General features: G+C 71.9%; 38 protein-coding genes and 4 pseudogenes (1 of these 42 only partly in view). 25 read left to right on the top strand and 17 right to left on the bottom strand.

Annotated elements, in window-relative coordinates:
- Nucleotides 1-1,151: pseudogene (locus ACH442_RS09090) on the top strand (hypothetical protein); the annotation flags it as partial.
- 349 nt (nt 1,152-1,500) lie between these two features.
- Here ACH442_RS09090 and ACH442_RS09085 read toward each other — a convergent pair.
- Nucleotides 1,501-3,405 (bottom strand): penicillin-binding transpeptidase domain-containing protein, encoded by a 1,905-nt coding sequence (locus tag ACH442_RS09085; protein ID WP_396337393.1) that lies wholly within the window; start codon nt 3,403-3,405, stop codon nt 1,501-1,503.
- 331 nt (nt 3,406-3,736) lie between these two features.
- Here ACH442_RS09085 and ACH442_RS09080 point away from each other — a divergent pair.
- Both ACH442_RS09080 and ACH442_RS09075 read left to right on the top strand, forming a co-directional pair.
- Nucleotides 3,737-5,864: pseudogene (locus ACH442_RS09080) on the top strand (NAD-glutamate dehydrogenase); the annotation flags it as partial.
- A gap of 65 nt (nt 5,865-5,929) precedes the next feature.
- Nucleotides 5,930-8,563 (top strand): annotated as a pseudogene (locus ACH442_RS09075) (NAD-glutamate dehydrogenase domain-containing protein); the annotation flags it as partial.
- 321 nt (nt 8,564-8,884) lie between these two features.
- Here the strand turns inward: ACH442_RS09075 and ACH442_RS09070 are convergent.
- Complete coding sequence (locus ACH442_RS09070; RefSeq protein ID WP_396337392.1) at nt 8,885-9,493, bottom strand: type IV toxin-antitoxin system AbiEi family antitoxin domain-containing protein; 609 nt, start codon at nt 9,491-9,493, stop codon at nt 8,885-8,887.
- Between the two features lie 450 nt (nt 9,494-9,943).
- A complete protein-coding gene (locus ACH442_RS09065; protein WP_396337391.1) occupies nt 9,944-11,413 on the bottom strand; it encodes a glycoside hydrolase family 3 protein in 1,470 nt (489 codons plus the stop codon).
- Nucleotides 11,414-11,584: 171 nt separating this feature from the next.
- Between ACH442_RS09065 and ACH442_RS09060 the strand changes: the two genes are divergently transcribed.
- The 3 genes from ACH442_RS09060 to ACH442_RS09050 are packed head-to-tail and all read left to right on the top strand — an operon-like array spanning nt 11,585 to nt 14,533.
- On the top strand, nt 11,585-12,763 hold the full coding sequence (locus ACH442_RS09060; RefSeq protein WP_396337390.1) for an ROK family protein: 1,179 nt from the start codon (nt 11,585-11,587) through the stop codon (nt 12,761-12,763).
- A gap of 53 nt (nt 12,764-12,816) precedes the next feature.
- Complete coding sequence (locus tag ACH442_RS09055; RefSeq protein ID WP_396337389.1) at nt 12,817-13,641, top strand: ABC transporter ATP-binding protein; 825 nt, start codon at nt 12,817-12,819, stop codon at nt 13,639-13,641.
- Nucleotide 13,642: 1 nt separating this feature from the next.
- Entirely contained in the window at nt 13,643-14,533 is an 891-nt protein-coding gene (locus ACH442_RS09050) for a ribokinase (protein ID WP_396337388.1), read from the top strand.
- A gap of 71 nt (nt 14,534-14,604) precedes the next feature.
- On the opposite strand, the gene ACH442_RS09045 is transcribed toward ACH442_RS09050, so the two are convergent.
- From ACH442_RS09045 to ACH442_RS09030, 4 genes are read right to left on the bottom strand one after another with little or no spacing between them, the layout of a single operon-like run.
- Nucleotides 14,605-15,510 carry a methyl-accepting chemotaxis protein gene (locus tag ACH442_RS09045; protein ID WP_396337387.1) on the bottom strand — a complete coding sequence of 302 codons (906 nt, stop codon included), beginning with the start codon at nt 15,508-15,510 and terminating at the stop codon, nt 14,605-14,607.
- Entirely contained in the window at nt 15,507-16,049 is a 543-nt protein-coding gene (locus ACH442_RS09040; protein WP_396337386.1) for a PAS domain-containing protein, read from the bottom strand. The genes ACH442_RS09045 and ACH442_RS09040 overlap by 4 nt, the downstream gene beginning before the upstream one ends.
- A gap of 43 nt (nt 16,050-16,092) precedes the next feature.
- Nucleotides 16,093-16,446, bottom strand: coding sequence for a hypothetical protein (locus ACH442_RS09035; protein WP_396337385.1), 354 nt, complete (start codon nt 16,444-16,446; stop codon nt 16,093-16,095).
- Nucleotides 16,443-16,904 (bottom strand): DUF6232 family protein, encoded by a 462-nt coding sequence (locus ACH442_RS09030; protein ID WP_396337384.1) that lies wholly within the window; start codon nt 16,902-16,904, stop codon nt 16,443-16,445. Before ACH442_RS09030 ends, ACH442_RS09035 begins: the two co-directional genes overlap by 4 nt.
- 76 nt (nt 16,905-16,980) lie before the next feature.
- On the opposite strand from ACH442_RS09030, the gene ACH442_RS09025 reads away from it, so the two are divergent.
- The 3 genes from ACH442_RS09025 to ACH442_RS09015 are packed head-to-tail and all read left to right on the top strand — an operon-like array spanning nt 16,981 to nt 21,317.
- Nucleotides 16,981-17,754 (top strand): enoyl-CoA hydratase/isomerase family protein, encoded by a 774-nt coding sequence (locus ACH442_RS09025; protein ID WP_396337383.1) that lies wholly within the window; start codon nt 16,981-16,983, stop codon nt 17,752-17,754.
- Between the two features lie 42 nt (nt 17,755-17,796).
- Nucleotides 17,797-19,698 carry an Hsp70 family protein gene (locus tag ACH442_RS09020; RefSeq protein WP_396337382.1) on the top strand — a complete coding sequence of 634 codons (1,902 nt, stop codon included), beginning with the start codon at nt 17,797-17,799 and terminating at the stop codon, nt 19,696-19,698.
- Between the two features lie 8 nt (nt 19,699-19,706).
- A complete protein-coding gene (locus tag ACH442_RS09015; protein ID WP_396337381.1) occupies nt 19,707-21,317 on the top strand; it encodes an acetolactate synthase in 1,611 nt (536 codons plus the stop codon).
- Here ACH442_RS09015 and ACH442_RS09010 read toward each other — a convergent pair.
- Genes ACH442_RS09010 through ACH442_RS09000 form a run of 3 tightly spaced genes read right to left on the bottom strand, consistent with a single transcriptional unit; the run spans nt 21,290 to nt 22,402 of the window.
- Nucleotides 21,290-21,670 (bottom strand): PLD nuclease N-terminal domain-containing protein, encoded by a 381-nt coding sequence (locus tag ACH442_RS09010; RefSeq protein ID WP_396337380.1) that lies wholly within the window; start codon nt 21,668-21,670, stop codon nt 21,290-21,292. The two genes, ACH442_RS09015 and ACH442_RS09010, sit on opposite strands and share 28 nt — an antisense overlap.
- Nucleotides 21,671-21,708: 38 nt before the next feature.
- Nucleotides 21,709-22,011, bottom strand: coding sequence for a DUF202 domain-containing protein (locus ACH442_RS09005; RefSeq protein WP_396337379.1), 303 nt, complete (start codon nt 22,009-22,011; stop codon nt 21,709-21,711).
- Nucleotides 22,012-22,015: 4 nt separating this feature from the next.
- On the bottom strand, nt 22,016-22,402 hold the full coding sequence (locus ACH442_RS09000) for a YidH family protein (protein WP_396337378.1): 387 nt from the start codon (nt 22,400-22,402) through the stop codon (nt 22,016-22,018).
- A gap of 400 nt (nt 22,403-22,802) precedes the next feature.
- On the opposite strand from ACH442_RS09000, the gene ACH442_RS08995 reads away from it, so the two are divergent.
- The 10 genes from ACH442_RS08995 to ACH442_RS08950 all read left to right on the top strand — a co-directional run bounded on the left by ACH442_RS08995 (nt 22,803) and on the right by ACH442_RS08950 (nt 34,881).
- Nucleotides 22,803-23,582, top strand: coding sequence for an electron transfer flavoprotein subunit beta/FixA family protein (locus tag ACH442_RS08995; RefSeq protein ID WP_396337377.1), 780 nt, complete (start codon nt 22,803-22,805; stop codon nt 23,580-23,582).
- Nucleotides 23,583-23,596: 14 nt separating this feature from the next.
- On the top strand, nt 23,597-24,529 hold the full coding sequence (locus ACH442_RS08990) for an electron transfer flavoprotein subunit alpha/FixB family protein (protein ID WP_396337376.1): 933 nt from the start codon (nt 23,597-23,599) through the stop codon (nt 24,527-24,529).
- Nucleotides 24,530-24,950: 421 nt separating this feature from the next.
- The gene (locus tag ACH442_RS08985; RefSeq protein ID WP_396337375.1) at nt 24,951-26,126 is read left to right on the top strand and encodes a cysteine desulfurase family protein; all 1,176 of its coding nucleotides are present in this window, start codon (nt 24,951-24,953) and stop codon (nt 26,124-26,126) included.
- Nucleotides 26,127-26,135: 9 nt separating this feature from the next.
- Nucleotides 26,136-27,239: a tRNA 2-thiouridine(34) synthase MnmA gene (gene mnmA, locus ACH442_RS08980; RefSeq protein WP_396337374.1), complete on the top strand. Its 1,104-nt coding sequence runs from the start codon at nt 26,136-26,138 to the stop codon at nt 27,237-27,239.
- Nucleotides 27,232-28,227 carry a methionine synthase gene (locus ACH442_RS08975; RefSeq protein ID WP_396337373.1) on the top strand — a complete coding sequence of 332 codons (996 nt, stop codon included), beginning with the start codon at nt 27,232-27,234 and terminating at the stop codon, nt 28,225-28,227. Before mnmA ends, ACH442_RS08975 begins: the two co-directional genes overlap by 8 nt.
- Nucleotides 28,228-28,291: 64 nt before the next feature.
- A complete protein-coding gene (gene ligA / locus ACH442_RS08970; protein ID WP_396337372.1) occupies nt 28,292-30,583 on the top strand; it encodes an NAD-dependent DNA ligase LigA in 2,292 nt (763 codons plus the stop codon).
- Between the two features lie 232 nt (nt 30,584-30,815).
- Nucleotides 30,816-32,840: a putative bifunctional diguanylate cyclase/phosphodiesterase gene (locus tag ACH442_RS08965; protein WP_396337371.1), complete on the top strand. Its 2,025-nt coding sequence runs from the start codon at nt 30,816-30,818 to the stop codon at nt 32,838-32,840.
- Between the two features lie 43 nt (nt 32,841-32,883).
- Entirely contained in the window at nt 32,884-33,183 is a 300-nt protein-coding gene (gene gatC / locus ACH442_RS08960; RefSeq protein ID WP_396337370.1) for an Asp-tRNA(Asn)/Glu-tRNA(Gln) amidotransferase subunit GatC, read from the top strand.
- Between the two features lie 2 nt (nt 33,184-33,185).
- Entirely contained in the window at nt 33,186-34,649 is a 1,464-nt protein-coding gene (gatA, locus tag ACH442_RS08955; RefSeq protein ID WP_396337369.1) for an Asp-tRNA(Asn)/Glu-tRNA(Gln) amidotransferase subunit GatA, read from the top strand.
- A 25-nt stretch (nt 34,650-34,674) separates the two neighbouring features.
- The gene (locus tag ACH442_RS08950; protein WP_396337368.1) at nt 34,675-34,881 is read left to right on the top strand and encodes a hypothetical protein; all 207 of its coding nucleotides are present in this window, start codon (nt 34,675-34,677) and stop codon (nt 34,879-34,881) included.
- A gap of 184 nt (nt 34,882-35,065) precedes the next feature.
- Here the strand turns inward: ACH442_RS08950 and ACH442_RS08945 are convergent, their stop codons facing one another.
- A complete protein-coding gene (locus ACH442_RS08945) occupies nt 35,066-36,523 on the bottom strand; it encodes a M1 family metallopeptidase (RefSeq protein ID WP_396337367.1) in 1,458 nt (485 codons plus the stop codon).
- Between the two features lie 143 nt (nt 36,524-36,666).
- Here ACH442_RS08945 and gatB point away from each other — a divergent pair, with 143 nt between their 5' ends.
- Nucleotides 36,667-38,166, top strand: a complete 1,500-nt coding sequence (gatB, locus tag ACH442_RS08940; RefSeq protein WP_396337366.1) for an Asp-tRNA(Asn)/Glu-tRNA(Gln) amidotransferase subunit GatB — start codon at nt 36,667-36,669, stop codon at nt 38,164-38,166.
- A 127-nt stretch (nt 38,167-38,293) separates the two neighbouring features.
- Nucleotides 38,294-39,403 (top strand): tetratricopeptide repeat protein, encoded by a 1,110-nt coding sequence (locus tag ACH442_RS08935; protein WP_396337365.1) that lies wholly within the window; start codon nt 38,294-38,296, stop codon nt 39,401-39,403.
- A 23-nt stretch (nt 39,404-39,426) separates the two neighbouring features.
- Here ACH442_RS08935 and ACH442_RS08930 read toward each other — a convergent pair whose 3' ends face one another.
- The 3 genes from ACH442_RS08930 to ACH442_RS08920 form a co-directional block, all read right to left on the bottom strand.
- Complete coding sequence (locus tag ACH442_RS08930) at nt 39,427-41,061, bottom strand: metallophosphoesterase (protein WP_396337364.1); 1,635 nt, start codon at nt 41,059-41,061, stop codon at nt 39,427-39,429.
- A 61-nt stretch (nt 41,062-41,122) separates the two neighbouring features.
- Nucleotides 41,123-42,286, bottom strand: a complete 1,164-nt coding sequence (locus ACH442_RS08925) for a PQQ-dependent sugar dehydrogenase (protein WP_396337363.1) — start codon at nt 42,284-42,286, stop codon at nt 41,123-41,125.
- Nucleotides 42,287-42,357: 71 nt separating this feature from the next.
- Nucleotides 42,358-42,744, bottom strand: coding sequence for a PH domain-containing protein (locus ACH442_RS08920; RefSeq protein WP_396337362.1), 387 nt, complete (start codon nt 42,742-42,744; stop codon nt 42,358-42,360).
- Between the two features lie 407 nt (nt 42,745-43,151).
- Between ACH442_RS08920 and ACH442_RS08915 the strand changes: the two are divergent.
- Together ACH442_RS08915 and ACH442_RS08910 are read left to right on the top strand one after the other, a co-directional pair.
- Nucleotides 43,152-44,711, top strand: a pseudogene (locus tag ACH442_RS08915) (diguanylate cyclase domain-containing protein); the annotation flags it as partial.
- A gap of 51 nt (nt 44,712-44,762) precedes the next feature.
- On the top strand, nt 44,763-45,527 hold the full coding sequence (locus tag ACH442_RS08910) for an EAL domain-containing protein (RefSeq protein WP_396337607.1): 765 nt from the start codon (nt 44,763-44,765) through the stop codon (nt 45,525-45,527).
- A 146-nt stretch (nt 45,528-45,673) separates the two neighbouring features.
- On the opposite strand, the gene ACH442_RS08905 is transcribed toward ACH442_RS08910, so the two are convergent.
- Together ACH442_RS08905 and ACH442_RS08900 are read right to left on the bottom strand one after the other, a co-directional pair.
- Nucleotides 45,674-46,690: a LacI family DNA-binding transcriptional regulator gene (locus ACH442_RS08905; protein ID WP_396337361.1), complete on the bottom strand. Its 1,017-nt coding sequence runs from the start codon at nt 46,688-46,690 to the stop codon at nt 45,674-45,676.
- A gap of 269 nt (nt 46,691-46,959) precedes the next feature.
- Nucleotides 46,960-47,115 (bottom strand): hypothetical protein, encoded by a 156-nt coding sequence (locus tag ACH442_RS08900; protein ID WP_396337360.1) that lies wholly within the window; start codon nt 47,113-47,115, stop codon nt 46,960-46,962.
- 290 nt (nt 47,116-47,405) lie between these two features.
- Between ACH442_RS08900 and ACH442_RS08895 the strand changes: the two genes are divergently transcribed.
- A complete protein-coding gene (locus ACH442_RS08895; RefSeq protein WP_396337359.1) occupies nt 47,406-49,493 on the top strand; it encodes a PKD domain-containing protein in 2,088 nt (695 codons plus the stop codon).
- A 94-nt stretch (nt 49,494-49,587) separates the two neighbouring features.
- Here the strand turns inward: ACH442_RS08895 and ACH442_RS08890 are convergent, their stop codons facing one another.
- Nucleotides 49,588-51,300: a BTAD domain-containing putative transcriptional regulator gene (locus ACH442_RS08890; protein WP_396337358.1), complete on the bottom strand. Its 1,713-nt coding sequence runs from the start codon at nt 51,298-51,300 to the stop codon at nt 49,588-49,590.
- Between the two features lie 128 nt (nt 51,301-51,428).
- Between ACH442_RS08890 and ACH442_RS08885 the strand changes: the two genes are divergently transcribed.
- Nucleotides 51,429-52,368, top strand: the 5' portion of a protein-coding gene (locus tag ACH442_RS08885) for a multicopper oxidase family protein (RefSeq protein WP_396337357.1). It continues 734 nt past the right edge of the window; only the first 940 of its 1,674 coding nucleotides appear in the window; it begins with the start codon at nt 51,429-51,431; its stop codon lies off the right edge, out of view.

Genomic DNA, 52,368 nt, shown 5'->3' with positions numbered 1-52,368 from the left:
CCTCGGCTTCCCCGGCCTCGGCTTCCCCGGCCTCGGCTTCCCCGGCCTCGGCTTCCCCGGCCTCGGCTTCCCCGGCCTCGGCTTCCCCGGCCTCCTCGACCACTCCTGCCGCCGATGCGTCGGCGCCCCTTGCAGCTGCCACGGCTCTCGACCGCACCGTCCCAGCCGCTGCGACGGCTGCCGGCCCCACCGTCCCGGCGGCTGCGGCGGTTGCCGATCCGATCGCCCCGGCTGACCCGACTTTCTCGGCCGCTCCCGCCGCCTCGATTGCCGAATCGGTCGATCCCGCCGTCGCGATCACCGGCGGTCTCGACCCGGCCGACTCGATCAGCGAAGACGTCGATGCCGAGGCCGCGATCGACGGGGATGGCGATCCGGGCCTCGCCGTGGTGGACGATGTGGATCCGGCCCCAGCGATCGTCGGCGACGAGGACGCAGGGCTCAGGGCAGTCCCGGACACCGACCCTGCGGATGCCGTTCTTACCGGCACCACCTCTGTGGATGCCGTTTCCGCGGACACCGACTCGGCCGATGCTGACTCCGTGGATGCCCGTTCCGCGGACCTGGAGTCCGTGGAAGCCACTTCGGTTGACGCCGGCCCCGCGGATGGCGTTCTCGACGGGGACTCCGGGGATGACGTTTTCGATGGCGGTGGCTCTGCGGATGCGGTGTCCGAAGACGGTGGCTCTGCGGATGCGGTGTCCGAAGACGGTGGCTCTGCGGATGCGGTGTCCGAAGACGGTGGCTCTGCGGATGCGGTGTCCGAAGACGGTGGCTCCCCGGATGCGGTGTCCGAAGACAGTGGCTCCCCGGATGCGGTGTCCGGCGACCGTGGCTTCGCGGATGCCGCGTCCGACGACGGTGACTCTGCGGCGGTTGTGGGCGAGGACGACCTTCCCGACGAAGTGAACGCGGAGGCTGAGCCCGACGCCGAGTCTCCGACCGAGCCGGAGAAGCAGCCCATCACGGTAGCTCCGGAGGTGCGGTTTCTGTCGAGACCGCTGGGGTCCGCCCCGCTGCTGGATTCCGAGCCGTTGCCGGCGACTCGTCCCGGGATGCTGCGCCCTCGACCACCGGCGGATCCACCGGCCGATGGTGCGCTGACTCCGCACACGCCCCGATTCGGGAAGTTCCCGCCAGGCGTTGCCTGAAGCTGAGCCCGGCCGCGCGCCACGCCGTCCGGCGCCACCAACGCACGCTGCGCCGGGCCGCCTGCGCCGAGCCGGGGGCACTGCTGGCATGGGCGGCCTCCGCCGGGCCGCCTCCGCTGGGCCGCCTCCGCCGGGCCGCCTCCGCCGGGCGGCCCCGCGCGGGCCACTCCCGCCGGGCCGCCTTGCCGGGCCGCCTTGCCGGGCCGCCTTGCCGGGCCGCCTCCGCCGGGCCGCCTTGCCGGGCCGCCTCCGCCGGGCCGCCTTGCCGGGCCGCCTCCGCCGGGCCGCCCCGCGCGGGCGGCGTTGTTCGCGGACGTGGGCGCGGGCTTGGCGGCCCGGGCGGGTGGGGCTACTTGTTGAGGGTGGTCAGGAACGACTTGACGATGGGAACGGCGGCGGTGGCGCCGGCGCCGCCCTTCTGGACCATCACGGCGAAGGCGATGTCGTCCTGGTAGCCGATGAACCAGGAGTGCGTGTCGTCCGAGTTGTCGGCGAACTCGGCCGTGCCGGTCTTGCCGTACACCGGTTTGCCGGGGACGCCCTTCAGTCCGGTGCCGGTGCCGCCGGTGACCACTTCGCGCATCATCGACCGCAGTCCTTCGAGCGCTTTCGCGTCCAGTGTTCCGGGCGCGGCGGCCGCTGCCGGGGCGGGGTCGAGGACGAGTTTCGGCGGCTGGAATCCGCCCTTGGCGACGGCGGCCGTGGCGGCGGCCATCGCGATCGGGCTGACCGCGGTGCTGCCCTGGCCGAACGTGGCGGCGGCCAGCTCGGTCGGGGTCGCGCCGTCCGAGACCTTGCCGGTGAACGCGTCGATGCCGATGTTCCAGTTGCCGCCGATGCCGAGGGCGCTCGACGCGTTCTTCAGTCCGTCGGCGCCGAGTTTTGGGGCGAGTCCGACGAACGCGGTGTTGCAGGATTTCGCGAAGTCGACGTGGAAGGGCACTTTGCCGAGCACCTCGCCGGCCGAGTTCTTGAACTCGCGGCCTTCGACGGTGGCGGTTTTCGGGCACTCGACGGCGGTGTCGGTGGTTACCGCGCCGGATTGCAACAACCCATAAGCAGAGATCATTTTGTACGTCGACCCGGGCGGCACCTGCCCGGTCAGTGCCGTGTCGACCCCGCCGGCGTCGGGCCCGTTGGCGACGGCGAGCACCGAGCCGTCGCTGATCCGGATCGCGACCAGCGAGCTGGGGAGTTTCTGCGCGCCGATCGCGGTGTCGGCCGCGTTCTGCGTGGCGGTGTCGATACTGATCTTGATGTCTTTGCCCTTGACCGGCTCGGACGTGAAGATCGGCTTGTCGGTGGTGGTCTCGTCGGCGGCTTCGGCGGATGCCACGACGGACAAGCCGGCGGTGCCCCGGAGCTCCTTGTCGTACTTCTCCTGCAGGCCGCCGTGCCCGACCTGGTCACCGACGGTCAGCTCGGCCGGGCGTTTGTCGAGGTCGTCCTTGGTGGCCGCGTCGACGGTGCCGAGCAGGGCGCGGGCGAAAACGCGGGTGGGGGCGAGCTGACGGGTTTCCTCCCGGAAGACGGTGCCCGGCAATGGCCGTACCTCATCGCGAATTTTGTCGTAGTCGGCCCGGCGGAGCGTGACCAGGTCCAGGAACGCTCCGGGGTCGGCCTTGTCGACGCGCGCCTTCAGCCCGGCGACGTCGAGGTCGACCTGGACCTTCTTGAACGCGGTGGTCAGCGACTTGCCGAGCGACGTCAGGTCCTTGATCTTCTCCGGGCTGACCCCGATGACGACCACTTTCTGCGGGCCGACCAGGGCTTTGCCGCTCGCGTCGAGGATCGTGCCGCGCTGCGCGGCGATCCGTTTGAGCCGGAACTTCTCGCCCTGCTCGAGGTCGGCCTGTAGCACGGCCGGCTCCCAGATGACCTGCCAGCCGTCGCCGCTGCGTTTGGTCATCCGGACGCTGGACTTGTACTCCCAGGGCACGTTGCCGGGCAGGGTCCACTTCAGGTCGATCGGGGTGGTCGCGATGTCGCCGGACTCGACCGGGTCACCGGCCACCGAGACGTCGAGCGGCTGGTCCTTGAGGTCGCCGTAGAAATCCTTGATACCGGTGAGCACGTCGGCCGCGGGAATTTTCCCGCCCTCTGCCGTGACGAAGCCCACTTTGCTCAGGTCGCCGTTCTTCCAGCCGTTGAGAAAGTCGACAACGGTGTCCTGTGGCTCGTCCCCGGAGCATCCGGCCAGACCGCTCGTGACCAGCACGAGCAGGGTCGTCAATCCGATTGAGGCGCGGCGCATGAGGTTTCCCCCTGTGGGTACGTCTTGCTGGGCTGATCGCACGGTAGCCGCCGAACGCCGGTTCGTGCCGCCCCGCACCGTGCGAAATCTCGCATATCAGCCCACCCGTCGGGCTGGCACACCCTGGGTGTGAAGCAGTCGCGCCCGGTCGTTCTAGGCTGTGCCCGACACGTTCGAACCCACAGTGTCGTGGGTGAGGGGAGCGCCGGACATGCCTGTCGCCGACGAGGCAGCGACCGATTCTGATCAGACCATCCCCGATTCGCCAGGGGTTGGTCCCGGGTTGGCCTTGACCGGCCGGCTCGATGCGTCCAGCGATGACGGGGAGCTCGACGAGCCGCTCCCGAACGCCGAGCGACTCGTTGCTCAGGCGGTGGAGCGAGCGGGCGAGGATCACAGCACCGCCTCTCTGGTGAGCCGCTTCTGGCGGTTCGCGCCGGACGAGGAACTGGTGGGCTACACGCCGGAGGAGATGTTCTCCGCCGCGGTCGAGCACCGCGAGCTGGCCCGCAACCGGCTGCCCGGTGAGCTGAAGCTGGATCTGACCGAGCCGCAGGGCTCGCAGGCGCACACCGTGCTGCAGATCGTCACCGACGACATGCCGTTCCTGGTCGACTCGGTGATAGCCCTGCTGACCGCGCACAACCTGCAGGTCTACCTGATGGTGCACCCGCTGATCGTGGTCCGCCGGGAGCCGCTGGGCGCGCTCAGCGAGCTGGAGGCGGAGGTCGAGCCGGACGACGCCATCGAGGGCGACCTGGTCGAGAGCTGGATCCGGATCGAGATCGACCCGGTCCGCCGCGCCGACGCCCGCGAGCAGCTGCTCAACGAGGTCCGCCGGGTGCTGACCGACGTGCGCGAGGCCGTCGAGGACTGGCCGCGGATGCGCCAGCGTGCCCTGGTCATCTCCGACGAGCTGGCCGCCGCCCGCGGCTCGGAGCGCAAGCTGCCGGTCCCGGAGAAGGACGTCACCGACTCGATCGAGCTGCTCAAGTGGCTCGCCAACGACCACTTCACGTTCCTGGGCTACCGGGAGTACCGGCTGGACGACGACGGGGTCCTCCACACGGTGCACGGGACCGGCCTGGGCATCCTGCGCGGCGACAGCAAGCCGCGCAGGCTCGAGAGCATGGCGCCCGAGGCGTACCGGCGGGCCATGGAGAAGCGCCTGCTGGTGATCACCAAGGCGAACTCGCGAGCCACCGTGCACCGCTCGGCCTACCTGGACTACATCAGCGTCAAGTCGTTCGACGCCGACGGCAACGTGGCCGGGGAGAAGCGGTTCCTGGGCCTGTTCTCCAGCTCGGCGTACCGGACCAGCGTCCGCGAGCTGCCGGTGGTCAAGCGCAAGGTCACCGAGGTGATGGACCGGTCCGGCCTGTCGCCGCGCGGCCATTCCGGCAAGGACCTGCTGCAGATCCTGGAGACGTACCCGCGGGACGAGCTGTTCCAGATCAAGACCGACGACCTGTACGAGGCGGTCATCGGCGTGCTCCGGATGGCCGGGCGCCGCCAGCTGCGGCTGTTCCTGCGCCGCGACGGGTACGGCCGGTTCATCTCGTGTCTGATCTACCTGCCGCGCGACCGGTTCACCACCGGCAACCGGCTGCGCATGCAGGAGATCCTGCTGCGCGAGCTGAACGGTGTCGGCGTCGACTACACCACCCGGGTCACCGAGCGGATGCTCGCCCGGGTGCACTTCATCGTCCGTACCGACCCGGCCGCGCCGCCCGGCAACCTCGACCCGAACGTGCTGGCCGAGCTGCTCGCCGACGCCACCCGGATGTGGGACGACGACTTCAGCCTCGTGCTCGAACGCAAACTCGGCGACGAGCCGGCGAAGGACCTGTTCGGGCGGTACGCGCACGCCTACCCGGAGAGCTACAAGAACGGCCACACGCCGTACGAGGGAATGCAGGACCTGGCCAAGCTGGAACTGCTCGAGGAGCCGGGTCAGCTGGAGATGCACCTCTACCGGCGGCGCAAGCTCGGCGCGGACGGGGCGCCCGAGCCGGACGATCACGACATCCGGTTCAAGGTCTACCGGTTCGGCGAGCCGATGATGCTCTCCGCGGTGCTGCCCGTGCTGCACTCGCTCGGGGTGCAGGTCAGCGACGAACGGCCATACGAGATCCGCCGCGAGGACGGCCTGGTCTACCTGTACGACTTCGGGCTGACACCGCCCAAGGTGCACCGCGACCTGTCCGAGGTGCGTCCGCAGGTGGAGAACGCGTTCGCGGCCACCTGGCGCGGCGAGGCCGAGGTGGACGGGTTCAACGAGCTGGTGCTCCGGGCCGGGCTCACCTGGCGGCAGGTGGTGGTGCTGCGGGCGTACGCGAAGTATCTGCGCCAGGCCGGGAACGTCTTCTCCCAGCGGTACGTCGAGTCGACGTTCATCGCCTACCCGGAGATCGCGCGACTGCTCCTGGAGCTCTTCGAGGTCCGGTTCGCCCCGGCGCTGCCGATCGGCGAGTCGGAGCGGGCACGGCGCTCGGGTGAGGTCGCGGGTCGCGTCACCGAGCTGCTCGACCAGGTGGAGAGCCTGGATCAGGACCGGATCCTCCGCTCCTACCTGACGCTGATCGAGGCGACGCTGCGGACCAGCTTCTTCCAGCGCGGGGCGGACGGGCGGCCCAAGTCGTACGTGGCCTTCAAGCTGAACCCGGAGGCGATCCCGGACCTGCCGCAGCCCCGCCCGAAGTACGAGATCTTCGTCTACTCCCCGCGCTTCGAGGGGGTGCACCTGCGGTTCGGCGCGGTCGCCCGCGGTGGTCTGCGCTGGTCGGACCGCCGGGAGGACTTCCGCACCGAGGTGCTCGGCCTGGTCAAGGCGCAGATGGTGAAGAACTCGGTGATCGTGCCGGTCGGTGCCAAGGGCGGCTTCGTGCTCAAGCAGAAGCCGGGCGACCGGGACGAGGCCGTCGAGTGCTACAAGCGTTTCGTCACCGCGCTGATGGACGTCACCGACAACATCCTCAGCGGCAAGATCGTGCCGCCGCGGGACGTGGTCCGCCACGACGGCGACGACCCGTACCTGGTGGTCGCCGCGGACAAGGGCACCGCGACGTTCAGCGACATCGCCAACGAGATCTCGGTCGGCAAGGAGTTCTGGCTCGGCGACGCGTTCGCCAGCGGCGGCTCGGCCGGCTACGACCACAAGAAGATGGGGATCACCGCCCGGGGCGCCTGGGAATCGGTCAAGAAGCACTTCCGGGACCTGGGCAAGGACACCCAGACCGAGGACTTCACGGTGGTCGGCGTCGGTGACATGTCCGGTGACGTCTTCGGCAACGGGATGCTGCTCTCCGAGCACATCCGGCTGGTCGCCGCGTTCGACCACCGGCACATCTTCCTCGACCCGTCGCCGGACGCGGCGGTGTCGTTCGCCGAGCGCCGGCGCCTCTTCGACCTGCCGCGCTCGTCCTGGGCGGACTACTCGGCCGAGCTGATCTCGCCGGGCGGCGGCGTCTACCCGCGCAGCGCCAAGTCGATCCCGGTCACGCCCGAGGTGCGGTCGGTCCTCGGCCTGCCGGAGACGGTGACCGCGGTCAGCCCGGGCGAGCTGATGCGCGCCATCATGAAGGCGCCCGTGGATCTGTTCTTCAACGGCGGCATCGGTACGTACGTGAAGGCGGGCTCCGAGTCGCACGCGGACGTCGGTGACAAGGGGAACGACGCGATCCGGGTCAACGGCTCCGAACTGCGCGTGAAGGTCGTGGGCGAGGGCGGCAACCTCGGTCTGACCCAGCGCGGGCGCATCGAGTTCGCCCGCGCCGGTGGCCGGGTGTTCACCGACTTCATCGACAACTCGGCCGGCGTCGACTGCTCGGACCACGAGGTCAACATCAAGATCCTGCTCGGCGGGGCGGTCACCGACGGCGAGTTGACCATGCCCGAGCGGGACGAGCTGCTCGCGGCGATGACCGACGAGGTCGGGGCGCTCGTGCTGCGGGACAACTACGAGCAGGCGACCGCGCTGGGCAACGCCCGGGCCCAGGCGCACTCGTTGCTGCCGGTGCACCGGCGGATGCTGATCGCCCTCGAACAGCGCGGCGAGCTGAACCGTGAGCTGGAAGCGCTGCCGACGGACAAGGAGCTGGCGCTCCGCTACGAGAACGGCGAAGGGCTCTCAGCACCCGAGTTCGCGGTGCTGCTGGCCTACGTCAAGATCAGCCTGGAGCGCGAGGTGCTCGCCGACGAGCTGGTCGACGAGGCGTGGACCGCCGAGGTGCTGCACCGCTACTTCCCGACGCCGTTGCGCGAGCGGTACGCCAACCGGATGACCGGCCACCGGCTGCGCCGGGAGATCATCTCGACGTCGCTGGTCAACGAGGTGGTCAACCGGGGCGGCACGTCGTTCGTCTTCCGCGCCATGGAGGAGAGCGGCGCTTCGGCGGCCGACGTCATTCGCGCGTACGTCGTGATCCGCGACGTCTACGGCCTGCGCGACATCTGGGCCGCGGCCGAGGCGCTGGACAACAAGGTGCCCACGCCCGCGCAGACGCTGACGTTCCTGGAGACCCGCCGGCTGCTCGACCGGGCCGTCCGCTGGCTGGTCAGCACCCGCCGGTCGCCGATCGACGTGGCCGGCGAGATCGCCAAACTCCGGCCCGGCGTCGCGACCCTGCTGCCGCAGCTCCCGAACGTGATCGTCGGCGCCGAACGTCGTGCCTTCGAGGAACGCGTCGCGACGCTGGCCGCCAAGGACATGCCGGAGGACCTGGCCGACAAGGTGGCCCGGGTGTTCTACGGCTTCGGCCTGCTGGACATCCTGGAGACGGCGACCTCGATCGACCGGGACGTCACCGAGGTGGCCCAGGTCTACTTCGTGCTCTCCGAACGCTTCGGCGTGGACGCGCTGCTGTCGCACATCTCCCGTCTCCCGCGCGGGGACCGCTGGCAGACGCTCGCCCGGATGGCCCTGCGCTACGACCTGTACGCCGCGCTGGCCGCCCTGACCGCCGAAGTCCTGCAGTCCACGCCGGAGTCCGCGACCCCCGAGGACCGCGTCTCCGAGTGGGAGCAGGTCAACGCGGCGTCCATCGCCCGGGCGTCCAACGCGATGGGCGACGTGGACGAGTCCCCGGCCGACCTGGCGGCGCTGTCGGTGCTGCTCCGCCAGATCCGCACGCTGGTCAAGACCTCCTCGGCCGGCTGAGGTCCGCTCGGACAGGGTTGGTGGTCGGCCGGGGCAGCACCCCGGCCGACCGTCCGGGATCGTCCCGTCCCGGAGTGTTCCCGGCACACGCCTGCCGGGTCTGCCGGTTGCCGCCGGCAGCCATGTCCTCCGTTTGATCAGTCCTGGTGCTGCTCCTCTCTCGAGACTTCGGGAACAGGCCGCGCGGTGGGCGGGACGATGGGTCCGCGCGGCCGGTCAGTGGGGTTTCGCGGGGCAGGGCCGGTTGGCGGTCTCGCGCCGGGGGGAGCCGCGCGGCGGGGATGGTGAGCGCGACGGGCGAGGGTGCGAATGCTGCGGCTGTCAGGCGGGTGGCCAGGGTGGCAGGCCCGCGGTCCGGCTGATGGCGCCGGCCAGCAGGGCGGCGATCTCGTGGCGGCGGATCAGGCGGGGGCGACGGGTGAGGGCGTCGGCCAGCCGGTCCGGGGTGGTGAGCCGCCGGGTGCAGGCCGTGGTGATCCAGCGCCGGGCCTCCTCGGCGTCGGTCGCGAGGGAGGCCAGGTCCAGGACGGTGTCCTCGACGCGGGTCTGGGGTGGCCGCCGCCGGGGGTCGCGGCGGGACGCCGCGTGCCGGGAGCGGTGGACCGCCATGGCGGGGTGGGGCCGGACCCGGCGATTCTCCGGGATGAGGATGTGGATCACGCCGGGGACGGTGGTGGCGAGGCCGGTCTCCTCGGCGGCCGACCGGTGGCAGAGCATGGCCCCGGCGCCGGAGTAGAGGACCGCCGCCCAGCGCATCGTGGCCGGTGGTGGCCGGCCGGTGAACGTCGCGTAGATCCCGGGCAGCAGCCGCTGCCAGTGGCCGGCCCGGATCAGCTCGTGCAGGTCGGTGGGGGAGAGCCCGTGCTGCAGGGCTTGCGGGCGGGTCACCGCTCCGCGCTGGCGCCGGCCGATCGCGTCCAGTTGAGTCATGGCCTGCACTGTGCCGCCCGCGCGGGTCGCTCGCACCGAGCCCTGTGGACAGACACCCGGTGTGGATAACTCCGGGCCGCGGATCCGCAGGTCGGAGCGAAAAAGCGCGGAGAGGCGGCAGCGGTAGGTGAGCCACGATCGACCGCAAGAACTGAGCCGGCGAGCGCAAGAAGAGAAGGTGCTGGTGAGCCGGGCGGCGGGAGACTGCTCCCGAAGTCCCGCCGGGCCCGGCTCACCTGATGCGTCGCGGACGCGCATTTTCCCGATGGCGTATCCCGCGACGGCTCCCCAGATCCACCTGCGGGCATGACGCTACGTGATGACCGCTGGCTGAAGGAAGCGCTGAACGTAAGCTCTGGACGTTAGTATGAGCCGATTTATCGGCTACTTGTCCCCTTTATCGGATATCAACTACTCCGCGTAACTGACAATCAGCGTAACGTTCGGTGATCAGGGTCGGGAGAATCCCAGCGCGTCGGCCGCCACCCCGGCACTGGCCAGGCTCGCCCCGTGGGTGACCAGGAAGGCCCGCACCCCCTCCGGCCGCCAGGACGACGGCCACCCCATCTCGACGACGGCGGTGGGCCAGGCCGCGGAAAGCTTCTCGGCCAGGTCCCGGCTGGCCGCCGCCTGGTGGACCCGGCGTCCGACCAGCACGATCGGCCGCCCGGCGGCACGCGAGACGAGTTCGTCGGCGGTGACTTCCGCGGCGAGAACGTCGATTTGCTCGATTCTGCCGAGGAACGGACGCAGACCCCACGGAATCTTGCCCTCGGCGATCGAGTGTCCGGTCACGAGCTGCACCACCAGGGGATCGGCGAGTGCCCCCGGTTCGCCCTCGACGAGAAGTGCGCGCCGAGCCGCGGCGATCCCCAGTTCACGGCCGGAGACCGAGGTGGCGACGGGGCCGGTGATGCGGGCGCGAGCCACCCACCCGGCGAGCTCGGCGTTGCGCTCGGCCGCCTGCTCGAGACGTACGCGCGGAAGTTGCTTCTCCGTCACCGCGAGGGCGACGTGGTCGGCGACCGCGACCACCAGCTCCCGATCCACCAGTGCGCCGATGCAGAGCAGGTCGGCGCCCGCGGCCAGCGCCGCGACGGCGGCCTGCGGGATGCCGCCCGCCGCGCCCGCCGCCCCGCGCATCTCCAGCGCGTCGGTGACGATCACGCCGCCGAAGCCGTATGCGGTCCGCAGCAGATCCTCCAGCGCGGCCCGGCTGAAGGTGGCCGGTCCGTCACCGGTCAGCGCCGGCACGCGGATGTGCGCGCTCATCACCGCGCGTGTCCCGGCCGCGACGGCCGCCGCGAACGGGGGCAGGTCACGCTCCCGGAGCACCGCGAGTGGCTCGTCGATCGTGGGAAGTTCCAGGTGGGAGTCGGTCACGGTGCCGCCGTGACCGGGGAAGTGCTTGGCGCACGCGGCGACGCCGGCCGACTGCAGTCCCTCGATCGCGGCCGCGCTGTGCCGTGCCACCAGCGCCGGGTCCGCGCCGAACGAACGGGTTCCGATGATCGGGTTCTCGGCGGCGGTGTTCACGTCGACCGTGGGGGCCAGGTCCAGGTTGACGCCGGCCGCGGCCAGGTCGTGGCCCATGGCGGCGTACACCTGGCGGGTGAGTTCGACGTCGTCGACCGCTCCGAGAGCGGAATTTCCGGGGTACGGGCTGCCGGTGCGATGACCCAGCCGGGTGACGTCGCCGCCCTCCTCGTCGATGGCGACGAGCACGTCGGAGCGCACGGACCGCAGTCGCGCGGTGAGCCGCGTCAGTTCGGGAACCGAGGGGACGTTCGTGCCGAACAGCGTGAACCCGGCCAGCCCGTCGGCGAGCAGGTCGAGTGCCCAGTCCGGCGCGGACGCCCCGGGGAACGCGGCGAGCAGGGTGCGCAGGGCGAGCCGGCGGAGCCCGGGGTCGACGGTCATGGTGTCCTTCCGGTGACGTTGCTCTGGCCACCGGAGGCCGCGAGCTGCCATGATCGCTCGGAGTCGATAGCCACCGTACGGACGGGCAACATTGCCGACCGTTACGCTGCGGCTGCATGCCGAGCGCCGCCACTGTAACAGGAAACAATCTTTATTATTAGGGGTACGACCATGGCCGCCACTCGCCTTCCGGGCACGCCCCGGTTGCTGCGCGCCCTCAACGACCGCGCGGCGCTCGACCTGCTGCTCTCCCGAGGGCCGTTGACCCGGGCCCAGCTCGGCGAGATGACCGGCCTCAGCAAGGTCACCGCCTCGCAGCTGGTCGAGCGGCTGGAGGAGCGCGGCCTGGTCCGGCGCGTCGGCGAGCAGGCCGGTGGCCGCGGGCCCAACGCGCAGCTCTACGCGGTCACCCCGAGCAGCGCGCACGTGATCGGCGTCGACGTCGGGCCGGACTCGGTGATCGCCGCCTGCGCCGACATCACCGGCGCGGTGATCGGCCGTTCCGAGCTGAGCACCAAGGACACCGACGACCCGGTCGGCGTCGTGCACCAGGCCGTGGTCCAGGCCGCGAGTGACGCCGGGACCGACATCACCTCGGTACGCCGGGTCGTGCTCGGCACCCCGGGCCTCGTCGACCCGCAGTCCGGCGAGATCTCCTTCGCCTGGGACCTGCCGCGCTGGCACCGGGGCCTGCTGGCCGACCTGCGGCGTGACCTGAGCACCCCGGTCGTGTTCGGCAACGACGTGAACCTCGCCGCCGTCGCCGAGTCGATCAGCGGCGCGGCCACCGGCGTGTCCGACTTCGCGCTGGTCTGGATCGGTCGCGGCGTCGGTCTGGCCAGCGTCATCGCCGGCCGCCTGCACCAGGGCGCGACCGGTGCCGCGGGCGAGATCGGCTACCTGCCGGTCGGTGGCGCCGAGGTGCCGCACAACGCGTCGAAGCGCGGCGTGAAGGGCGCGTTCCAGACGTTGGCGGCGGCCGAGGCGGTCAAGGCGATCGGCAAGCAGCACGGGTTCAAGGGCGCCGAGGCCGCCGACGTGGTGAGCGCCGCGGTCGCCGCCGGCGAGGCCGGAGAACCGGTGCTCGACGAGCTGGCCCGCCGCCTGGCGCTCGGTGTCGCCGCGACCTGCCTGGTGCTGGACCCGCCGCTGGTGGTGCTGGCCGGTGAGGTCGGCCGGGCCGGTGGGCCGGCGCTGGCCGACCGGGTGGAGCGGGAGGTGGCCGCGATAACACTGGTCTCGCCGAAGGTGGTGGTGACCGGGGTGGCGGCCGAGCCGGTGCTGCACGGCGCGCTGCACACCGCGCTGGACGCGGTCCGCGACGAGGTCTTCGGCTCCACGACGGACTGACGCGTGCCGGACACCGGCACGCCGCCGATTTGGCGGCCCGTGCACATGGTTGGATGGACGGCGTGCCGGAAGCTGCCGTAACCGTTCCGCCCGACGAGGACACCGTCATCGCGTTCGACCGCGTCACGGTCGTCCGCAGCGGGAATCACCTGATCAACAGCCTGTCCTGGCAGGTCGAGCTGGACGAGCGATGGGTGGTGCTGGGGCCGAACGGCGCCGGCAAGACCACCCTGCTCAACATCGCGTCCGGCCGGCTGCACCCGACCCGCGGCCAGGCCTGGGTCCTGGGTGACCGGCTGGGCCGCGTCGACGTCAACGAGCTGCGCACCCGGGTCGGGATCACCACCGGCCGGCTCGCCGACCGGATCCCGCCGGACGAGAAGGTGCTCGACGTCGTCGTCACCGCGGCCTGGTCGGTCGTCGGCCGCTGGCGGGAGGAGTACGACCCGCTGGACGTCCAGCGCGCCAGGCAGCTGCTCGCCCAGCTCGGCATGAGCGCGTTCGAGGACCGTGAGTTCGGCACCCTCTCCGAGGGCGAGCGCAAGCGCACCCAGATCGCCCGCGCGCTGATGACCGACCCCGAGCTGATGCTGCTCGACGAGCCGACCGCCGGCCTCGACCTGGGCGGGCGGGAAACGCTGATCGGGCACCTGACCGAGCTGGCGCTGGACCCCGACGCGCCGGCGATGGTGCTGGTCACGCACCACGTCGAGGAGATCCCGCCGGGCTTCACCCACGCGCTGCTGCTGCGCGAGGGCAGTGTCGTCGCGGCCGGGCTGCTCGGCGAGGTGATGACCGCGGAGAACCTGACCAAGACGTTCGGCCTGCCGCTGGTCGTGGACCGGTTCGGCGATCGGTACACGGCGCGGGCCGCGTGAGATGACGAAACGGGTCGCGGTCGTCGGCAGCGCCAACATGGACCTGGTCGGGCTGGCCGGGCACCTGCCCCGGCCGGGCGAGACCGTGCTCGGCGACGACTTCATGATGACGCCGGGCGGTAAGGGCGCCAACCAGGCGATCGCGGCCGCCCGGGCCGGTGGCACCACCACGTTCCTGGGCGCGATCGGGTCGGACTCGTTCGGGGTCACCCTGAGCGCGCGGCTGGCCGCGACCGGCGTCGACACCACCTACCTGCGCACCAGTTACGGCTCGTCCGGCGTTGCGGTGATCATGGTGGACCGGGCCGGGGAGAACGCGATCCTGGTCAGCCCGGGCGCCAACCGCACGTTCCTGGGCCTGACCGAGGAGGAGCGCGCCTGCGTCGCCGGCGCCGACGTCCTGCTCTGCCAGCAGGAGATCCCGCTGGCCACGGTCGCCGAGGCGCTGACCGCCGGCCGGGCCGCGGGCACGCGCACGATCCTGAACGCGGCGCCGGCCCGGGACCTGCCGGCCGGCCTGCTCGACCAGGTCGACCTGCTGGTGGTGAACGAGACCGAGGCCCGGGCGATCACCGGCGGCTCGGCGTCGGACATGGGTGCGCTGCTCGCGCTGGTGCCGCGGGTGGTGCTGACGCTCAGCGGCAACGGTTCGCGTTACGCCGACCGGGACGGGCAGGACGTGCACGTGCCGGCGTTCTCCGTCGAGGTGGCCGACACCACGGCCGCGGGTGACGCGTTCTGCGGTGCGCTCGCCGTCGCCTGGGCCGAGGGCCGGGACCTGGTCGAGGCCGTGCGCTGGGCGAACGCGGCCGGCGCGGCCTCGGTCCGCAAGGTCGGCGCCAGCAACGCGTTGCCCGAGCGCGCCGAGATCGAAGCCCTCTACCGAGCCTGAGGCCACCTGCCACGCTCTCGTCATCGACGGGCGAAATGCCGCCGAGCGGAGCGAGGCCGTCCAACCCAGCTCTAATACTCCCGGGCGGTGTGCAGGAACCGGGTGACCTCGGCACGCAGCACCTCGGCGAGCTGGGACAACCCGGTCGTGCCGGTCGCGCCGCCGCCGTCGACCGCCACCGCGATCCCGTCGATCAGTTGGTTGATCTCGCGGAAGCTGGCGCTGACCGCCTCGAGGACGCCGACCGCTTCGGCCGCCGCACTCTGGACCGTGTTGACCTGGCCCATGATCTTCTCGCTGGAGGCGCTGCTCTCGTTCGCGAGTTCCTTCACCTCGTTGGCGACGACGGCGAAGCCGCGCCCGGCCTCACCGGCCCGAGCGGCCTCGATCGTCGCGTTCAGCGCCAGCAGCCGGGTCTGCGAGGCCACCTGGTTGATCAGGTCGACGGCGTGCCGGATCTCCTCGGAGGCGCTGCGCAGCGAGGTGACCGTGCCCATGCCGCGCTCGGCGTCACTGACCGCGCCACGGGCGAACCGGGCCAGGTCGTTCGCGGACGCCCCCATCTCGGTCGCCGCGGTCGCCACCTGTTCCGAGACGGTGAGCACGGCCGACTCCAGCTCGTCGGCGAGTTGCAGCCGGGCCCGGTCGGCGGCGGCGATCCGGTCGGCGTTGCGGCGCATCGCGGTCACCGACGCGTTGATCTGCTCGGCCGAGGACTTGAACGTGCCCTGCAACCCGGTGGTCAGGAACCGGCGGTGGAAGCGTCCCTCGGCGGCCGCGGCGGAGGCGGCGCCGGCCTCCCGGGCGAACGCGTCCAGCCGGTCCAGCAGGTCGTTCAGCGCGCTGCGAGCGGCCAGCGCGACCTCCGAGTCACCGATCGGTTCCAGTCGCGCCTCGAAGTCACCTTCGGTCATCCGGCGGCAGGTGCCGGCGATGGCGGCCAGCGCGGACTCGTCCCGGGGCTCCACCCTCCTCATCGGCCCGGGCCGTTCGTCAGCGACCAGACCAGCTCGTCGTAGTCCATGCCGCGCTCGGCCAGGGCGTCCTGCAATGCTCGGTGACCGGCGGCGACCGCGTCCGGGGTGTGGGTCTGCCGGGACTCGGCGGCGCGGATCCCCGCGTAGAGGTCGCTGACCGCGGCGACCGCGGCGGGCGTGGGGCGGCGGCGGTTCGAGTGGTAGCCGACGACGCGGGCGCCGGCGCCGTAGGAGGGCGTGACGTGGGCCAGGACCCAGTAGTGCGCTCCGTCGGCGGCGAGGTTCAGGACGTACGCGAAAATTTCTTTCTGTTCTTCGAGGGTGTCCCAGAGCAGCTTGAAGACGGCGCGCGGCATGTCCGGATGCCGGATCAGGTTGTGGGGCCGGCCGACCGCCTCGTGCTCGGCCAGCGCGGAGACCCGCAGGAACACGTCGTTCGCGTAGGTGATCACGCCGCGCGGATCGGTCTTCGTCACGATCATCTCGTGATCGCCGAAGGTGCGCTCGATCCCGGTGGGCCGTATCCGCGTCGTTCTCATGATGTCTCGATGGTGCCGGTTCCGGTCCGGCTTTTACGACGAATCAGCGAGAAATCCGCAAGCCCCACGCGATCAGCGGAATCTGCAGCGGCAACCGTCCGAGAGCGATCGCGCGTTTCGCCGGCGACGCGTGCCGCCAGTCCCAGGCCATCTTCACGTTGGCCGGGAAGACCGCCGCGAACAGGGCCGCGGCGGCCAGGCCGCCGGCCTTTCTGGTCCGGGGATGCGCGATGCTCGCGGCCACTGCCAATTCACAGACCCCACTTATGTACGTCCATTGCCGCGCCGTTCCCGGCAACCCGCCCGGAACGATCGCGTCGAACGGTTTCGGCGCCACGAAATGCAGCACCCCCGTGGTCGCGAGGAGTGCTGCCAATCCAGCCTCGTCTTTGTTCATCGATGTACCGCCGGCTCCAATGCTCGTTGCAGGGCTCGGTAGACGCGGCCGAACCGTTGCGCGTTCGTCGTGCGCAGCAGCAGCACGTCACCGCCGCGGACCCGGCCCCAGATCTCCATCGTGCGGCTGCCGTGATCGTAGGAGCGGTCGACCCGCTCCAGGAGCAGGTCGGCGACCGGCACGACGGCCAGCCCGACCAGCACCCCGCCCAGGACCAGCGCGACCGTGTGCACCGCGCTCAGGTGCACGAGCAGCGCGATGCCGATCGCCAGGGCACCGACCGCCACCGGGATCAGGATCGCCAGGCCGAGCGCGCCCCGCTTGGCGATCACCGACCAGGAGCGGCTGCCCCGGGTGTGCCACACCCGGATCAGCTCGGGCAGGCGGAACTCCCGCCCGTTCATACGGACCCCGGACGAAGTGATCAGCACGTCCGGATCCCGGTAGTACGTGGTCATCTCTCCTCCCCGGGAACCCAATTTATCCGGTACCCGTCGTAGGCTGGCGCCCAAACGGCTACCGGCGGAGGTTGGCGTGGGCGAGTTCGTACGGCTGGAGATCGCGGACGGGATCGGCACGATCCGGCTCGAACGGCCGCCGATGAACGCGCTGAACACGCAGGTCCAGGAGGAACTGCGGGAAGCGGCGACGACCGCGGGCGGCGACCCGGCGGTGCGCGCCGTGATCGTCTGGGGCGGGGAGAAGGTGTTCGCCGCCGGCGCCGACATCACGGAATTCACGACTGTCAGCTATCAGCACATGGTGGGCCGGGCCGCGGCCCTCTCCGGGGCGTTCGACGCGGTCGCGCGGATCCCCAAGCCGGTGGTCGCGGCGGTCACCGGGTTCGCCCTGGGCGGCGGCTGCGAGCTAGCCCTGGCCTGCGACTGGCGGGTCGTCGCCGACGACGCGAAGCTCGGCCAGCCGGAGATCAGGCTCGGCATCATCCCGGGCGCCGGTGGTACGCAGCGACTGGCCCGGCTGATCGGCCCGGCCCGCGCCAAGGAGCTGATCTTCTCGGGCCGGATGGTCGAGGCCGACGAAGCCCTGCGGATCGGCCTGGCCGACCGGGTGGTCCCGGCCGACCGGGTGTACGCGACCGCCACCGACCTGGTCCGGCCGTACGTGACCGGTCCGGCCCTCGCACTGCGTGCCGCCAAGCAGGCCGTCGACGCGGGCCTGAGCATGGACCTCGCGGCCGGTCTGGCGCTGGAGTCGCACCTGTTCGCGGGCCTGTTCGCCACCGACGATCGGGTGGAGGGAACCACCGCTTTCGTCGAGAAGCGCAAGCCGAAGTTCACCGGACAGTAGTCACGCCCTCTACCCGTCACAGGCACCGCCTAGACTGCGCACATGTCCATCGACCAGGGTGGTCCGAAGTACGCCCTCGGCATCGACTTCGGCACCTCGAACACCGTCGCCGTCGCGCGGTGGCCGGACGGGCGGGCCCGGCCGATCCTGGTCGACGGCTCCCCGCTGCTGCCGTCCGCGGTCTACGCCGACGCCGACGGGAACCTGCTGGTCGGCCGGGATGCGGTGCACAGCGCCCGGCTCGAGCCGGCCCGCTTCGAGCCGAACCCGAAACGTCGCGTCGACGACGGCCTGGTCCTGCTCGGCGAGCGCGAGTTCGAGGTGGTCGACCTGATCGCCGGGGTGCTCGCCCGGGTGGTCGAGGAGTGGCATCGCGCGGTCGGGCCGTACCGGCCGGAGACCACGCTCACCTGCCCGGCGACCTGGGGCGCGGCCCGGCGGACCCTGCTCGCCGAGGCGGCCGCCCGGGCCGGTCTCTCCGGTGCGCGGCTGGTCGCCGAGCCGGTCGCCGCCGCCACCTACTTCGCCGAGGTGCTCGGGCGCGACGTGCCGATCGGTTCGGTGCTGATGGTGCACGACTTCGGGGCCGGCACGTTCGACGCCAGCCTCGTCTCGCGGACCGCGACCGGCTTCGAGGTGCTCGCCGTCGACGGGCGCGACGACATCGGTGGCCTCGACGTGGACGCGGCACTCGTCGAGCACCTGCAGACCGACGCGTGGCAGCGCCTGCTGGAGCCGTCCACGGTCGAGGAACGCCGGGCCCGCCGCGCGCTCTGGGACGACGTGCGGATCGCCAAGGAGCGGCTCTCCCGCGCCCAGTCGGCGGACTTCGTGGTGCCGCTGCTCGACGCCGAGGTGCACCTCACCCGCGACGAGCTGGAGGAGGTCGCCCGCCCGGTGCTGGAGCAGACCGTCCGGATCACGCGGAACCTGCTGAAGTTCGCCGACCTGCCGGCGGGCCGGCTGGCCGGGGTGTTCCTGGTCGGCGGGGCCAGCCGGATCCCGCTGATGGCCACCCTGCTGCACCGCGAGCTGGGCGAGCCGCCGGTCGTCATCGAGCAGCCCGAGCTGGTCGTCGCCGAGGGCAGCATCCTGGCCGAGGCGGCGCTGCTGACCTCCGAGCCGGCCGCGCCCGGCCCGACCGCGATGCTGCGGCTGCCCTCGCAGACCATGCCGGCGGAGGCGCCCGGCCCGGAGCCGGTTCCCGACGACCCGCCGGTCGCGACCCAGCCGGTGCCGGCGACGTCGATCCCGGAGGCGGCCGGGGTGGTCGAGGACGCGCCGCTGGGCGACACCTTCTCCGAGCCGACCGGGGAGACCCCGGTGCCCGCCGTGAGCCTGCCGGTCCGCAAGCCCGGGGCGGCCGTCGCCGAGGCGGCACCGGTCGACAACCGGGAGACCGAGATCCGGCCCGAGCTCGTCGTCCCGCTGCACATGCGGCCGCCGGTCGACCCGTGGCCGGACGCGGACCCGCCGCACTGGCGGCCGGACCCGGACGCGACGGTGCCGACCAGCCCGCCACCGCTGGAGGGGCGCACGCCGCTGCCGCCGCGGACGGATGCCGTACCGAAGAAGACGAAGCCGGCCCCGGCGCGGCCGACCCACCCGGTGATGCCGCAGTCCCGCCCGATTCCGCAGCCGCGTCCGGTTCCGCAGTCCCGCCCGGTTCCGCAGGCCACGCCGGTCTCCGGCCGGGCCGTGGTCGCGCCACCGCGCCCGGCGCCGAAGGCGGAGAAGAAGCGCAAGGCGGCCGCGCCGCGGCCGGCCCGGCGGCGGAACCCGTTCCTGCGGTTCCTGCAGGTGCTGCTCAGCCTGCTGACGATGATCTGCGTCCCGCTGGCCGCGCTGATCCTGGCGTACGGGTACGGCAACGGTGAGCCGTGGCAGAAGGACGCCGTCGACGTCTTCACCGACATCGCGAAGTTGCTGCACATCCAGGGGTGATCCGGGGCATGCCGATCGAGGGGCACGGTGGCGAGCTGGCGCTGGCCGCGTTGCGCGCGGCCGGCGTGACCGAGATGTTCACGCTCTCCGGCGGGCACGTGTTCCCGCTCTACGCGGCCGCCCACGAGTCCGGCTTCGGGCTCTACGACGTGCGGCACGAGCAGTCCGCGGTCTTCGCCGCCGAGGCGGTCGCCAAGTTGCGGCGCCGCCCCGGAGTGGCCGTGCTCACCGCCGGTCCCGGTGTGACGAACGGCATCTCCGCTCTGACCAGTGCCCACTTCAACGGCTCGCCGGTGCTGGTGCTGGGCGGTCGCGCACCCGAGTTCCGCTGGGGTGCGGGCAGCCTGCAGGAGCTTGACCACGTGCCGCTGGTCGCGCCGGTGACCAGGCACGCGGCGACCGTCCGCGACACCGGCGGGATCCCCGGCGCGATCACCGCGGCCCTGACCACGGCGCTGACCCCGCACCGCGGGCCGGTCTTCCTCGACCTCCCGCTGGACGTGATCTTCTCGTCCGGTGCGGCGGCCGAGCCCGTCGCGCCCGTGATCCCGGTCCTCGAACCGGACCCCGACCTGGTCGATCGGGCCGCCCGGCTGCTGCGGGAGGCGGAACGGCCGGTGATCGTGGCCGGTTCCGACGTCTGGGCCGGCGACGCGATCGACGAGCTGCGGGCCGCGGCCGAGGCGTTGCGGGTGCCGGTCTTCACCAACGGGATGGGACGGGGCGCACTGCCGCCGGGGCATCCGCTGGCGTTCTCGCGGGCGCGGCGGGTCGCGCTCGACGCGGCCGACGTCGTCGCCGTGATCGGGACGGCGCTGGACTTCCGGCTGGGCTTCGGCGACTTCGGCGCGGAAACCCGGATCGTCCACGTCGTCGACTCGCCGGCCGGGCGGGCGACGCACGTCACCCCGGCCGTCTCGCCCGCCGGGGACCTGCGGCTGATCCTCGCCGGGCTGGCCGCGCGGACCGCGGACCACGCGGAGTGGATCGCCGGGCTGCGGGCGGCCGAGGATGCCGCCCGGGCGCGCGACGCCGAGGCGACGAGCGCCGGGACGGACCCGATCGCGCCGGCGCGGGTCTACGGGGAACTGCGGAAAGTGCTCGCCCCGGACGCGGTGACGATCGGGGACGGTGGGGACTTCGTGTCGTACGCCGGGCGGTTCCTGGAGCCGTCGCAGCCCGGCACCTGGCTCGACCCGGGGCCGTACGGATGCCTCGGCACCGGTCTCGGATACGCCATGGGGGCCCGGGTCACCTACCCCGACCGGCAGATCTGCGTGCTGATGGGGGACGGCGCGGCCGGGTTCTCACTGATGGACGCGGAATCACTGGCCCGGCAGCGGCTGCCCGTGGTGATCGTGGTCGGCAACAACGGGATGTGGGGGCTGGAGAAACATCCGATGCGGGCCATGTACGGCTTCGACGTGGCCGCCGACCTGCAGCCGGGCCTGCGCTACGACGACGTGGTCCGGGCGCTCGGCGGCGCGGGCGAGACGGTGACGAGGGCGGACGGGCTCGGCCCGGCGTTGCGGCGCGCGTTCGACGCCGGCGTGCCTTACCTGGTGAACGTGCTGACCGACCCGGCCGACGCTTACCCCCGGTCCTCGTCCCTGGCCTGAGGCTTGTCGTCGTGGGCCGGCGGGGCCGGTGGCTCCTCGTCCCGGCGCAGCTCGCGCTCCCACTGGGCGAGCAGCTCCCGGTCGCGGCGGGACTGCTCGGTGTTCATCGACCGCAGGAACTCCGGGTCGTCGTCGGGCGAGGACGGCCGGGCGGCGGGTCGCCGGGCAGTCCGGTCGACCGGGCGGCCCCACAGGAAATAGGCGATCGGCCCGGCCAGCGGGACGAGCACCACGATCAGCACCCAGAGCGCCCGCGGCAGGGCATGCACGCGCTCCGCCGACAGGGACCCGATGAGCGCCAGGATCAGCAGCACGAGCGCGACCGCGGCGACGAGGATCAACAACCGGACCATGGGGCAATGATGCCCCGCCCGCGGCCGCCCGGCGACGATCAGAGCATGACAACCAAACCACCGATGACCGCGAAGGCCGCGGTGATCAGCGCGTAGGCGCGAATCGTGCGGGCCGCGGGCCGGGGCGGACGCACCCGCAGCCCCGGTGCGCGGTGCAGGGCGAGCCCGATCAGCGCGGCCCAGCCGGCCATCGCGGCGGCCGCGATCAGCCACTGCGCCGGGCCGGCATCGGGGTGGAAGGCGGGACGGGCGGCGAGCAGGGCCACGACGGCCGCGGACAGGCCGGTGCGGCGCCAGGCCAGCCGGGTACGTTCCGGGGCGGCGCCCGGGTCACGGGGCACGGGGTCAGGCCACCATCCGGTAGATCACGGTGACGACCAGCACCAGCGCACCGAGTGCGACGACGATCGACAGGACCGCCGGGAACCGGGACCGCGGAAGGTCGCGCCCGAGCCGCATCGCCCGCTCGGCCCGCGCCCAGTGATCGACAGCACGCAGCGCCACCATCCCGCCGAGAACCAGCAGTGTGATCGCGATGATCTCGCGCAGCCGGGCGATCGGCAGCGGCGGCAGGAACTGCGCGCAGGCCAGGCCGCCGGCGATCAGGGCCAGACCGGTCCGGATCCAGGCCAGGAACGTCCGCTCGTTGGCCAGGGAGAACCGATAGTCCGGAGTAGTGCCCTCGGAATGGGCGCTCTCCGGGTCGAACCATTGGGTCAGGCCACCGAACACGTGCCGATTATTGACCCGATCGGTCAAGAAGGCGGGTGCCACAGATTGCGTACTTCGTCACTCACACACGCTTCCCGTGGACGCCCGCAGCGGCACCAGGGAGAGTCGGGACCGGACCGGCCATGGGACTGCGGCTCCGCGCTCTTCGCGTTTGGGAGAAGATGAGAGCCGGGCAGGTTCACAGCATCCAAGAGTGTTGCGTTGCGGCCGGACATGTCATGAAACCTCCTCCTGGCGATGCTAGTGAGGTGGGTCACTCCGGGTGGCTGGCAACAGCAAAGCTACTGGCGGGTAACCTTGCCGACACGGTTCCAGTCGGGCCGCGCGCGGCCGGGCTGGGCCGGCCGACAGACCGGCTCGACCGCAACGGTGCGTTCAATACAGGAGGGTCAATAGCGCGATGAATATCGTCGTACTGGTGAAGCAGGTGCCCGACTCCGGTGCCGAGCGCACCCTGAGCGCGAGCGACAACACCGTCGAGCGCGGCTCGGCGAGCAACGTCATCAACGAGATGGACGAGTACGCCATCGAGGAGGCGTTGAAGATCAAAGAGGCGCACGGCGGCGAGGTGACCGTGCTGACGGTCGGCCCGGCCGGCGCGACCGACTCGATCCGCAAGGCGCTCTCCATGGGCCCCGACAAGGCCGTCCACGTCGCGGACGACGCCCTGCACGGCTCCTGCGCGGTGGCCACCTCCAAGGTGCTCGCCGCCGCCCTCGGCACGCTGAACGCCGACCTGATCCTGTGTGGCGCCGAGTCCACCGACGGCCGGGTCCAGGTCCTCCCGCACATGCTGGCCGAGCGCCTGGGCGTGGCCGCGCTGACCGGCGCGCGCAAGCTCACGGTCGACGGTTCGCAGCTGACCATCGAGCGGCAGACCGACGAGGGGTACGAGGTGGTCACCGCCGCCACGCCCGCGATCGTCAGCGTCTGGGACACCATCAACGAGCCGCGGTACCCGTCCTTCAAGGGCATCATGGCCGCCAAGAAGAAGCCGCTGCAGAGCCTGTCCCTGGGTGACCTGGGCGTGGCCGGTGACGAGGTCGGCTTCGCCGGCGCCACCAGCCAGGTCCTGGAGTGGACCAAGCGTCCGGCCCGCTCCGGCGGCGCGAAGGTCACCGACGAGGGCAACGGCGGCGAGCAGCTCGTCGCGTACCTCGCCACCGAGAAGTTCGTCTGAGAAGGGGTCTCGTCATGGCTGAAGTACTCGTTGTCGTCGAGGCCGGCGTCAAGAAGGTCACGCTCGAGATGCTCACGATCGCTCGTGGGCTCGGCGAGGTGTCCGCGGTCGTGTTCGGCGAGGCCGACCAGGCCAAGCTCGCCGAGTTCGGCGCGGCCAAGATCTACACCGCGTCCGGTGCGGACGTGCTGGACCACGGTGCCGCCCCCAAGGCGACCGCCGTGGCCGAGCTGGTCAAGCGCGTCTCCCCGGCCGCCGTGCTGCTCGCCTCCACCCAGGAGGGCAAGGAGATCGCCGGTCGGCTGGCCGTCAAGCTGGACAACGGCCTGCTCACCGACGCGGTCGACGTGGCCGCCGACGGCACTGCCACGCAGGTGGTCTTCGCCGGCTCCACGATCGTCAAGTCCAAGGTCACCAAGGGCCTGCCGATCGTGACCGTCCGTCCGAACTCGACCACGCCGGTCGCCGCCGCGGCCACCCCGGCCGTCGAGGAACTGACGGTCGCCGTCAGCGACGCGGACAAGCTGGCCACGGTCACGCAGCGCGTCGCCGAGCAGAAGGGCTCGCGCCCGGAGCTGACCGAGGCCGGCATCGTCGTCTCCGGCGGTCGCGGCGTGGGCAACGCCGACAACTTCAAGCTGGTCGAGGAGCTGGCCGACCTGCTCGGCGGCGCCGTCGGCGCGTCGCGTGCGGCCGTCGACTCGGGCTACTACCCGCACCAGTTCCAGGTCGGCCAGACCGGCAAGACGGTGTCCCCGCAGCTCTACGTGGCTCTGGGCATCTCCGGCGCGATCCAGCACCGGGCCGGCATGCAGACCTCGAAGACGATCGTCGCGGTCAACAAGGACGGCGAGGCGCCGATCTTCGAGCTCGCCGACTTCGGTGTCGTCGGCGACCTGTTCAAGGTCGTCCCGCAGGCGGCCGACGAGATCCGCAAGCGGAAGTAGGACCACGCTTCTGGTCACGGCCCGGCGGTCCTCCGCCGGGCCGTTTCCGTTTTCCCGTACGACATTGCCGGCGCCCGCCGTCAGGCGACCCGGCCCCGGCCCGTCCGTGCCCACGGCGGACCTCGGGTGCGGAGTGATCGTGCGCACCCGTGGGCCGGGAACAATCAGAACCCGTCGTCGGGTTCGTGCTGTGAGCGGGACCACCCACGGACGTCGCCCTGGAGGGCTGAGCGTTCTGGGCGCCCTGCGCCCTGCTCGGCCCGGAAGGGTCCCCGCGGGAGCGGCGAAGAGGGACCACAGCGGAGACAGGCAACAAAGAATTTGATCTTCTGTATTGGTCCTGTTCTACGTTGTGCAGGCCGGGGAATGCGGGGCGGGACGGCGAAGGTTGCTTCGAGAAACAGGTTCTAGAGTGGGAACAATGGCCTACCTCGATCATGCGGCTACCACGCCGATGCTGCCCGCCGCGCTGGACGCCTACGCGGCCGCCGCGCGGGCGATCGGCAACCCGTCGTCCCTGCACGCGGCCGGGCGCGGCGCCCGGCGGATGGTCGAGGAGTCGCGGGAGCGGATCGCCGCGGTGATCGGCGCGCGGCCCTCCGAGGTGATCTTCACCGGCGGAGGGACCGAAGCGGACAATCTCGCCACCAAGGGCATCTTCTGGGCGCGGCGGGACGAGGATCCCAGGCGGTTGCGCGTCGTGGCGTCGGCGGTGGAGCACCACGCGGTGCTGGACGCGGTCGACTGGCTGGGGCGGCACGAGCACGCGACCGTGAGCTACCTGCCGGTGGACGCCGCCGGGCGGGTCGACCCGGACGGGTTCGCCGAGCTGGTCCGCGCCCACGGCGACGAGCTGGCGGTGGTCAGCGTGCAGTGGGCGAACAACGAGGTCGGCACGGTGCAGCCGGTTCCGGAGCTGGCCGCGCTGGCCGGCGAGGCCGGCGTCCCGTTCCACACCGACGCGGTGCAGGCGGTCGGGCAGGTGCCGGTCGACTTCGCCGGGAGTGGCGTGGCGGCTCTCACACTGACCGGGCACAAACTGGGTGGACCGGTCGGGACCGGCGCGCTGGTGCTGGGGCGTGACGTGCGCTGCACCCCGCTGCTGCACGGCGGTGGCCAGGAACGCGACGTGCGGTCCGGGACGCTGGACACTCCCGGCGTGGTGGCGTTCGCGGTGGCGGTCGAGGCGACCGTGCGGGCCCGCCTGGAGTATGCGGACCGCGTCGCCGTCCTGCGCGACGAGATGGTCCGGCGGGTGCTCGCGGCGGTGCCGGACGCGATCTACAACGGCGACCCGGAGCGACGGCTGCCCGGCAACGCCCACTTCTCCTTCCCCGGCTGCGAGGGAGACGCGTTGCTGCTGCTCCTGGACGCGCAGGGGATCTACTGCTCGACCGGCTCGGCCTGCTCGGCCGGGGTCGCGCAGCCCAGCCACGTGCTGCTGGCGATGGGCGCCGACGACGCCCGGGCGCGGTCGTCGCTGCGGTTCTCGCTGGGGCACGACAGCACCGAGGCGGATCTGGACGCGCTGCTGGCCGCGCTGCCGGGCGTGGTCGAGCGCGCCCGCCGGGCGGGCGCCTGGAAGACACCCAGATAGGCTGGCTTCATGCGAGTTCTTGCGGCCATGTCCGGCGGTGTCGACTCCGCGGTCGCCGCGGCCCGTGCCAAGGAGGCCGGGCACGACGTGACCGGCGTGCACCTGGCGCTGGCGCGTAACCCACAGACGTATCGGACCGGCGCGCGCGGCTGCTGCACGCTGGAGGACTCGCGCGACGCGCGGCGGGCCGCCGACGTGATCGGCATCCCGTTCTACGTGTGGGACATGGCCGACGAGTTCCACGCGAGCGTCGTCGACGACTTCGTCGAGGAGTACGCGGCCGGCCGCACGCCGAACCCGTGCCTGCGCTGCAACGAGAAGATCAAGTTCGAGGCCGTGCTGGACCGGGCCGTGGCGCTCGGGTTCGACGCGGTCGTCACCGGGCACCACGCGCGGCTCGGGGCCGACGGCCTGCTGCGGCGCAGCGTCGACCTGGCCAAGGACCAGTCGTATGTGCTGGCCGTGCTGACCCGCGCGCAGCTGGACCGGGCGATGTTCCCGCTCGGCGACTGGACCAAGGAGCGCGTGCGGGCCGAGGCGGCCGAGCGCGGGCTGGCCGTGGCCGACAAGCCGGACTCGCACGACATCTGCTTCATCGCGGACGGGGACACCCGCGGGTTCCTGGAGGGGCGGCTCGGGTCCGCGCCCGGGGACATCGTCGACGGGCGCAGCGGGGAGAAGCTGGGCACGCACAACGGGGCCTACGGGTACACGATCGGCCAGCGGAAGGGCCTCAACCTGCGGGTTCCCGCGGCGGACGGGCGGCCGCGGTATGTCCTTTCGATCACTCCGGTGACGAACACGGTGACGGTCGGGCCGCGCGAGGATCTCGAGGTCGACACGGTGACCGCGACCCGGCCCGTCTGGCACGAAATCTCGGGAAACGTTCGGTGCGAGGTGCAGCTGCGGGCTCACGGTGAGGTGGTTCCGGCCTCCGTGGTCGTCGCCGACGGCGGGCTGACCGCGACCCTGGAGGCGCCGGCTCGGGGAGTCGCCGCAGGTCAGGCCATCGTGGCGTACAAGCCGGACCCGGACGGGGACATCGTGCTCGGGTCGGCCACGATCACGGCGGGCACCCGGTCCACCGGCGCCCGGGAGTCGGCGCATGCCTGACTTCCCGTGGCCGGCCGGGTCCGCCACCGGCATCGGCTCCCTGCCCGGCACCGACGTCGCCGAGGCGCAGCGCATCGTGATCGGCGAGCTGCCGAACCTGCCGCACCTTCCCGAGCTGCCCGAGCGCGGCCCGGGGGCGGACCTCGTCGGCCGCGGCGCCGGGTTCCTGGTCGAGCTGCCGGTGCAGCTCTACGCCGGGCGCTGGCAGATCGCCGGCCGCCCCGGGAAAGACCTGCGGCGCACCGCCGACCTGCTGGAACGCGACCTGGACCAGCTGACCGAGCAGGCCGACGGGTTCACCGGGACCGTCAAGATCCAGGCGGCCGGGCCGTGGACCCTCGCCGCGTCGCTCGACCTGCCGATCGGCGGGCGGATGCTGCGCGACCCGGGCGCGGTCCGCGACCTGACCGACTCGCTCGTCGAGGGGCTCCGGCGGCACGTGGCCGACGTGCGCAAACGTCTGCCCGGGGCGACCGTGCTGCTGCAGCTGGACGAGCCGTCACTGCCGGCCGTGCTGGCCGGGCGGGTGCCGACCGAGAGCGGGCTCAGCGCGTACCGGAAGGTCGACGGCCCGGACGCCACGGCCCGGCTGCGGACCGTGGTGGAAGCGCTGGACACCCCGGTCGTGGTGCACTGCTGCGCGTCCGACGTGCCGTGGCCGGTGATCCGGGACGCCGGGTTCACCGCCGCCGCCTTCGACCTGTCGCTGCTCAAGGAGCTGGACCCGGTGGGCGAGGCGATCGAGGCCGGGCTGGGCCTGTTCGTGGGCGCGGCGCCGACCCGGCCGGCCGCCGGTGAACGGCCGGAGTCGAAGCGGATCGCCGAACGCGTGCAGAAACTGTGGAGCCGGCTCGGCTTCCCCGCCGCGCGACTGGCGGAACAGGTGGTGATCACGCCGGCCTGCGGGCTGGCCGGGGCCACGCCGGGTTACGTTCGTGCCCTGCTCAAGGCGGTTCACGAAGCCGGGCGGCGGATCTCCGAGGTGTGAGCCCCGAAATTGTCGGGGGTGGGGACTACCGTGCCTCGTAGGTTCTTGAGACACGGAGGTTCCGGTGACTTCACCCAGCGCCGAGGCGAGCGCTCGCCACGCTGAGCTCGCCGAGGAGATTCGCGGGCATCAGTATCGGTACTACGTGCTCGACGCGCCGATCGTCTCCGACAGCGAGTTCGACGTGCTCCTGCGCGAGCTGGAGGCCCTGGAGGCCGAGTTCCCCGAGCTGCGGACGCCGGATTCGCCGACGCAGAACGTGGGGGGCACGTTCTCCACGGAGTTCGTCACCGTCCCGCACATCGAGCGGATGATGTCGCTGGACAACGTGTTCAGCCTCGACGAGCTCGACGCCTGGGCGGAGAAGACCGTCCGGGACGCGGGTGGGCCGGTCCAGTTCCTGTGCGAGTTGAAGGTCGACGGGCTGGCCATCAACCTGCTCTACGAGAAGGGCCGGCTGGTCCGCGCACTGACCCGCGGTGACGGGCGCAGCGGTGAGGACATGACGGCCAACGTGCGCACGATCCGGGAGATCCCGGAACGGCTGACCGGCGACGACGTGCCCGATCTGATCGAGGTGCGCGGCGAGATCTACTTCCCGGGTGAGGCGTTCGAGGATCTCAACGCCTCGCTGGTCGAGCAGGGCAAGGCACCGTTCGCCAATCCGCGCAACACGGCCTCCGGCAGCCTCCGGCAGAAGGATCCGCGGGTCACCGCCTCCCGCGGGCTGCGGATGGTGGTGCACGGCATCGGCGCGCGAGAGGGGTTCAGCCCGACGTCGCAGTCGCACGCCTACGAGGCGCTGAAGGCCTGGGGCCTGCCCACCAGCACCCGGTGGAAACTGGTCGACGACATGGCCGGCGTCAAGGAGTACATCTCGTATTACGGCGAGCACCGGCACGACGTCGAGCATGAGATCGACGGTGTCGTGGTCAAGGTCGACTCGGTCGGCATCCAGGGGCGGCTCGGGTCGACGAGCCGGGCGCCGCGCTGGGCGATCGCGTTCAAATACCCGCCGGAGGAGGTGACCACCAAGCTTCTCGACATCGCCGTGAACGTGGGTCGGACCGGGCGGGTCACGCCGTATGCGATCGTCGAGAAGGTGAAGGTGGCCGGCTCCGAGGTGTCCCAGGCGACCCTGCACAACGCGCAGGAGGTGGTCCGCAAGGGCGTGCTGATCGGCGACACCGTGGTGCTGCGCAAGGCCGGCGACGTGATCCCGGAGATCCTCGGGCCGGTCATCGACCTGCGGCCGGAGGATGCGCGGTCGTTCGTGATGCCGACCGAGTGCCCGTCGTGCGGCACGCCCCTGGCGCCGGCCAAGGAGGGCGACGTCGACATCCGCTGCCCGAACAGCGAGACCTGCCCGGCTCAGTTGCTGCAGAGGCTGGCGACGCTGGCCAGCCGGGACGTGCTGGACATCGAGGTGCTGGGGGAGAAATCAGCGAAAGCGCTCCTCGACTCCGGGGTGCTGCACAACGAGGGCGATCTGTTCACGCTGACGGAGGAGGATCTGCTGCGGGTCCCGTTCTTCGTCAACAAGAACGGCAAGCTCAGCACCAACGCCGGGAAGATGCTGGCCTCTCTGGAGGACACGAAGTCGCGGCCGTTCGCGCGGGTCCTGGTGGCCCTGTCGATCAGGCACGTGGGGCCGACCGCCGCCGAGGCGCTGGCGCTGGAGTACGGGTCGATGAAGGCCCTGGAGGCGGAGCTCGCCCGCACAGCTGCCGATCCGGAGGCGGTGGCGGCCAGTGCGGAGGCCGCGGCTCTCGAAGAAGCGGCGAACGGCCCGGCGTCCGACGAGGAGGCCGAGGCCGGAAGTGTCACCGTGCCTGGTGATGCTGCTCCGCCCGGGGAAGCTGAGGCGGCGGACAGCGCCGACGGCGGGGCGGAGTCCGCGGTGCGGGCGGCCAAGCGGAAGGCCAAGGCCGTCGATCCGATCGCGGCGGTGGACGGGGTCGGGCCGATCATCGCGGACAGCCTGCGGGAATGGTTCACCGTGCCGTGGCACCGGGAGATCGTGCGCAAATGGCGGGCGGCCGGGGTGCGGATGGCGGACGAGCGGGTCGAGACCGGTCCGCGGCCGCTGGACGGGCTGACCGTGGTGGTCACCGGGACGCTGGCCGGGTTCACGCGCGATCAGGCGGCCGAGGCGGTCACGTCGCGGGGCGGCAAGGTGAGCGGCTCGGTGTCGAAGAAGACCGGCTTCGTGGTGGTGGGGGAGAACCCCGGCAGCAAGTACGACAAGGCGCTCAGCCTGAAGGTTCCGGTGCTGGACGAGGCCGGTTTCGGAGTGCTGCTCGCCGACGGCCCGGATGCCGCGCGTGCCGTCGCCGAGGTCACGCCCGAGGGCTGAGAACCCGCGAGGTCCGCGGGCTGCGGGAGGCGGCACGGCTCGGCCGGCTCGAGTGCGTGGACGGGTCGGCTGGTCCGGCCGCAACCGCCCCGCGGCCGGCGGCTTGTCAGGCTCGCGGGTGAAATGCGGCGGTGGCGGCGTGTGCGGGCACGATGACCGGTAAGTGCATAAGCGGCAAATGCGACATGTGGATCTATCGTGTAAGTGATCGAGGCCCAGTCGTGGAGGTCGCATGGATGCCGTTCGTCCCCGCACGGCTGCCTCCGCTCCGCGGCTGCGTCGTGCCCTCCTCGTCACCACCGGCCTGACCCTCGTCGCCGACCTGGTGCTCTGGGCGCTCGCCGCGGAGACGTTCCGGGCGCTGCCCCCGGCCTACTGGATCATGGCGGTGCTGGCCGTGGTGGCCGACGCACGGCCGCATCCGCTGCCGGGGCGGCGGGTCAGCCGGGTGGTCCTGCCGTCCATCTGCTTCACCTTCGCCATCGCGCTGGCCTGGGGGTTCGTGCCGGCGCTGACGGTGCAGCTGATCGCCGTGACGGTCGCCGGGATCCGGATGCGCCACGCCGTGCCGCGGACCGTCCACCTGGCGCTGCAGCACGCCGCCGGGCTCGGGGCGGCGTCGATCGTGGCCGGGTTCGTCTCGGGGCGGATCGGGCCGCGGCCGGACCTCGGCGACGCGGCGCTGACCTGCGCCGCGGCAGCCGCGTGGATCGCCGCCCGGTACGCGGTGGCGGCCGTGGTGCGGCGGTGCACGGCGGAACGGCGTACGCGTCGCCGCCGCCGTGCCCCCGCGGATCTGCTGGCCACCGCCGCGCTGCTGCTGCTCGCCCCGATCCTGCTGCTCGCCGCGCGGGTCAGCCCGGCCCTGCTCCCGCTGACCCTGCTGGCGCTGCACGCCGTGCACCGGATGGTCCGCTGGGCCGGCGAGTCGGAACGGGCCACCCGGGTCGACCCGCTGACCGGCCTGCCGAACCGGCGCGCCCTGCAGTCCACGATGTCCGAACGCGGCCCCGACCGGCAACGCGCGCTGATCCTGCTGGACCTGGACGGTTTCCGTACCGTCAATGATGCTCTCGGCCATGGCGCCGGGGACCGTCTGCTGGCCCGGGTCGCCGACCGCCTGACCGCGGCCGTGCCCCGGCACGACCTGGTGGTGCGGCTCGGCGGCGACGAGTTCGGGGTGCTCGCCACCCGGGTGGAGGGCGCCGCGTCGGCTCGGCGGATCGCCGAGCACCTGACCGAGGCGCTGAGCCGGCCGTTCCCGATGGACGGCACACCGGTCGAGCTGACCGCCTCGATCGGGATCGCGCTGCAGTCCGGCCGTCGTGACGGGGCGACGCTGCTGCGCGAGGCCGAGACCGCGATGTACGAGGCCAAGCAGCGCGGCGACCAGATCGCGGTGCACGGCCCGGACGCGCCGCACGTCTCGCCGGACCGGCTGGCCCTGCTCGCCGACCTGCGCGCGGCGCTGCGCCGGGACCCGCCCGGCGACGGGATAGTGCTCTACTACCAGCCGCAGATCGCGATCGCGACCGGTGAGGTGGTCGGCGTCGAGGCGCTGCTGCGCTGGCGGCACCCGCGGCGCGGCCTGGTCGGCCCGGAGGAACTGCTCCGGGTGGCCGAGCCGACGCCGGTGATGCGGCTGCTGACCGCGCACGTGCTGGAGGAGGTCGTCGCCCAGCTCGCCCGGTGGCGGTTCGCCGGGCGGCCGCTGCGCGCCGCGGTCAACGTGAGCGCCCGCGACCTGCACGCCGGGGACATCGCCGACCGGATCGGGGCACTGCTGCGCGAGCACGAGGTCCCGGCCGACCTGCTGCAACTGGAGATCACCGAGAGCGCGCTGATGACCGACCCGCACCGGGTGCTGGACACCATCACCCGGCTGGACCGGATGGGCGTGGCGATCTCCCTGGACGACTTCGGCACCGGCTTCTCCTCGCTGCAGCACCTGCGCCGGCTGCCGCTGACCGAGGTGAAGATCGACCGCTCGTTCGTGCTGGGCATGGCGAGCGACCGCGGTGACGCGGCGATCGTCCGGTCGGTGATCGGGCTGGCCGACTCGCTCGGCCTGCGTGCGGTCGCCGAGGGCGTCGAGGACGAGGCGACGTGGCGGCTGCTCGCGGCGGCCGGCTGCCACGCCGCGCAGGGCTGGTTCCACGCCCGGCCGATGCCCGCTCCGGAGCTGGCCGAGTGGCTGTCGCGCTATCGGCCCATTCGGCCCGGGGTTCTTCGCGGGCCGTGGATCCCGGCGAAATAGACTCCACGGGAAAGCATGCATTACGTCAAGCACTGGAGGCAGGATGGCCGCCATCTCCCGCGAAGAGGTAGCGCACCTGGCGCGCCTGTCGCGGCTCGCCGTGACCGAAGAGGAGCTCGATCGATTCGCGGGTCAGCTCGACGTGATCCTGCAGTCGGTCGCCCGGGTCGGTGAGGTGGCCGCGGAGGACATCCCGCCGACCTCCCACTCGGTGCCGCTGACCAACGTGTACCGCGACGACGTTCCGACGCCGAGCCTGACGCAGGACGCCGCCCTCTCCGGCGCGCCCGATGCGTACGAGGGCCGGTTCCGGGTGCCGCGCATCCTGGACGAGGAGGAATGATCGTGAGCGACCTGACCAGGCTCAGCGCGGCCGGCCTCAGCAAGCTGATCACCAGCAAGGAGGTGTCGGCCGTCGAGGTGGCGACCGCGCACCTCGACCGGATCGCCGCCGTGGACGAGCGCGTCCACGCGTTCCTGCACGTCGACCGCGAGGGCGCACTCGACGTGGCCCGCCGGGTGGACGCGGGCGAGATCACCGGCCCGCTGGCCGGGGTGCCGATCGCCGTCAAGGACGTGGTGACCACCAAGGGCGTGCCGACCACGGCCGCCTCGAAGATCCTCGAGGGCTGGAAGCCGCCGTACGACGCGACGATCGTCGAGCGTCTCAAGGCCGCGGGCATGCCGATCCTCGGCAAGACCAACATGGACGAGTTCGCGATGGGCTCGTCGACGGAGTATTCGGCGTACGGGCCGACGAACAACCCGTGGGACCTCGGCCGGATCCCGGGCGGCTCCGGCGGTGGCTCGGCCGCGGCCCTCGCGGCCTACGAGGCCCCGCTCGCGATCGGCACCGACACCGGCGGCTCGATCCGGCAGCCGGGCGCGGTCACCGGCACGGTCGGCGCGAAGCCGACCTACGGCGGCACCTCGCGCTACGGCCTGATCGCGTTCTCGTCCTCGCTCGACACCCCCGGCCCCTGCGCCCGGACCGTCGAGGACACGGCCCTGCTGCACGCGGTCATCGCCGGGCACGACCCGCGCGACTCCACCTCGATCGAGCAGCCGGTGCCGGACGTGGTCGCCGCCGCCCGCCAGGGCCTGCTCGGTGACCTGACCGGCGTCAAGCTCGGCCTGGTCAAGGAGTTCGCCGGGGACGGCTCCGAGCCGGGCGTGCTGGCCGCGTTCCGGGAGTCGCTGGAGGCGCTGGTCAAGCTCGGCGCCGAGGTCGTCGAGGTGTCCTGCCCGCACTTCGAGTACGCGCTGCCGGCGTACTACCTGATCGCGCCGAGCGAGTGCTCGTCGAACCTGGCCCGCTTCGACGGCGTGCGCTACGGCCTGCGCTCCGGCGACGACGGCTCGCGCTCGCTCGAGGAAGTCATGTCGCTGACCCGGGACGAGGGCTTCGGCCCCGAGGTCAAACGACGGATCATTCTCGGTACGTACGCGCTGTCGAGTGGCTACTACGACGCGTACTACGGGCAGGCGCAGAAGGTCCGCACCCTGATCACCCGCGACTTCCAGGCCGCGTTCGAGAAGGTGGACGTGCTCGTCTCGCCGACGACGCCGTTCGTGGCGTTCCCGTTCGGGTCGCGCACGTCGGATCCGTACCAGATGTACCTGGCCGACCTCTTCACGATCCCGACGAACCTGTACGGCGGACCGGCCATCTCGGTGCCGTGCGGGCTTTCCGAGGGGCTGCCGGTCGGCTTCCAGATCATGGCCCCGACCATGGCCGACGACCGGATGTACCGGGTCGCCGGTGCGCTGGAGTCCGCCGTCGGCACCTTCACCCCGCCGGCCCTGTAACAGTCGAACGCTGAGAGGGGCCGGAGTGCTCACTCGGATCGAGATCGACGGGTGCAAGACGTTCCGCGATTTCGCCCTGGATCCGCCGCCGTTCCTGGTGGTGCTGGGGCGCGACGGCGCCGGGAAGTCCCGCCTGTTCGACGCACTCCGGTTCCTCTTCCGCGGTCTCGCGAATTCTTCCCGGCCGGGCTCGTGCTCGCATCACGCAGCCCCGTCTGGTCGGGGCCGGTGAGCGGCCGTCGCTGACCGAGCGAGATGTTCCGGATCCCGACGAGCGTCTGATCAGCACCGCGGAGATCGTCGAGTTCGAGGTTCGCGAGGCGCTGGACGCCTGATGTGCTGACTGACCTCGGCCGGCCGACGGAGGGAACCGCCGACCGGCCGGGTGCGAGCCGGCGCCGTACGGGAAAAGGGTTTTACTTCGGAGTGATCTTGGAGTCCAGCCAGTTGTTGATCAGCTTGCTGAAGTCCTTGCCGGTGTTCTGGTCGACGAAGGCGATGAACGCGGCCCGGTCCTGGTTCGTGTTCTTGTGCTCGGCCACCCACGCTTTCATCAGCGCGAAGAACTTGGTGTCGCCGAGGGCGTCGTTGAGTTCCTTGAGCATGGCGGCACCGCAGATGTAGACGTTGCTCTCGGCGAACTCGGCGGCGTCGGGTTTGCCGGGCGGACCGACCTTCTTGCGCAGTTCGGCGTCGCGCTGGCGGAGGAAGCGTTCCAGGTCGGCGTCGCTGAACTTCTGGACCTTCTGCTCCCACAGGTACTGGATGTACTGCGCGAAACCCTCGTTGAGCCACAGGTCGGTCCAGGTGCTCGGGGTGACCGTGTCGCCGAACCACTGGTGGGCGTATTCGTGGATCAGGACTTCCTCGAAGTACGCCTGGTCCTCCTTGGTCCACTTGCCGGCGACCGAGCGTCCGATGCTCACCATCTGCTGCGTCTCCATGGCCGAGATCGAGCCGTTGAGCAGGGCGCCGCCGGTCTCGAACGGGAACGGCCCGAGCATCGACTCCAGCCAGGTCAGCATCTGCGGCGACTTCTTCAGCGACGGCAGGATCTTGGCGTCGGTCTTCGGCACGACGAAGTAGGTGAGCTTGATCCCGTGCGGTCCGGCCTGCTCGACCTTCTGGTACTTGTCGACGGCGAGCGTCGTCAGATAAGCCGCCGTGGGTACGGCCGAGGTGTACCGGTAGGTGTTGCCCTCCACCGGCCCCGGGGTGCCGCCGGCCGCCGCCACCCAGCCCTTCGGCACGGTGACGGCGATGTCGTACAGGGCTTTGTCGGAGACCAGTTCGTTGGCCGGGTACCAGGTCATGGCGCCCCACGGCTCCTGCATGGTCCACGCGCCGCCGTCCGTGGCCGGGCGCAGGCCGTTGCCTTCCTTGGCGTCGGAGCGGTGTGACGGGAACGCCACCTGCTTCGGCGCGCCGTGGTAGTCGACGACCAGCGTGACCGGCTGGTCGGCGACCAGGGTGGCCGGCACGGTGAGCTTCTCCTCGGCCAGGGTGCCGGTTGCCGGCTTGTCGTCGACGGTCACCTTGTCGACGGTCAGGGTGGCGAAGTCCAGCTTGATCTCACCGGCGGCGGCGGTCGGGCGGATGCGCAGGGTGGCCGTACCGGTGAGGACCTTCTCGGCGGGGTCCCAGTCGAGCTTCAGGTCGTACTGGAGGACGTCGAGCCCGGCATTGCCGTGCTCGGGGTAGAGCTGGTCGGCGACCAGGGTGGACTTGCCGGCCTGCCAGGCCGTGTAGTCCACGGCCGGGGCAGCCGGCGCGGCGCTCGACGGCGCCGCCGAGGGGGTTACCGAGGGACTGTCTGTGCAGCTCGCGCACAGAACCGTCGCGGCCAGAGCCACGCCGGTGACAGATCGACGCATGGACGGGACGGTATCGCGAAGATCTTTTCCTGTGGGGGCAATAATCCGTCGTCGGGAAACCCGGCGACGTGGCGTCATACCCGGCGACTAGGCTTGACCTCTGTCCGTTAACCCGATGCCGCAGTGAGCCGGAGCCGAAGCACATGACGACCATCGCGCTGCCGTCCTACGACGACGCCCTCAGCCGTTACGAGCCGGTCATCGGCCTGGAGACGCACGTCGAGCTGGGCACGCAGACCAAGATGTTCTGCGGCTGCAAGACCGAGTTCGGCGCCGAGCCGAACACGCAGGTCTGCCCGGTCTGCCTGGCCCTGCCCGGCGCCCTGCCGGTGATGAACCGGGCCGCGATCGAGGCGACCATCCGCATCGGTTTGGCGCTGAACTGTGACATTGCCTCGTGGTGCCGGATGGCCCGGAAGAACTACTTCTATCCGGACATGCCGAAGAACTTCCAGACCTCGCAGTACGACGAGCCGCTCTGTGTGGACGGCTACGTCGACGTGACGGTCGACGGCACGGAGTACCGGGTCGAGATCGAGCGGGTGCACATCGAGGAGGACACCGGCAAGACCCTGCACGTCGGCGGGGCCACCGGTCGCATCCACGGCGCCACCGAGTCGCTCGTCGACTACAACCGGGCCGGCATCCCGCTCGTCGAGATCGTCACCAAGCCGGTCCCCGGCCTGGGGGCGAAGGCTCCGGAGATCGCCAAGGCCTACGTCGCCGAGCTGCGCGACATCATCCGCTCCCTCGGCGTCTCCGACGTGCGCATGGAGCAGGGCTCGATGCGCTGCGACGTCAACACCTCGCTGAACAAGCCGGGCGAGGAGTGGGGCACCCGCACCGAGACGAAGAACGTGAACTCGCTGCGCTCGGTCGAGCGCGCGGTCCGCTCCGAGATCGTCCGCCAGGCCGCCCTGCTCGACGAGGGCACCCGGATCTTCCAGGAGACCCGCCACTTCCAGGAGACGACCGGCGACACCCGCCCGGGCCGCTCCAAGGAGACCGCGACCGACTACCGCTACTTCCCCGAGCCCGACCTGGTCCCGATCGCTCCGGACCCGGCCTGGGTCGAGGAACTGCGCGCGTCCCAGCCGGAGAAGCCCAGCGTCAAGCGGGCCCGCCTGCGCGAGGAGTGGGGCATCTCCGAGGTGGAGATGCAGTCGGCGGTCAACGCCGGCGCGATCGAGCTGATCGAGGAGACCATCGCGGCCGGCGCGCCCGCGGCCGGTGCCCGCAAGTGGTGGCTGGGCGAGCTGGCCCGCCGCTCCAACGAGCTCGGCATCGAGCTGGCCGAGGTCGGCGCCACCCCGGCGCACGTCGCCGAGCTGCAGAAACTGGTCGACGACGGCAAGCTCAACGACAAGCTGGCCCGCCAGGTGCTCGAAGGTGTCGTCGCCGGTGAGGGCTCGCCGTCCGAGGTGATGGCGGCGCGCGGCCTGGAGGTCGTGTCCGACACCGGCGCGCTGCAGAAGGCGGTCGACGAGGCGATCGAGGCGAACCCGGACATCGCCGCGAAGATCCGTGACGGCAAGGTGGCGGCGGCGGGCGCGCTGGTCGGCGCGGTGATGAAAACCACGCGAGGCCAGGCCGACGCCAAGACCGTCCGCGACTTGATCTTGTCTCGGCTCGGCGTTTCCTGATCTCCGCGGTACGTCGTTTCGCCCGGCCCGCCGTTGCGGCAGGCCGGGCGATGCCGTTCCGGGCAGCGGTGAGGTTCGATACAGTCGGTCGGCGCCCGCCGAGCACATCGATCCCGGGGAACCTCAGATGACCGACGCCACGCCGTCCCGCAGCAGCGCCGAACCCGATCCCGCCCCGGCCTCGGCATGGCCGCTGCCCTCCAGCGCGCCCACGCTGTCCCCGGCCCCCGCGATCGACGAGGCGACGGAGCTGCCCGTGCCGTATGCCGCGCCGTCCCCGGGCCACCCGGACGAGACCCACCTGGTCGCCCAAGGGGAACCGCCTCTGGTCGCCGCCGCCCACGTGGCCGTGGTGCAACTGCGGTTCGCCGACGCGATCCGGCTGCTGGAGGAGTTCCTCGGGGAGCACCCGGACGACTCACGGGCCTGGCACCGCCTGGCCGGCGCGCGGCTCGGCCTGGGGCAGTACCACCTGGCGCTGACGTACGCCGAGCGGTCCGTCGCCCTGGACCCGGAGTCGCCGGCGGCGCACCGTTTCCATGGCCTCGCCCTGTTCTACCTGGGCCGGACCATCGAGGCCGAGCGGTCCGCGGCCCGGTCGATCCAGCTGGACCCGAGCGTCGCGGACGCTCACGCCCTCCTCGCCCAGGCTCTGGCCCGCCTGGGCCGGACCGAGGACGCCCTGGCCGCCGCCCGGGTCGCCCTGGCCCTGGCTCCCGGTCAGGTGGCCGCCCTGGACGTCATCTCCCGGAGCTCGTCGTCGGCCGTCCGCTGGATGCCGCTCGTCACCGCGGGCACGCTTCCGGCCGGTCTGCTCCTGGGCGTCCTGGCGCTGACGCTTGCGGATGCGCCCAGCGTCCCGATCTACGCCGGGTTCGCGGTGATGGCGCTGCTCCCGGCGTTCGCCGCGATCGTCCGGTACGCCGTCAGCGGGCGCCTCCGGACACCGGCCCAGCCGCTGCCGCGCGTGGCCTTCGCGGTGACGCCGGTCCTGTCCGCGGCCTGTGTGGCGATTCCCGTGCTGATCAGCGGGACCCGGCCGGCCGGGGCGCTCTTCGCCGTTCTGGTCGCCGTGCTCCTCGGCATCCTCGCCGTAGCCGCCGTGTACCGCGCGGCGTACCCGGCCCGCCGCCCGGTTGCGGCGTCCCCGGCCCCCACTGTCCGCGCCACCGGTCAGCAGGATCCTGCGGTTTCACCCGCGTCCCCGCCGGCCGAGCGGTCCCCAGCGGACTCCTGAGCGGCGCCGACCGGCGTCGGGCGTCAGCGGCTCGGCCGGACGGCCGGGCTGCCCGACGGGGCCGGCGCACCCGACGGCGCGGACGGGGACGGCGTGACCGGCGGGCTCTCGTCGTCGAGGCCGACCACGTTCCGCTGCATCTCGACGTTGGACTGACCGGTCCCGCCGAGCTCGATGTCGTCGTACGCCTTCAGGTCGTGATTCTCGTCGAAGTAGAGCACCGACAACGACAGCGGCGTCGGCTTCTCGCCTTCGAGCCCGCGCAGCCCGGCGCCGCCGGTCGAGCCCTCGATCATCAGCCGGGTCGGCATCAGTGCCTGCGCCGCGGCTGACGGGGACGGCACCGCCGAGGGTGACGCCGACGCGGACGGGTCCGGGGTGGGCGGCGTCGGTGCCGGCAGCATCTGCACCGACCGCTGGTGCTTGTGCCCGGACAACACGAGCGGCACCACCCCGGAGAGCGGCTGGGCCATCCCCGGGTCGTGGACCAGGGCCAGGTCGACCTTCTGGCCCGAGTTCCGGATCGTGGTCGCGAGTCGTTCCCCGGCGGCGGTGAGGATCTCGTCGCCGGAGGTGTCGCCGGCCTTGTTCGTCTCGCTCTTGTCCGGGGTGAACTGGGGGTCGCCGATCCCGGCGATGGTCAGCCCGTTCTGCAGGACGATCTTGTCATCGAGGACGACCGCGTTGCGCTGCTTGGCGACCGCGGTCTGGATCGCCACCGAGTCGTGGTTGCCGCGGACGTAGAGGTAGGGGACACCCAGCGACGGGATCGACGACACGTACGACGTCTCGGCGCTGCTGCCCCAGTCGACCATGTCCCCGGTGTCGATCACCGCGTCGATGTCGAACGTCTGCACGACCGTGCGGATCAGGCCCCACGACGACGGGTTCAGGTGCAGGTCGGAGACGTGCAGGATGCGCGTGGTGTTGCCGGCCGGCTCGTAGACGGGCAGCGCCGACACGGTGGTGTAGATCCGGCTGACGTTGCTGACGATCTGCTGGAGCTGCTCCGCGTACCGCCCGTAGTTGTCGGCGATGCGCCGGGCGTCACCGACCACGGCCGGGGCGTTGACCAGCAGACCCTCGTAGCGCGGCTCACTGATCGCATTCGGCCGGATGGTGGCGGCGGCCAGCCCGAGACTGCCGGCCGCGGTGATCAGCGCGGTCAGCCCGGCCGCGGCGGTGCGCCGTACGTTGCGGAAGATCAGCGCGGCGGCGAGGATCGCGCTGAGCACGGCCAGCCCGACCGTGCGCAGGGCGAGCCGGCTCACCCCGGCGACGACCTCGTCGACGGCCCGGTCACCGGCCGAGCTGATCGCGGCCGGGTTGTCGATCAGTTCCTCGGTCCGGTTCTGGTCGAGCGAGCCGAGCGCCACCTTCAGGTGCAGCGTGCCTCGGTGACTGTCCAGGTGCAGGGAGCCGAGCGGCGGGATGTTCACCTCGGTGCCACCGACCACGCTGGGGCGCAGCGACATCTCGGCCCGGAACGGGCCCACGTTGATCTCGGTGTGCGCGAACAGCATCACGCCGATCACCGCCGCGGTGAGACCGACCAGGCCGACCGCCGCGGCGATGCGGGAGTTGCGGAACCAGCGGTGCTTCCACACCCGTACCGAAAAATCGGCCGCCGAACGCAGGTGACCCACGACCTCACTCATCGAGCTCATCGCGCCTCACCTGCCCGGCCGGGATCGCCGCGAAACAGTCATGGCCGTCTCATCAACTCCGGCCGGCGCCACCGTCGGAGAAGACGAGCCGGATCAGCCGGTCGTCCTCCGGGTCCGGCTCGCCGGCGTCCTCCTGGTTGGATGTGCTCACCCAGAGCGACCCGTCCGGCGCGGCGACCAGGGCGCGCAGCCGCCCGTACTTGTCGGTGAGCAGCTCCTGCGGGGTGCCGAGCACGGTGCCGTTGCCGGTCACGTTGAGCAGGTAGAGCCGCTTGCCGAGCAGGCAGGCGGTGGCGACCGTGGTCTCGAAGGTGGCGACCCCGCCACACGAGGACGCGGCGGTCGGCCAGGCCACGAGCGGGTCGGTGAACGCGGTGTCGCCGGCCTTGCCGTCGGCCTTGGGCCAGCCGTAGTCCTTGCCCTTCTCCACCACGTTCAGCTCGGAGAACTTCGGCTGCGAGTTGTCGGTGGCGAACATGCGCTTCGTCTTGTCCCACGTCAGGCCCTGCACGTTGCGATGGCCGGAGGACCAGACCAGCGACGTCTTCACCGGGTTGCCCGGGGCCGGCTTGCCCTCCGTGGTCATCCGCAGGATCTTGCCGCCCAGATTCTTCGGATCCTGCGCCTGCGCACCGGTGGCGGTGCCGTCGCCGGTCCCGGCGTAGAGGTAGCCGTCGGGGCCGAAGGCGAGTGCGCCCCCGTTCTCCTGCGCGGAGCGGGGGATGCCGGTGAGGATCGGCTCGACCGGCTTGCCCAGGACCAGTTTGCCGATCCGGTTGTCGGAGGCGGTCGAGTAGTACACGAAGATCGTCTTGTCCGACGCGTATTTCGGGGAGACGGCGATGCCGAGCAGGCCGCCGTCATCGGAGGCACGCACCTCGGCGAGGCGGGCCGCCTCGGAGACCTTCAGCCCGTCCGCGTCCGACTCCGGCCCGACCTTCAGGATCCGGCCGGTGTCGCGCTCGGTGACCAGGGCCGACCCGTCGGGCAGAAAAGCGATGCCCCACGGCACCTCGAGTCCCTTGGCCAGCACGGTGACCGCGATCTCCTGCTCGTCGTCGGCGCCGGCGCTCGCGGTGGCGGCGATCGACGGACCGGGCAGATTCGGCGCGCTGCCGGCCTGATCCGGCCCCGGCGGCCCGAAGCTGCAGCCCGAGGTCAGGCCCAGCACGAGGGTCAGAGTCGCGACCGCGGCACGGCCCCGGCGGGAACGCACGGCTGAACCACCTCCCTGGCTTCTCTGCCGATCAGGGTAGCCGCGCCGTCTGACAGTCCCCTCGGAAGTCGTCACTGCTCCATGGCGGCGTCGGCCGGGGCGTTGCCGACCGCGGCCAGCACCAGCGGCAGATTGTCCCGGGTCACGCCGGTCAGCCGGATCACGTTCCCGTTGTCCAGCAGCGCGGAGACGCGGCCCCGCTCGTCGGGCGCGAGCCCGGTGATCCGGCTCCACGGCACCCGGTTGCCGCCGATCAGAGCGCGCACGCGCACCTCGTCGTCGAACACGTCGGTGCCGGCCCGCCAGGACCAGACGAGCGCGACGAGCGGGATCAGCAGCACCGGCAGCCACGCCGGGGAGACCCCGGCCAGCGGCAGCGCGCCGACGAACGCGATCCCGGAGGCCACCAGGGCGGTGCCGGACTTGCGTACGCGAAGGAGGGGGCGGCGTCTGCTCACCGACCCATCTTCCCACTCGGTTGTCCACAGCCCCGGTCGACCCTCGATCGTCCATGGTCGACGATCCGTGCGGAGGCCGCCCGTAACCCGATCCGGGCCCGGATCGTTGTCCGGGTGCAACGACCTCTTGTTCCACCCCGAACGCAGAGGACCCAGTCGTGGCCGTGCCGCCCCTCGCGCCGGCCCGGCCCAGCACCATCGGCCGGACCGTCCTGCTCGCCGTCTCCGCGACGGCCGTCCTGATCCTGCTCCTCGGTGCCGCCGGCGTGCTGCCGGGCCCGGTCGCACTCGCCGTCGGTGTCGGCGCCGCCGCGCTCTGCGCGTCCGCCTACCTGGTGCGTTCGGCGCTCGACATCCACCACGCCGACGGCACGTTCGTGGCCTGCCGCGGCGCCGGTTTCGTCGGCATGGGCGCGCTGGCCAGCGCCCTGACCGTGCTGGTGCCCTGGTGGTCCCCGCCGGGCGAGGTGCTCTGGCTGACCGTGGGCCTGGGCGTGGCCGCCGGCTGCTACGTGCTGGGCGCCTCGCTGCTGCCCGGCGCCGCGCGCAACTGGCCGATCCGCCTGCGCCGCGGCTTCGACGGGTTCTGCCTGGGCATCAGTGCGGGCTTCGCCGCCTACCTGATCCCGCCGGACGGGCAGCCCCACCCGGCCGCGCTGCCGGCCGTGCTGATCGCGGCGGGTGGCGTCTCCGTCGTCGCCGTGGTGGTGCTGCGGGCCCGGCCCCGGCCGGTCCCGGCGGTCTGGTGCGCGTGCGGCGCGGCGCTGGTGACGGTCTCGCTGGCGACGCTGGCCGAGGTGCTGGCGCTCGGCGTGACCGGTCCGGCGGTGCCGCTGCTGGGGCTGCCGATGGTGGCCGGCCTGGCCGCGGCGGCCGGGGGCGGTTCCCGCCGGGGTCTGCCGGTCCCGCCCACCGGGCCGATCAACCCGGACCGTTACCTCGCGAGTTACCCGCTGCTCGCGGTCCCGGCCGCGGTCGGTGTGGCCGCCGCCGTCTGGCACCTGCTGACCTCACCCGGCTTCGACACCGAGGGCGTCGTCTTCGCGGTGATCATGATCAGTGTCCTGGTCATGCGGGAGCTGCTGGTGGTCCGCGACATCCGGCTGTACGCGGGCCGCCTGCGCACCACCGAGGCGCACTTCCGTTCGCTGGTCGCCGGCGCCACCGACCTGACCCTGGTGCTCGACGAGCGGCTGACCGTGCGCTGGCAGTCGCCGGCCGCGGCCCGCCTGTTCGGCCTGCGTGACGACCAGGTGCTGGGCCGCGCGTTCGGCGAGATGATCCACCCGGAGGACGCCGCCGACGCGCTCGCGGTGATCCGTTCGGTGCTCGCCGGTGAGCACGAGGGCGGCCCGCCGGTGCTGGTCAGCGCGCGGATGCGGGACGGCGCGAAGCTCTGGCGCGACACCGAGTCGACCATCTCCGACCAGCGCGCGGTGCCCGAGGTGGCCGCGCTCGTGGTCCACGTGCGTGACGTCGGCGAGCGCCGCCACCTGGAGCGCACCCTGCACCGCCTGGCCTACCTGGACCAGCTCACCGGCCTGGCGAACCGGCAGGCGCTGATGCGTGACCTGCTGGCCTTCCGCCGCCGTCCCGGGCCGCAGGGCACCCTGCTCGTGATCGACCTGCACGGGCTGGCCGAGGCCAACGACACCCACGGCCGGGAGGTGGGCGACGCGGTGCTGACCGAGATGGCGCGCCGGCTGCGGTCGCTGACCGGTGCCGACGACGTGCCGGCCCGCCTCGGTGGGGACGAGTTCGCGGTGCTCACGCCGCAGTCGGCGGTTCCGGCGTACGCGCTGGCCACCCGCATCGTGGCCGCCCTGTCCGAGCCGTTCCAGGTGCCGGGGGCGCAGGTGCGCCTGTACACCAGTGTCGGCCTGGCCGAGCTGGCCGGCGGCGCGACGCCGGACGAGGTGCTGCGCCATGCCGACCTGGCCCGACAGCGCGCCCACCAGCTCGGGCGGGACGCCGTCGAGTGGTACGACCCGGACGTCGAGCTCCAGCTCCAGCGCCGGATGGAACTGGAACGCCGGCTGCCCGACGCGGCCGGCCGCGGTGAGCTGGACCTGGTCTTCCAGCCGGTGGCCGCCCTGCGCGACGACCGCCCGGCCGGCGTCGAGGCGCTGCTGCGCTGGCGGCACCCGGGGCTCGGCACGATCCTGCCGGAGGAGTTCCTGCCGATCGCCGCGGCGCAGGGCATCATCGCCGAGCTGAACGACTGGGCCCTCGACGAGGCCTGCCGCCACCTGCGCAACTGGGCCGGCGACGACGGCGAGTTCTGGGTGTCGGTCAACGTCGGCCCGCGCGAACTGCTCACCGCCCGTTTCCCGGAGCAGGTCGCCGGCACCCTGCGGCGTTACGGCGTCGCGCCGGACCGGCTGGTCGTCGAGGTCGCCGAGACGTGGATCGCCGAGGATCTGCCGGCGATCGTCGCCGCCCTCTCCGGCCTGCGCAAACTCGGCGTCCGGGCGGCGCTCGACGACTTCGGCTCCAGCCAGACGTCGCTGGCGAACCTGCGCCGCCTGCCGGTCGACATGCTCAAGCTCAGCGCGGCGCTGGCCCAGCAGGAGTCCGAGGCGGCGACGCTGGAGGTGGTGGTCGGTCTCGCCCGCCGGATCGGCCTCGACCTGGTCGCCAAGGGTCTGGAGACCCCGGAGAGCATCGAGCGCGCGCTTGCCGCCGGATGCCGTTACGGCCAGGGCCTGGCCATCGCCCATCCGGCCCCCGCCGAGCGCATCGAGGCCTACCTCGAAAGCCACCGAGCCGATCGAAACCCCTGATCAGGTACGTCGATGACCACGCCCGCCCCGGGGCGGCACGACCCACGCCCGGGCCCGGCCCACGGCGGAGGTCGCGCGGGCACGCCGGGCACCGGGTCGTGTCGCCTGCGGACGGGCGCCGGGAACGACGTACCGAGGGAGGGGTTTCAATTGCGGGGCGGCGCGGTGCTTCCCCGGGGCGTGAGGTGCGCGGTCTGCGCTTTGACGTTGCCGACCTTCTTGCCGGCGACGGCGTTGAGCAGCTCACGAGCGGCCTGCGCGCCGTAACCGGAGACGTCGCGGCTGAGCGCGGTCAGCGGTGGGTGCACGAGGCTGCACAGCGGCGAGTCGTCCCAGGCGACGATCGACAGGTCGCCGGGGACGGAGAGGCCCATCTCCTGCGCGACGGCGAGCCCGGCGACCGCCATCACGTCGTTGTCGTAGATGATCGCGGTCGGCCGGTCCCCGCCGATGAGCAGGCGGCGGGTGGCGCGGCTGCCCTCCTCGCCGGTGTAGTCGGCGGGCACGGTGACCGCGTCGCCGAGGCCGAGTGACGTGCAGACCTCGTTGAACGCTTTCGTCCGGACCTGGGTGTGCAGCAGGTCGGGCACACCGCTGACCCGGGCGATCCTGGAGTGGCCGAGCGCGACGAGGTAGCGCACGGCCTCGGTGATCGCGCCGCCGTCGTCGGACCAGATCTGGGTGACCGGGCTGGGCTCGCCGGAGCCGCCGATCACCACGGCCGGCAGCTGGAGCTGGTGGAGGACCGGGATGCGGACGTCGTTCTCCCGCAGGTCGGTGACGATCACGCCGTCGATGCGGCGCTCGCCCCACCAGCGGCGGTAGACCTCGACCTCCTGCTCGGGGCTGGCCACGACCTGGAGGGTCAGCGCGTAGGACTGCGCACCCAGCTCGGCCTCGAAACCACTGATCAGGCCCATGAACCAGGGCTCGATGCCGAGGATGCGGGCGGGCCGGCAGAGGGTGAGGCCGACGGCGCGGGCGCGGGCGCCGGAGAGGGCGCGAGCGGCGCTGTTGGCGTTGAAGCCGATCTCCTGCGCGATGGCGAGGATCCGCTTGCGGGTCGCCTCGGAGACGCCGGGCTGACCGTTCAGCGCGTAGGAGACGGCGCCCTTGGACACACCGGCACGCCGGGCGATGTCGGCGATCGTGGGCCGTTTCACGCAGTCCCCTCTGTCGCGACTTTGCCGGTGAGTTTATCGGGCGTGGGTCCGGCGTAACCCCAGCGGCATCCAGAGTGTACTTGACCGGTTAAGTCATCGGGAGATCAAACGTGAACCGTCTCGCGGCCGGCACGTACCCGCCGTCCGGCCCGGTCACCGCGCTGCCACCACCGCGCCCTCGGCGTCGGTGAGCGTGACGGTGGCCGCCGGCACCGGCTGCTCGTGCTGGTCGACCGCGCTGCCCTCGATCCGCCCGGCGGCGGCCGGCGTCAGCGGCTGAGCCCGTGCAGGTCGTCGCCGATGGTCCGGATCGCCGAGGCGACGATGGTCCGGTTCAGCGCGGCCAGGAACATGCCCGGCATCAGCCCGGAGAGCACCTGCGGGATCCGGCGATGGCTGAGCGGCTCTCCGCCGGGACTACTCATGCGGTCGTGACTCCCCGAGGTGACGGTCTCTGCATCGATCTCGAGGAGCGGGTGCCCGAGGTCACCGGTTCACATGACGGAGGGATACGAATCTCGGCCCGCAAGGGATTTGCCAGACAGGACTCAGCTTTCGCTCAGGTTTCCGTGAGCCGGAACTACGAGGTCGCGGCCATCTTGTCGGAACTCTGAAACAATCGAGGAGTCCGATGAGAACCCCATCCGACCGCCCCGCCCGCCACCCGAAAAGCGGAAGAAAGTCACTTCTCCTTCGATGGTCGGTCGCCGCGGGCGTGACTCTGGCGGTGGTCGCGCCGCTCGCGGGCAGCGCGAACGCCACCGTCGTCGCGCCGCCGACCGCCCGGGACGGCCGGCTCACCCAGGTCGGCCCGATCGCCGAGATCGGTTTCCCGTCGTGGTACCGGGACAGCACCGGGCTGCGGCTGGAACCCTGCACCACCATGGAGGACCCGCTCTGCGCGGTCCTCCCGGACGAGGTCCCCAACCCGGACCTGCCCGTCTCGTACCCGGACAACTTCCCGGGCGAGTTCTTCTACCAGCTGGCCGACGCCACGCTGACGCTCACCGACGGCACCAAGGCGGTGATCGGCCTCAACGTCGAGGGCGCCTGGGCCAACGGCGCGGTGATCGACGGCGACCAGATGGTGTTCGGTCGCGTCCGCATCCGCTTCGCGGCCGCCGCGGGGCGGCGGTTCAGGATCACCCACCCGTACGGCATCGACGACCTCACCGCTGACGACAAGGGCGTCCGGATGACCGAGGACGTCGGCACCGTCCCGGGCGCGTTCGGCGGCGTGCTCAACGGGCGGGTCGGTCCGTTCCTGCGGTGGGACCCGGCCGTCGCACCGGCCGCTCCGGCCGGCTACACCGGCGATCCGGGGGTCGACCACAAGGTGGTGGGCAGCCCGTACGACACGAACTTCGTCCGGATCGAGGAACTGGACCCGCGGACCGGGGCGGTCCTCGGCCAGGTCGGGTTCACCGACACGTTCAGCATCCAGGGCCGGTACGCGTCCAACGCCGGCGTCGACGTCGACCAGGCCACGTTCACCACCGGCGCGGACGGCAACGGCGTGGTCGAGGTCTACGCGACCAGCGAGCCCGGTCAGGCCGTCGAGATCGCGGCCAACCCGGCGCTCGGCATCCGGGCCACACGCCTGAACGGGCAGAACGGTCACTACTACGGCCGGTTCGCGCTCACCGGCCCGCTGCCGGCCGGCGCCACCGTCGACATCGTCAACGCCTCCGACCGGCCGGTCGCTCGCAAGACACGCAAACTGATCGACGTCGTGCAGGTCACCAAGGCCGCGTACGACGCCGACGCGCACACCCTGACCGTCGCCGCCACCAGCAGCGACCAGGACGCGGCGCCCGGCGTGCTGAGCGTCACCGGGTACGGCCCGATCACCGGTCAGCCGTTCACGAACGTGCTCGCGCCCCCGGTCACGGTCACCGTGACGTCGTCGAGCGGCGGCACCGCGACCGCGTCGCTGCTGGGCTCCGGCGCGGTGCTCGGCCCCGAACCGCCCGTCGCCGCGGCCACCGCCGACGCCACCGCGGTGGTCGGGCAGACCGTCCAGCTGGACGGCACCGGATCCACGGGCGAGGTCGACTCGTACCGCTGGACCCAGACGGCCGGACCCGAGGTGATCGTGACCGGCGGGACCACAGCGTCGGCCTCGTTCGTCGCGCCCTCGCCCGGGACCTACGCGTTCACGCTGACCCTGACCGGGCCCGGCGGGCAGCAGACGTCCGAGCCGGTCACCGTCACCGTCGTCGCGGCGGCGAAACCGGTCGCCGAGGCGGGACCGGACCGGACGATCCAGCGGGGCAAGGCGGTCACGCTGGACGGATCGGCGTCGAGCGGGGTGGAGACGTACAGCTGGAAGCAGGTCTCCGGACCCGCCGTGACCCTCGCCGGGGCGTCGGCCGCGAAACCGGCCTTCACCTTCCCGGCGCAGGCCCTGCCGGCCTCGCCCGGACCGAACGCGTCGTTCGTCTACGACAACGACCCCGTGGTGTTCGAGCTGACCGTGACCAACCCGAACGGGACCGCTACCGACCGGGTCACGATCCGGCCGCAGGCGGAGACGTTCCCGGGCGGGGTGACGGTGCGCTACCGGACCGGCAACAACGAATGGCGGATCAGCGGCACCAGCAGCCTGCTCGCCGGCCAGCGGATCACCGCGGTGCTCGGTGACACGCTCACCGGCCGGGTGATCGGCACGTCGCCGGTCGACGCGGCCGGCGCGTTCAGCATCCGGGTCACCGGCCCGGCGCCGGGCACGGTCCGCACGATCAGCGTGGTCACCACGGTCGGTGGCCGCCAGCTCGCCGTCCCGGTGACCGTCACCAACTGAATCCGGGCACGTCCCGGCCCCGGCCGGCTCCCGAGGGTGCTTCGAGCAGTTCGAAGCACCCTCGGAGAGCCGGCCGGTTGGTCCCGGCCGGGTCTCAGGAGGCCGCGGCCAGTTGTTTGCGGAGGTAGAGGGCCGTGGCGGCGGAGACCTGGCCGGCGACCGCGCCGCACACCAGGGAGCTGGCGTGGCCGACCTTCCCGTCCGGGCACTCGCGCAGCAGATGGGCGTGGACCAGCGCGTCCACGCAGCTCAGCACGTCGGTCACCGGCTGCGCGGTGAGCGCCGCCAGCTCGGCCGCGCCGAGGTCGCCGAGGACCGCGCAGACCCGCAGCAGCTCCCAGGCGAGCGGCGGCATCCATTCGGTGCGCTGCCGGGCGACCTGCATGGCCACCGCGCTCGCCACCTCGGCCGGCCGCCGGGCGACCGCGACCAGGGCCGGGATGCCGCCGGTGAGCCGGCGTACGGCCGGGTCGCCGAGCGGTTCCAGTTCCTGCGCCGTGAGCGGGCTGAGCCGCATCACCACGGGCGTGCCGAGCCCGGCCAGCGGCCGCCCGGAGAGCTGCGACGGATAGTCGTAGGTCAGCACGATCCGCAGGCCGGGGCAGTGCCCGCTGAGCCAGGCCAGTTCGGCGACGCTGGCCGCGTCCAGGTTCATCGCGTCGTCGACGGCCAGGTAGACCGGCTCCGGCCGGTCGAACGTGGCCGCGATCAGCTCCAGGTCGGCCTGACCCAGCGGCTGGTCGGGCAGCGCCCGGTCGACCGCCCCGATCGCCTCGGGCGTCGCGTCGAGGTCGGTCAGTACACTGCGCAGCCAGGCCAGCCGGAGCACGCCGACGGCCGGGCCGGCGTCGCCGATGCCGATCCGGCCGGGCGTGTGCCGGCCCAGCTCGGCCAGGAACGCGGACTTGCCGGAGCCGCTGGGCCCGACGATGTGCACGACCGGCGGGGTGCCCGGCTCGACCAGCAGCCGGATCTCGGTGAGCCGCCCCAGGAACCGCTCGGAGGGCCTGGTCACCGCGGGCGGGGTGACCGGGGCCGGCGCCGGTGCGCTCTGCACGGCGGGCGCGCGGCCGGCCAGCACCGACTGCTTGATCATGGCGAGTTCGGCCGACGGCGCGACCCCGAGCTCGCTGTCGAGCACCTGGCGGCAGCGTTCGAAGATGCGCAGCGCGTCGTCCGGGCGGCCCATCGCGACCGCGGCGGCCATCGCGGCGTGGTAGCTGGACTCCAGGAACGGGTTGAGCTCGATCGCCTCGGAGGCAAGCCGGAACGAGCGTGGAGCGTCGTCGGTCAGGGCCGCCGCGGCCAGCCGCAGCAGGGCGTTCACGGCGACGACGGCGACCTCGGAGCGGATCGGCTCGGCCCAGCCGGCGTACGGGTCCTCGGGGAACGGCAGGTGCCGGGCCAGCCCCAGGATCTCCTCGTGGACGGCGAGGCCGTCCGGCCCCGGCGCGTCCAGTTGCCGGACGAGGGCCCGCAGGTGGGCCAGGTCGAGCGAGGCGCGTGAGGTGTCGAAGAGATAGCCGCCGGACCGGGTGACGATGAACCAGTTGGCCGGCGAGCCGGTCGGCTGCAGTCGCCGGCGGATCACCGAGACGTAGTGCTCCAGCGCCCCCGCGTGGTTGCCGGGCAGGTCCTCGCCCCACACCGCGTCGGCGAGCGCGTCCTTGGACTGGATCCGGTCGTGGCGGGCGGCGAGCACGGCCAGCACCTGGCGGGCGCGGCGGGGCAGCTCGCCGGCGGGAAGCACGCCGCTCTCACCGTCGACGACGGTGAGTTGTCCCAGCACGCTGACCCGCAGTCCCACGTTCTGGCAATCGCCCGGATCGCGCCCGACTTGAGTGACGGAAGACCTCAGCATCGCCAACGGAACACTTCAGTTCGGCTCTCTAGGTTTCGGCTCCCTGTCAAGATCCTGGGAAGAAGAGGTGTCCGATGGCACGCCGGAGTCTGAGTCGACGCGACCTGCTCAAGGGCACGCTCGCGCTCGGTGGTGGCGGCCTGCTCGTGATGACGGCCGGCGGCGAGGTCGTCGCGGCGTCCAGCAGGCTTTCGTCCAAGAACATGCCCACGCCGTACACGAACATGTTCCGCCGTCCGCCGGTGCTGATGCCGGTCGAGGAGGGCGTGGACGACCTGGGCCCGTTCCAGAAGTACCGGCTCACCCAGAAGCTCGCCAAGGCGAGCATCCTGCCCGGGCTGACCACGACGATCGCCGGTTACAACGGGATCTTCCCGGGGCCGACCATCCGCGTGAAGCAGGGGACCCGCACCGAGGTGCGGATCTGCAACGCGCTCTCCGAGCTCAACACGATCAACGGGCGACCGTTCAGCACGGTCACGCACCTGCACGGTTCCGCCTCCCTGCCGCAGTACGACGGTTACGCCAATGATCAGACGAAACCCGGTCAGGTGAAGACCTACAAGTACCCGAACTGGCAGCAAGGACGGACCCTTTGGTATCACGACCACAACCATGGGGACACCGCGCAGAACGTCTACTCCGGTCTGGCCGCCCAATATCACCTGAAAGACCCGTACGAAACGGCCCAGTTGCCGCAGGGTGAGTTCGACGTGCCGCTGGTCGTCAGCGACATCGCGTTCAACGCCGACGGCTCGGTCGCGTTCGAGCCGGACGGCAACGCCGGCTTCATGGGCGACATTGTCCTGGTCAACGGCGTGCCGTGGCCGAAGATGAAGGTCAAGCCGCGGGTGTACCGGTTCCGGGTGCTCTCGGCCACGATCTCCCGTTCCTGGCGGTTCGCGCTGAGCACCGGCGACCCGTTCCACATCGTGGGCAACGACGCCGGCATGACGCCGAAGGTGACCGCGGTGTCGTCGTGGCGGCAGGGCGGCGCCGAGCGCTACGAGGTGC

The sequence above is a fragment of the Actinoplanes sp. NPDC020271 genome (assembly GCF_044388125.1).
GTDB lineage: Bacteria > Actinomycetota > Actinomycetes > Mycobacteriales > Micromonosporaceae > Actinoplanes.
Note: the sequence above shows the minus strand (reverse complement) of the source record. Positions and strands in the feature narration are given on the sequence as shown.

Excerpts from the sequence above, each read along its gene's own strand:
- ACH442_RS09035 (WP_396337385.1), bottom strand. The coding sequence starts at position 16,446 with ATGAACAAAGACGAGGCTGGATTGGCAGCACTCCTCGCGACCACGGGG.
- ACH442_RS09020 (WP_396337382.1), top strand. The coding sequence starts at position 17,797 with ATGTCCATCGACCAGGGTGGTCCGAAGTACGCCCTCGGCATCGACTTC.
- ACH442_RS09030 (WP_396337384.1), bottom strand. The coding sequence starts at position 16,904 with ATGACCACGTACTACCGGGATCCGGACGTGCTGATCACTTCGTCCGGG.
- ACH442_RS09050 (WP_396337388.1), top strand. The coding sequence starts at position 13,643 with ATGACGAAACGGGTCGCGGTCGTCGGCAGCGCCAACATGGACCTGGTC.
- ACH442_RS09070 (WP_396337392.1), bottom strand. The coding sequence starts at position 9,493 with ATGACTCAACTGGACGCGATCGGCCGGCGCCAGCGCGGAGCGGTGACC.
- ACH442_RS09040 (WP_396337386.1), bottom strand. The coding sequence starts at position 16,049 with ATGAGAACGACGCGGATACGGCCCACCGGGATCGAGCGCACCTTCGGC.
- mnmA (WP_396337374.1), top strand. The coding sequence starts at position 26,136 with ATGCGAGTTCTTGCGGCCATGTCCGGCGGTGTCGACTCCGCGGTCGCC.
- gatC (WP_396337370.1), top strand. The coding sequence starts at position 32,884 with ATGGCCGCCATCTCCCGCGAAGAGGTAGCGCACCTGGCGCGCCTGTCG.
- ACH442_RS08975 (WP_396337373.1), top strand. The coding sequence starts at position 27,232 with ATGCCTGACTTCCCGTGGCCGGCCGGGTCCGCCACCGGCATCGGCTCC.
- ACH442_RS09015 (WP_396337381.1), top strand. The coding sequence starts at position 19,707 with ATGCCGATCGAGGGGCACGGTGGCGAGCTGGCGCTGGCCGCGTTGCGC.
- ACH442_RS09045 (WP_396337387.1), bottom strand. The coding sequence starts at position 15,510 with ATGAGGAGGGTGGAGCCCCGGGACGAGTCCGCGCTGGCCGCCATCGCC.
- ACH442_RS08990 (WP_396337376.1), top strand. The coding sequence starts at position 23,597 with ATGGCTGAAGTACTCGTTGTCGTCGAGGCCGGCGTCAAGAAGGTCACG.
- ACH442_RS09065 (WP_396337391.1), bottom strand. The coding sequence starts at position 11,413 with ATGACCGTCGACCCCGGGCTCCGCCGGCTCGCCCTGCGCACCCTGCTC.
- ACH442_RS09060 (WP_396337390.1), top strand. The coding sequence starts at position 11,585 with ATGGCCGCCACTCGCCTTCCGGGCACGCCCCGGTTGCTGCGCGCCCTC.
- ACH442_RS08985 (WP_396337375.1), top strand. The coding sequence starts at position 24,951 with ATGGCCTACCTCGATCATGCGGCTACCACGCCGATGCTGCCCGCCGCG.
- ACH442_RS09010 (WP_396337380.1), bottom strand. The coding sequence starts at position 21,670 with ATGGTCCGGTTGTTGATCCTCGTCGCCGCGGTCGCGCTCGTGCTGCTG.
- ACH442_RS08935 (WP_396337365.1), top strand. The coding sequence starts at position 38,294 with ATGACCGACGCCACGCCGTCCCGCAGCAGCGCCGAACCCGATCCCGCC.
- ACH442_RS08930 (WP_396337364.1), bottom strand. The coding sequence starts at position 41,061 with ATGAGTGAGGTCGTGGGTCACCTGCGTTCGGCGGCCGATTTTTCGGTA.
- ACH442_RS08945 (WP_396337367.1), bottom strand. The coding sequence starts at position 36,523 with ATGCGTCGATCTGTCACCGGCGTGGCTCTGGCCGCGACGGTTCTGTGC.
- ACH442_RS09085 (WP_396337393.1), bottom strand. The coding sequence starts at position 3,405 with ATGCGCCGCGCCTCAATCGGATTGACGACCCTGCTCGTGCTGGTCACG.
- ACH442_RS08965 (WP_396337371.1), top strand. The coding sequence starts at position 30,816 with ATGGATGCCGTTCGTCCCCGCACGGCTGCCTCCGCTCCGCGGCTGCGT.
- gatB (WP_396337366.1), top strand. The coding sequence starts at position 36,667 with ATGACGACCATCGCGCTGCCGTCCTACGACGACGCCCTCAGCCGTTAC.
- ACH442_RS08995 (WP_396337377.1), top strand. The coding sequence starts at position 22,803 with ATGAATATCGTCGTACTGGTGAAGCAGGTGCCCGACTCCGGTGCCGAG.
- ACH442_RS08900 (WP_396337360.1), bottom strand. The coding sequence starts at position 47,115 with ATGAGTAGTCCCGGCGGAGAGCCGCTCAGCCATCGCCGGATCCCGCAG.
- ACH442_RS08910 (WP_396337607.1), top strand. The coding sequence starts at position 44,763 with ATGGAACTGGAACGCCGGCTGCCCGACGCGGCCGGCCGCGGTGAGCTG.
- ACH442_RS09055 (WP_396337389.1), top strand. The coding sequence starts at position 12,817 with ATGGACGGCGTGCCGGAAGCTGCCGTAACCGTTCCGCCCGACGAGGAC.